35 protein-coding genes are annotated in these 50,493 nt (G+C 59.2%); 19 read left to right on the top strand and 16 right to left on the bottom strand.

Going from position 1 to position 50,493, the window contains the following annotated elements; translation table 11 throughout:
• Window positions 1–267 precede the first annotated feature (267 nt).
• From CKW18_RS23200 to CKW18_RS23160, 9 genes are all read left to right on the top strand, one after another.
• Entirely contained in the window at window positions 268–1,869 is a 1,602-nt protein-coding gene (locus tag CKW18_RS23200; protein ID WP_095190932.1) for an ABC transporter substrate-binding protein, read from the top strand.
• A 259-nt stretch (window positions 1,870–2,128) separates the two neighbouring features.
• Entirely contained in the window at window positions 2,129–3,754 is a 1,626-nt protein-coding gene (locus tag CKW18_RS23195; protein ID WP_095190931.1) for an ABC transporter substrate-binding protein, read from the top strand.
• Window positions 3,755–4,057: 303 nt separating this feature from the next.
• Complete coding sequence (locus CKW18_RS23190) at window positions 4,058–5,656, top strand: ABC transporter substrate-binding protein (RefSeq protein ID WP_095190930.1); 1,599 nt, start codon at window positions 4,058–4,060, stop codon at window positions 5,654–5,656.
• 176 nt (window positions 5,657–5,832) lie between these two features.
• Window positions 5,833–7,269 (top strand): OprD family porin, encoded by a 1,437-nt coding sequence (locus tag CKW18_RS23185; RefSeq protein ID WP_095190929.1) that lies wholly within the window; start codon window positions 5,833–5,835, stop codon window positions 7,267–7,269.
• A gap of 78 nt (window positions 7,270–7,347) precedes the next feature.
• Window positions 7,348–8,943, top strand: coding sequence for an ABC transporter substrate-binding protein (locus tag CKW18_RS23180; protein ID WP_095190928.1), 1,596 nt, complete (start codon window positions 7,348–7,350; stop codon window positions 8,941–8,943).
• Window positions 8,944–9,016: 73 nt separating this feature from the next.
• On the top strand, window positions 9,017–10,027 hold the full coding sequence (locus tag CKW18_RS23175; RefSeq protein ID WP_008085273.1) for an ABC transporter permease subunit: 1,011 nt from the start codon (window positions 9,017–9,019) through the stop codon (window positions 10,025–10,027).
• Window positions 10,028–10,037: 10 nt separating this feature from the next.
• Entirely contained in the window at window positions 10,038–10,949 is a 912-nt protein-coding gene (locus CKW18_RS23170; RefSeq protein WP_095190927.1) for an ABC transporter permease subunit, read from the top strand.
• Between the two features lie 10 nt (window positions 10,950–10,959).
• Window positions 10,960–11,928, top strand: a complete 969-nt coding sequence (locus CKW18_RS23165) for an ABC transporter ATP-binding protein (RefSeq protein ID WP_095190926.1) — start codon at window positions 10,960–10,962, stop codon at window positions 11,926–11,928.
• On the top strand, window positions 11,928–12,908 hold the full coding sequence (locus CKW18_RS23160; RefSeq protein ID WP_095190925.1) for a peptide ABC transporter ATP-binding protein: 981 nt from the start codon (window positions 11,928–11,930) through the stop codon (window positions 12,906–12,908). Before CKW18_RS23165 ends, CKW18_RS23160 begins: the two co-directional genes overlap by 1 nt.
• 209 nt (window positions 12,909–13,117) lie before the next feature.
• Here CKW18_RS23160 and CKW18_RS23155 read toward each other — a convergent pair whose 3' ends face one another.
• The 3 genes from CKW18_RS23155 to CKW18_RS23145 all read right to left on the bottom strand — a co-directional run bounded on the left by CKW18_RS23155 (window position 13,118) and on the right by CKW18_RS23145 (window position 17,181).
• Entirely contained in the window at window positions 13,118–13,381 is a 264-nt protein-coding gene (locus CKW18_RS23155; RefSeq protein ID WP_095190924.1) for a hypothetical protein, read from the bottom strand.
• Window positions 13,382–13,560: 179 nt separating this feature from the next.
• Window positions 13,561–14,751, bottom strand: coding sequence for an MFS transporter (locus CKW18_RS23150; RefSeq protein ID WP_095190923.1), 1,191 nt, complete (start codon window positions 14,749–14,751; stop codon window positions 13,561–13,563).
• 846 nt (window positions 14,752–15,597) lie between these two features.
• A complete protein-coding gene (locus CKW18_RS23145) occupies window positions 15,598–17,181 on the bottom strand; it encodes a peptide chain release factor 3 (protein WP_095190922.1) in 1,584 nt (527 codons plus the stop codon).
• Window positions 17,182–17,539: 358 nt separating this feature from the next.
• Here CKW18_RS23145 and CKW18_RS23140 point away from each other — a divergent pair, with 358 nt between their 5' ends.
• The 5 genes from CKW18_RS23140 to CKW18_RS23120 all read left to right on the top strand — a co-directional run bounded on the left by CKW18_RS23140 (window position 17,540) and on the right by CKW18_RS23120 (window position 22,762).
• Complete coding sequence (locus CKW18_RS23140) at window positions 17,540–18,229, top strand: ABC transporter permease (RefSeq protein WP_169432591.1); 690 nt, start codon at window positions 17,540–17,542, stop codon at window positions 18,227–18,229.
• 21 nt (window positions 18,230–18,250) lie between these two features.
• Window positions 18,251–19,144 carry a glycine betaine ABC transporter substrate-binding protein gene (locus tag CKW18_RS23135; RefSeq protein WP_095190920.1) on the top strand — a complete coding sequence of 298 codons (894 nt, stop codon included), beginning with the start codon at window positions 18,251–18,253 and terminating at the stop codon, window positions 19,142–19,144.
• Window positions 19,145–19,156: 12 nt separating this feature from the next.
• The gene (locus CKW18_RS23130) at window positions 19,157–19,810 is read left to right on the top strand and encodes an ABC transporter permease (RefSeq protein ID WP_095190919.1); all 654 of its coding nucleotides are present in this window, start codon (window positions 19,157–19,159) and stop codon (window positions 19,808–19,810) included.
• A complete protein-coding gene (locus CKW18_RS23125) occupies window positions 19,807–20,964 on the top strand; it encodes a betaine/proline/choline family ABC transporter ATP-binding protein (RefSeq protein WP_064585939.1) in 1,158 nt (385 codons plus the stop codon). The genes CKW18_RS23130 and CKW18_RS23125 overlap by 4 nt, the downstream gene beginning before the upstream one ends.
• Window positions 20,965–21,598: 634 nt before the next feature.
• Window positions 21,599–22,762, top strand: coding sequence for a type III PLP-dependent enzyme (locus CKW18_RS23120; protein ID WP_016986476.1), 1,164 nt, complete (start codon window positions 21,599–21,601; stop codon window positions 22,760–22,762).
• 39 nt (window positions 22,763–22,801) lie between these two features.
• Here the strand turns inward: CKW18_RS23120 and CKW18_RS23115 are convergent, their stop codons facing one another.
• From CKW18_RS23115 to CKW18_RS23100, 4 genes are all read right to left on the bottom strand, one after another.
• A complete protein-coding gene (locus tag CKW18_RS23115) occupies window positions 22,802–23,680 on the bottom strand; it encodes a hypothetical protein (protein WP_095190918.1) in 879 nt (292 codons plus the stop codon).
• A gap of 45 nt (window positions 23,681–23,725) precedes the next feature.
• Entirely contained in the window at window positions 23,726–25,942 is a 2,217-nt protein-coding gene (locus CKW18_RS23110; protein WP_095190917.1) for an alpha-xenorhabdolysin family binary toxin subunit A, read from the bottom strand.
• Window positions 25,943–26,173: 231 nt separating this feature from the next.
• Window positions 26,174–26,929, bottom strand: a complete 756-nt coding sequence (locus CKW18_RS23105; protein WP_095190916.1) for a tetratricopeptide repeat protein — start codon at window positions 26,927–26,929, stop codon at window positions 26,174–26,176.
• Window positions 26,926–27,606 carry a Fe2+-dependent dioxygenase gene (locus tag CKW18_RS23100; protein ID WP_095190915.1) on the bottom strand — a complete coding sequence of 227 codons (681 nt, stop codon included), beginning with the start codon at window positions 27,604–27,606 and terminating at the stop codon, window positions 26,926–26,928. The genes CKW18_RS23105 and CKW18_RS23100 overlap by 4 nt, the downstream gene beginning before the upstream one ends.
• 207 nt (window positions 27,607–27,813) lie before the next feature.
• Between CKW18_RS23100 and CKW18_RS23095 the strand changes: the two genes are divergently transcribed.
• Together CKW18_RS23095 and CKW18_RS23090 are read left to right on the top strand one after the other, a co-directional pair.
• Window positions 27,814–30,129, top strand: coding sequence for a TonB-dependent siderophore receptor (locus tag CKW18_RS23095; RefSeq protein ID WP_095190914.1), 2,316 nt, complete (start codon window positions 27,814–27,816; stop codon window positions 30,127–30,129).
• A gap of 234 nt (window positions 30,130–30,363) precedes the next feature.
• Window positions 30,364–32,892 (top strand): sulfite reductase flavoprotein subunit alpha, encoded by a 2,529-nt coding sequence (locus tag CKW18_RS23090; protein ID WP_095190934.1) that lies wholly within the window; start codon window positions 30,364–30,366, stop codon window positions 32,890–32,892.
• Between the two features lie 120 nt (window positions 32,893–33,012).
• On the opposite strand, the gene CKW18_RS23085 is transcribed toward CKW18_RS23090, so the two are convergent.
• From CKW18_RS23085 to ptsP, 4 genes are all read right to left on the bottom strand, one after another.
• Window positions 33,013–34,554 carry an alkaline phosphatase gene (locus CKW18_RS23085; RefSeq protein ID WP_095190913.1) on the bottom strand — a complete coding sequence of 514 codons (1,542 nt, stop codon included), beginning with the start codon at window positions 34,552–34,554 and terminating at the stop codon, window positions 33,013–33,015.
• Between the two features lie 168 nt (window positions 34,555–34,722).
• Entirely contained in the window at window positions 34,723–36,456 is a 1,734-nt protein-coding gene (locus CKW18_RS23080; RefSeq protein WP_095190912.1) for a PTS fructose-like transporter subunit IIB, read from the bottom strand.
• A gap of 11 nt (window positions 36,457–36,467) precedes the next feature.
• Window positions 36,468–37,409 carry a 1-phosphofructokinase gene (gene pfkB / locus CKW18_RS23075; protein ID WP_095190911.1) on the bottom strand — a complete coding sequence of 314 codons (942 nt, stop codon included), beginning with the start codon at window positions 37,407–37,409 and terminating at the stop codon, window positions 36,468–36,470.
• Entirely contained in the window at window positions 37,409–40,270 is a 2,862-nt protein-coding gene (ptsP, locus tag CKW18_RS23070) for a phosphoenolpyruvate--protein phosphotransferase (RefSeq protein ID WP_095190910.1), read from the bottom strand. Before ptsP ends, pfkB begins: the two co-directional genes overlap by 1 nt.
• A gap of 305 nt (window positions 40,271–40,575) precedes the next feature.
• On the opposite strand from ptsP, the gene cra reads away from it, so the two are divergent.
• A complete protein-coding gene (gene cra / locus CKW18_RS23065; RefSeq protein WP_095190909.1) occupies window positions 40,576–41,571 on the top strand; it encodes a catabolite repressor/activator in 996 nt (331 codons plus the stop codon).
• A gap of 3 nt (window positions 41,572–41,574) precedes the next feature.
• Window positions 41,575–42,351 (top strand): TatD family hydrolase, encoded by a 777-nt coding sequence (locus CKW18_RS23060; RefSeq protein ID WP_095190908.1) that lies wholly within the window; start codon window positions 41,575–41,577, stop codon window positions 42,349–42,351.
• A 113-nt stretch (window positions 42,352–42,464) separates the two neighbouring features.
• Here the strand turns inward: CKW18_RS23060 and CKW18_RS31560 are convergent, their stop codons facing one another.
• The 4 genes from CKW18_RS31560 to CKW18_RS23040 form a co-directional block, all read right to left on the bottom strand.
• Complete coding sequence (locus CKW18_RS31560) at window positions 42,465–43,169, bottom strand: methyl-accepting chemotaxis protein (protein ID WP_371857645.1); 705 nt, start codon at window positions 43,167–43,169, stop codon at window positions 42,465–42,467.
• A 1,546-nt stretch (window positions 43,170–44,715) separates the two neighbouring features.
• Entirely contained in the window at window positions 44,716–45,555 is an 840-nt protein-coding gene (gene ampE, locus CKW18_RS23050; RefSeq protein ID WP_095190906.1) for a regulatory signaling modulator protein AmpE, read from the bottom strand.
• Window positions 45,552–46,112 (bottom strand): 1,6-anhydro-N-acetylmuramyl-L-alanine amidase AmpD, encoded by a 561-nt coding sequence (ampD, locus tag CKW18_RS23045; protein ID WP_095190905.1) that lies wholly within the window; start codon window positions 46,110–46,112, stop codon window positions 45,552–45,554. Before ampD ends, ampE begins: the two co-directional genes overlap by 4 nt.
• A 64-nt stretch (window positions 46,113–46,176) precedes the next feature.
• Entirely contained in the window at window positions 46,177–48,360 is a 2,184-nt protein-coding gene (locus CKW18_RS23040; RefSeq protein WP_095190904.1) for a DUF1631 domain-containing protein, read from the bottom strand.
• 375 nt (window positions 48,361–48,735) lie between these two features.
• Between CKW18_RS23040 and nadC the strand changes: the two genes are divergently transcribed.
• The gene (gene nadC / locus CKW18_RS23035) at window positions 48,736–49,584 is read left to right on the top strand and encodes a carboxylating nicotinate-nucleotide diphosphorylase (RefSeq protein ID WP_095190903.1); all 849 of its coding nucleotides are present in this window, start codon (window positions 48,736–48,738) and stop codon (window positions 49,582–49,584) included.
• A 51-nt stretch (window positions 49,585–49,635) separates the two neighbouring features.
• Here the strand turns inward: nadC and CKW18_RS23030 are convergent, their stop codons facing one another.
• Complete coding sequence (locus tag CKW18_RS23030; protein WP_095190902.1) at window positions 49,636–49,935, bottom strand: DUF6388 family protein; 300 nt, start codon at window positions 49,933–49,935, stop codon at window positions 49,636–49,638.
• Window positions 49,936–50,493: the final 558 nt, after the last annotated feature.

Raw genomic sequence — 50,493 nt, 5'->3', positions numbered from 1 at the left:
TGGAAAAACGCTATGAATCAGTTTGCGATTTTGTACGGAGATCGATTCATCAGGTCAAACTGGTGAAATGAAGGCCTGCCTAACGGCAGGCCATTACCAGCCCGCACACAAAAAATCTGACACTCTCCCGCAGCAACGGATATGTACCCAACAAAAGCCGCCACATATACCGAGATAGAAACGTCCCCAAGAAAAACGATATTTCCGAAACCCCACAATTCCCCGCTAATCTCAACCCAAAACCACCTCCATACCCCCGGGGACTCCATGCCAAGATCCACCCTCAAACCGCTCTTGATCTCCCTGGCCCTGGCCACAACCACCCCGATAGCAAACGCAGCCACAACCCTGGTCTACTGCTCCGAAGCCAGCCCCGCAGGCTTCAACCCCAGCCAATACACCAGCGGCACCGACTTCGACGCCTCCGCCGAAACCGTCTTCAACCGCCTCACCCAATTCCAGCGCGGCGGCACCGACATCGAACCCGGCCTGGCAACCAAATGGGACGTCTCCAGCGACGGACGCCAATACACCTTCCACCTGCGCCAAGGCGTGAAATTCCACACCACGCAATACTTCACCCCAACCCGCGACTTCAACGCCGACGACGTGCTCTTCACCTTCCAGCGCCTGCTCGACCCGGAGAACGCCTTCCGTAAGGCCTACCCCGCCGAGTCCCCGTACTTCACCGACATGGGCCTGAACACCACGATCAAATCGGTCGAAAAACTCGACGAGCAAACCGTGCGCTTCAACCTCAACAACGTCGACGCCGCCTTCGTGCAAAACCTCGCCATGAGCTTCGCCTCCGTGCAGTCGGCCGAATACGCCGCGCAACTGTTGAAGGAAGGCAAAGCCGCCGACCTCAACCAGAAACCGATCGGCACCGGCCCGTTCGTGTTCAAGCGCTATCAAAAGGATTCACAAATCCGCTACGCCGCCAACAAGGCCTACTGGAAACCCGAAGATGTAAAAATCGACAACCTGATCTTCTCGATCACCCCGGACGCCGCCGTACGCCTGCAAAAACTCAAGACCGGCGAATGCCAGGTCAGCGGTTACCCGCGCCCGGCCGACATCGAAGTCATGGAAAAAGACCCGAACCTGCGCGTGCTCAAGCAGGCCGGTTTCAACCTCGGTTTCCTCGCGTACAACACCACCCATCCGCCGTTGGATCAACTCAAGGTGCGCCAGGCCCTGGACATGGCCATCGACAAACCGGCGATCATCAAAGCCGTTTATCAAAGCGCCGGCCAGTTGGCCCAGAACGCCTTGCCACCCGCGCAATGGTCATTCGACCCGAACATAAAAGACGCGCCGCATGACCCGGTAAAAGCCAGGGCGCTACTGAAAGAAGCAGGGGTTGCACCGGGTACAACCATCAACCTCTGGGCAATGACCGTGCAGCGCGCCTCGAACCCGAATGCGCGAATGTCGGCGCAGATGATTCAGCAGGATTGGGACAAGATCGGCATCAAGGCCAACATCGTCAGCTATGAGTGGGGCGAATACATCAAACGCGCCAAAAATGGCGAACATGACGCGATGATTTATGGCTGGACCGGTGACAACGGCGACCCGGACAACTGGCTTGGCGTGCTGTACAGCTGCGCAGCAGTCAAGGGCAGCAACTACGCCAAATGGTGCGATCCGGCCTACGACAGACTGGTGCAACAGGCCAAGGTGTCAACCGACAAGACGCAGCGGGTAAAACTGTATCAACAGGCGCAACTGATCCTTAAACAGCAGGTGCCGATCACGCCGATTGCCAACTCCACGGTGTTTCAGCCACTGCGTAAAGAGGTCACGGACTTCCGTATCAGCCCCTTCGGTCTAACCCCGTTCTATGGCGTGGGTATAAATAAGTAACACCAAGCCCCAAGGCGGCGCGCACAACGTGACCGATGCACCGTTTTGGGGCTTCATTTGCACCGTAAAAACCACCCGCAAACGGTCAAATGCGTCAGAAGTTATACAGATGCGACATTAAGGTACGTTCGTGCCACCGTTTGAGGCCGCCGACCGCTCTGGATCTTGCATTGGGTATGGCGCCTGCATAAGTATCCGCAGGCACGACTCACGAGGTCGTACCTCAAATCAAAAAATGACAACAAATCATGAGGCCAACATGCTTAAACACGCGGTCATTCCGTTTTTAGTCGGCGCAGGCTTGTTAGCCTCCGCACCTTTCGCATCCGCTGCGACTAACCTGGTGTTTTGCTCCGAAGGGAGCCCGGCCGGTTTTGATCCGGGCCAGTACACCACCGGAACCGACTTCGACGCCTCAGCCGAAACCATGTTCAACCGTCTGACCCAGTTTGAGCGCGGCGGCACCGCCGTGATTCCTGGTCTTGCTACCAAGTGGGACATTTCCGAAGATGGCCTGACGTACACCTTCCACCTGCGCGAAGGCGTCAAGTTCCACACCACCCCGTATTTCAAGCCGACTCGTGAGTTCAACGCCGACGACGTGCTGTTCACCTTTAATCGCATGATTAACAAGGATGACCCGTTCCGTAAGGCGTACCCGACCGAATTCCCGTACTTCACCGACATGGGGATGGATACCAACATCACCAAGATCGATAAAGTCGACGACCACACCGTCAAGTTCACTCTCAAAGAAGTGGATGCAGCGTTCATCCAGAACATGGCCATGAGCTTCGCGTCGGTGCAGTCCGCCGAATACGCAGCGCAACTGTTGAAAGAAGGCAAGCCTGCCGACATCAACCAGAAACCGGTCGGCACTGGTCCGTTCGTGTTCAAGAGCTACCAGAAAGACTCCAACATCCGCTTCACCGGGAACAAAGAGTACTGGAAGCCTGATGACGTGAAGATCGACAACCTGATCTTCGCCATCACCACCGACCCGTCGGTACGTATTCAGAAGCTGAAAAAGAACGAGTGCCAGGTCACCCTGTTCCCACGTCCGGCCGACCTGAAAGCGCTCAAAGAAGACAAATCGCTGAAGATGCCTGACCAGGCTGGTTTCAACCTGGGTTACATCGCCTACAACGTGATGGACAAGGTCAAGGGCAGCGACGAGAAAAACCCTCTGGCTGACCTGCGCGTTCGTCAGGCCTTGGACATGGCCGTCAACAAGCCGCAGATCATCGACTCGGTTTACCAGGGCGCGGGCCAACTGGCCGTCAACGCCATGCCGCCGACCCAGTGGTCTTACGACACCACCATCAAGGACGCCAAGTACGATCCTGAGAAAGCCAAGCAGCTGCTCAAGGAAGCCGGCGTCAAGGAAGGCACCGAGATCGTTCTGTGGGCGATGCCGGTACAGCGTCCGTACAACCCGAACGCCAAACTGATGGCTGAAATGCTCCAGTCCGACTGGGCCAAGATCGGCTTGAAAGTGAAGATCACCAGCTATGAATGGGGCGAGTACATCAAGCGCTCCAAAGGTGGCGAGAACCAGGCCATGATCATTGGCTGGAGCGGTGACAATGGTGATCCGGACAACTGGCTGAACGTGTTGTTTGGTTGCGACTCGCTCAGCGGCAACAACTTCTCCAAGTGGTGCGACAAGAAGTTCGACGGCCTCGTCAAAGAAGCCAAGCGCACCACCGACCAGGGCAAGCGCACCGAACTGTACAAACAGGCGCAACACGTCCTCAAAGATGCAGTCCCTATGACACCTATCGCTCACTCGACGGTGTATCAACCCATGCGCGCCAACGTGCAGGACTTCAAGATCAGCCCATTCGGCTTGAACTCCTTCTACGGCGTCAGCGTCAGCAAATAAAAAACCACAGCGGCGACGTTTTCAGCGTCGCCGCTGTTTTTTCTGCCGACTAGCTAGGAATTTGCCTACATCCGTTTCCGTCACGCTTTACCAGCGTGATACAGGACGTGTTGCCTTTTCCTACGAGTCTTTAGGACTCAGCGCATTTACTGCCAGACCCACGGCCCCTACCGTCGGGTTCTGACCAGTGACTGTGCGGGCTATCGGTTTTGCTGTGCGTACTGGTTTGAGCTCGATGCAGCCTCAACGTCCCTGGACGGGATCGCGGCGCATCGAAACAACACTACAAAAAGAGGGAGCGTCATGCGCCATACCTTGGTTTTTTCCGCATTGCTGGGCGCCGGCCTGTTGGCCGCCACGTCCGCCAGCCACGCCGCCAGCAACAGTCTGGTGTTCTGCTCCGAGGGCAGCCCGGCAGGTTTTGATACTGCGCAATACACGACGGCCACCGATAACGACGCCGCCGAGCCGCTTTACAACCGTCTGGTCGAATTCGAAAAAGGCGCGACCAATGTCGTACCTGGTCTGGCGACCAAGTGGGATATTTCCGAGGATGGTCTCAAGTACACCTTTCACCTGCGTGAAGGTGTGAAATTTCATATAACGCCGTACTTCAAGCCAACCCGCGATTTCAACGCCGACGACGTGCTGTTTACGTTTAATCGCATGCTTGATGCACAGCAGCCGTTCCGTAAGGCTTATCCGACCGAATTCCCCTATTTCAACGGGATGAGCCTGAACAAGAACATCGCCAAGGTCGAAAAGACCGGGCCGCTGACCGTGGAGTTCACGCTCAACAGCGTCGACGCTGCGTTCATCCAGAACATCGCCATGAGCTTCGCCGCCATCCTGTCCGCCGAATATGCCGACAAACTGCTGGCCGAAGGCAAACCGAGCGACATCAACCAAAAGCCGATCGGTACCGGGCCGTTCGTGTTCAAGAGCTATCAGAAAGACTCGAACATCCGTTACACCGGTAACCCGCACTACTGGGATCCGAGCCGGGTCAAGCTGAAGAACCTGATCTTCGCGATCAACACCGACGCCTCGGTGCGCGTGCAAAAACTCAAGGCCGGCGAATGCCAGATCACCCTGCATCCGCGCCCTGCCGATGTTGAAGCACTGAAGACCGATCCCAAGCTGCAACTGATCTCCAAACCGGGCTTCAACCTCGGTTACATCGCTTACAACGTCCGCCACAAACCGTTCGACCAGCTCGAAGTGCGTCAGGCGCTGGACATGGCGGTGAATAAACAAGGGATTCTCAACGCTGTTTATCAAGGCGCCGGCCAACTGGCCGTCAACGCCATGCCGCCGACCCAGTGGTCCTACGACGACAGCATCAAAGACGCCGCCTACAACCCGGAAAAAGCCAAAGAGCTGCTCAAGGCTGCCGGCGTGAAAGAAGGCACCGAGATCACCCTGTGGGCGATGCCGGTGCAGCGTCCGTACAACCCGAACGCCAAACTGATGGCCGAGATGCTCCAGGCTGACTGGGCGAAAATCGGTCTGAAAGTAAAAATCGTCAGCTACGAATGGGGCGAGTACATCAAGCGCACCAAGAACGGCGAGCATGACATCAGCCTGATCGGCTGGACCGGTGACAACGGTGATCCGGACAACTGGCTGGGCACGCTGTACAGCTGCGACGCCATTGGCGGCAACAACTATTCCATGTGGTGCGATCCGGCTTACGACAAGCTGATCAAAGAAGCCAAAGTCGTCACCGACCGCGATCAGCGCACCACGCTCTACAAACAGGCCCAGCAGTTGCTTAAACAGCAAGTGCCGATCACGCCTGTCGCCCACTCGACGGTCAACCAGCCGTTAAGCACCCGGGTTGAAGGGTTCAAGGTGAGCCCCTTCGGCCGCAACGTGTTCTCGGGTGTCAGTATCGATTAACCCAACCGATTAGCCGCAACGCTGAGGGGGACCGTCTATCCCCCTCACGCAAGCGCTTTGCCTAAATTCGCCAATCCGGCTTTTGGCAAACGTTTGCGATGTGTGAATAAGTTCTAAACCAATAACCGGCCAACCCAAAAAAGCCGGCATAAAAAGAAAGTAAAGGAGCTTCACCCATGAAACTGAGCAGCACCGCGATACTGGCCCTGGCCATCAGCAGCATCACCGCCACGGCTTATGCGGAAACCCAAAGCCAGGCGTTCACTCCGGTGACCGTCAACACCAAGAGCGCCCAGGCTGAAGCGACCGGCTTCGTCGAAGGACAGTCAATCACCGGTACGACCCGTAACTGGTACGCTAACGAACAACTGAAACGCGACGGTAAATTCGCCTATAAAAAGAATGGTTCGCTGGCCGAAACCGACCGCCGGATCAACTGGGTTCAGGGCACCATCGTCAAGTACAACTCTGGCTTCACCGAGGGCACCGTCGGTATCAGCACCGAAGTGGCAGCGTACAACGCTGTAGCGCTGGAGCGTGACCGCAAAAATCTGGCATCGGGCAATGGTGGCGCACCAAAGACCGGCGACGGCTCCGGTAACAACCGTACCCTGACTCACAAGAACAACGGTGAGGCCGTCGATCAGTGGAGCAAAGTGGGCCTGGCCAACATTAAGGCGCGCGTTTCCAACACCACGCTGACCGCCGGACGCATGGGTTTCAGCAGCCCGCAAGTCGACGTGATAGGCAACCGTGCGCTGCCTTCGAGCTTCGAAGGTGTTGCCCTGCACAGTGAAGAACTGAACAACCTGTCCTTCGACCTGGCCACGTTCGATCGCGTATCGCCGCGTTCTGAACAAAGCCTGCAAAAATTCCGCGCGGAATACGCCAACGGCCGTGTTGAATCCGACAAGGTCAACACCGCCGGTATCAGCTACCAGCCACTGGCCAGCCTGAAAACCAGCCTGTGGGGCACTCAGGTTGAAGACCTGTGGAACCAGTACTACTTCGGCGCCACTCATGAGCTGGGTGACAGCAATGTCCTCGCCCTGACCACCGGCCTGAACTACTACAAAACCGTCGACGAAGGCAAAAAGCTGCTGGGCGACATCGACAACGACACCTACTCACTGTCGTTCGGCCTGACCCACCAGGCGCACAACCTGACGTTCTCGTACCAGCAAGTGAACGGTAACGAGTACTTCGACTACCTGCACGAAACCAACGGCATCTACCTGGCCAACTCCCTGCTGTCGGACTTCAACGGCCCGAACGAGAAGTCCTTCCAGGTTTCCTACGCCATCAACATGGCCGAATACGGTGTGCCAGGCCTGAAGTTCAACATCTATCAGGCTCGCGGCTGGGGTATCGACGGTACTCATTACGACGGCAATAAAGGCGTGGCCAAAAAAGGCTACGACGGCATCCAGGAACAGGATGGCGAGCACCACTATGAATACGGCATCGGTGCGACCTATGCAGTACAGAGCGGTCCGCTGAAAGCCACCACCATTCGCGGCACTTACACCGCGCACCGTGCGAGCGAGTTCCAGTCCGACGGCAGCATCAACGAGTTCCGTCTGGTAACCACCATTCCATTCAACATCCTGTAAAAAACGCCAACCGACGGCTGACTCATGATGAGTCGGCCGTTCGGTTTTTTGTCTTCAACCGATTGCAGAGGGTGATCGATGAAAATGCTTCCCCTACGTGCGGCCGTCGCTGCCGCGTTGTTGAGCGCCGCCATCGGCGTCTCGGCCAAACCCTTGGTGGTCTGCACCGAAGCCAGTCCGGAAGGCTTCGACATGGTCCAGTACACAACTGCAGTCACTGCCGATGCGGTGGCCGAAACCATCTTCAATCGACTGGTGGACTTCAAGCCAGGCACCACCGAAGTGGTACCGGCGCTGGCCGACTCCTGGGAAATCAGCGATGACGGTCTGACGTACACGTTCCACCTGCGCAAAGGCGTCAAGTTTCACACCACCGAATACTTCAAGCCGACCCGCGACATGAATGCCGACGACGTGCTCTGGAGCTTCCAGCGTCAGCTGGACCCGAATCACCCGTGGCACAAACTGTCGAGCGTGGGCTTCCCGTACTTTGAAAGCATGGGCTTCAAGGAACTGCTGAAAAACGTCGAAAAAGTCGACGACTACACGGTCAAGTTCACCCTGACCCGCCGCGAAGCGCCGTTCCTCGCCGACGTGGCCATGCCGTTCACGGCGATCTACTCCGCCGAATACGCCGATCAGTTGCTCAAGGCCAACAAGACTGGCGACCTGAACAACAAGCCAGTCGGCACCGGCCCGTTCATCTTCCAGCGCTACGCCAAGGACGCCCAGGTGCGCTTCAAGGCCAACCCGGACTATTTCCGTGGCAAGCCACCGGCCGACGCGTTGATTCTGGCAATCGCCACCGACAACAACGTGCGCCTGCAAAAGCTCAAGGCCAACGAGTGCCAGATCGCGCTGTATCCGAAACCGGATGACATCCCGAGCATCAAGAAAGACAGCAACCTGAAAGTCGAAGAACTGGACGCGATGACCGTGTCCTATATCGCCATGAACACTCAGCACAAGTACATGAGCGACGTGCGCGTGCGCAAAGCGATCGACATCGCTTTCGACAAGGAAGCCTACGTCAACGCGCTGTTCGGCAAAGGCAACGCTTCGGTCGCGGTCAACCCGTACCCGCCGACCCTGCTGGGTTACAACCACGACCTGAAGAACCCGCCACGTGACCTCGACGCCGCCCGCAAGCTGCTCAAGGAAGCCGGGGTTCCGGAAGGCACCGTGTTTACCCTGTTTACCCGTAACGGCGGCGGCCCGACCAACCCCAACCCGATGCTCGGCGCACAGATGATGCAGGCTGACCTGGCGAAAGTCGGGATCAAGATCGACATCCGCGTGATGGAATGGGGCGAGATGCTCAAGCGCGCCAAGGCCGGCGAGCACGACATGGTGTCGGCCGGATGGGCGGGCGACAACGGCGACCCGGATAACTTCCTGACGCCTATGCTCAGTTGCGAAGCCGCCAAGAACGGCGAAAACTACGCGCGCTGGTGCAACGAGAAATTCCAGGCACTGCTCGACGAAGCACGGGCTAAAGTAGATCCGGCCGAACGCGCGAAACTCTACGAGCAGGCTCAGGTCCTGTTTAATCAGGATCAACCGTGGATCAGCATGGCCCACACCCGCATGTTTACCGCAATGCGTAACAACGTAGAGGGCTACCACATCAGCCCTCTGACAACTAATAACTTCGCCACTACCCAGGTGAAGTAGATAAGAAACTCCCGGTGCCCCTGAACCCAGGGACACCGGGCACGCCTAACCGGCTGATGAGGTACCACACAAGATGTTTAGTTTTATTGCCCGCCGACTGGGGTTGTTGATCCCCACGTTTTTCGGCATCACCCTGCTGACTTTCGCGTTGATTCGCATGATCCCTGGCGACCCCGTGGAAGTGATGATGGGCGAACGTCGGGTCGACCCCGAAATGCACGCTCAGGCAATGGAACGCCTTGGTCTGAACAAACCGCTGTATGCCCAGTATCTGGACTACATCGGCAAACTGGCCCACGGCGATCTCGGCGAATCCCTGCGTACCCGTGAGAGCGTCTGGACCGAGTTCACCTCCCTCTTCCCGGCGACCCTGGAACTGTCCATGGCCGCCCTGCTGTTCGCCGGCATTCTGGGCCTTCTGGCCGGGGTGATCGCGGCACTCAAACGAGGATCGCTGTTCGACCACGGGGTGATGGGCATCTCCCTGGCGGGGTATTCGATGCCGATCTTCTGGTGGGGCCTGATCCTGATCATGTTCTTCTCGGTGAGCCTCGGCTGGACGCCGGTGTCCGGGCGGATCGACCTGCTGTACGACATCGAGCCGCGCACCGGTTTCATGCTGATCGACACGCTGCTGGCCGATGACGTCGGCGCCTTCTTCGACGCCCTGCATCACCTGATTCTGCCGGCCATCGTGCTCGGTACCATTCCGCTGGCGGTGATCGCGCGGATGACCCGTTCGTCGATGCTCGAAGTGCTGCGCGAAGACTACATCCGCACCGCCAAGGCCAAAGGCCTGTCGCCGTCGCGCGTGGTGTTCGTCCACGGTCTGCGTAACGCACTGATTCCGGTACTCACCGTGGTCGGCCTGCAAGTCGGCACGCTGCTGGCCGGTGCCGTTCTGACCGAAACCATTTTCTCCTGGCCCGGCATCGGTAAATGGCTGATCGAAGCCATCGGCGCCCGGGACTACCCGGTTGTGCAAAACGGCATCCTGTTAATCGCCTGCCTGGTGATTCTGGTCAACTTCGTAGTGGACATCCTCTACGGCTTTGCCAACCCACGCATCCGTCATCAGCGCTGAGATCATGACCATGACCACTCCAACTCCAGCGGTAGCAGTCGATCAAAGCCTGCTGTATCCGTCCCCGTACAAAGAATTCTGGCAAGCCTTCTCCAAGAACAAAGGTGCCGTTGCCGGCCTGCTGTTCATGTTGCTGGTGATTTTCTGCGCGCTGTTCGCCCCTTGGGTCGCGCCGCACAATCCGAGCGAGCAATACCGTGACTTCCTGCTGACGCCACCGGCGTGGCTGGAAGGCGGGCAGATGCAATTTTTGCTCGGCACCGATGAACTGGGTCGCGACTTGCTGTCACGTCTGATTCAGGGTTCGCGGCTGTCGCTGCTGATCGGCTTGTCGTCGGTGGTGATGTCGCTGATTCCGGGGATCCTGCTCGGTCTGTTCGCCGGTTTCTTCCCGAAAATGCTTGGCCCGACCATCATGCGTCTGATGGACATCATGCTGGCCCTGCCGTCCTTGCTGCTGGCTGTGGCGATTGTCGCCATCCTCGGCCCTGGCCTGATCAACACCGTGATTGCGATTGCTGTGGTGTCGCTGCCGTCCTACGTGCGTCTGACCCGTGCCGCCGTCATGGGCGAACTGAACCGCGACTACGTGACCGCCGCGCGTCTGGCCGGTGCCGGTCTGCCACGCCTGATGTTCATCACCGTGCTGCCGAATTGCATGGCACCGCTGATCGTTCAGGCCACCCTGAGTTTCTCTTCGGCGATTCTCGATGCTGCCGCCCTGGGCTTCCTCGGCCTTGGCGTGCAACCGCCAACCCCTGAGTGGGGCACCATGCTGGCCTCGGCCCGCGACTACATCGAACGCGCCTGGTGGGTGGTGAGCCTGCCTGGTCTGACCATTTTGCTCAGCGTGCTGGCAATCAACCTGATGGGCGACGGTCTGCGCGATGCGCTCGACCCGAAACTCAAGAACGCCGCCTGAGGAGATTCCCATGTCACTGCTAGAAATCAAGAATCTCAACGTGCGCTTCGGCGACAAGACTGCTACGCCCGTTGTCGATGGCCTCGACCTGAAAGTCGACAAAGGCGAAGTACTGGCGATCGTTGGCGAGTCGGGTTCGGGTAAATCCGTGACCATGATGGCGCTGATGGGGCTGATCGAGCATCCCGGCATCGTCACCGCCGACTCGCTCAGCTTTGACGGCAAAGACATGCTCAAACTGAGCAATCGTCAGCGTCGGCAAATCGTCGGCAAAGACCTGTCGATGGTGTTCCAGGACCCGATGACCGCGCTCAACCCGAGCTACACCGTCGGTTTCCAGATCGAAGAAGTGCTGCGCCTGCACCTGAAAATGTCTGGCAAGCAAGCGCGCAAACGCGCCATCGAACTGCTGGAAAAAGTCGAAATCCCGGGCGCCGCCAGCCGTATGGACGCCTACCCGCATCAACTGTCCGGCGGTATGAGCCAGCGTGTTGCGATCGCCATGGCGATTGCCGGCGAGCCGAAACTGCTGATTGCCGATGAGCCGACCACGGCACTCGACGTAACCATTCAGGCACAGATCATGGATCTGCTGCTGGCGTTGCAGAAAGAACAGAACATGGGCCTGGTGCTGATCACCCACGACCTCGCGGTCGTGGCCGAAACCGCCCAGCGCGTGTGCGTGATGTACGCCGGTCAAGCCGTTGAAGTCGGTCAGGTGCCACAACTGTTCGATATCCCGGCGCACCCGTACAGCGAAGCGCTGCTCAAGGCGATTCCGGAACACAGCCAGGGCGCCGAGCGTCTGGCGACGCTGCCGGGCATCGTCCCGGGCCGTTACGACCGCCCGCAGGGTTGCCTGCTGTCGCCGCGCTGCCCGTACGTGCAAGACAGCTGCCGCACCCAACGTCCGACCCTTGATCCGAAAAGCCACAGCCTCGCCCGCTGCTTCTACCCGCTGAACCAGGAGGTGGCGTAATGGCCGTCGTACTTACCGCCCGCGACCTGACCCGTCACTACGAAGTCTCCCGTGGCCTGTTCAAGGGCCACGCGACCGTGCGCGCCCTCAACGGCGTGTCGTTCGAACTGGAAGCCGGCAAGACCCTCGCGGTGGTCGGCGAGTCGGGCTGCGGCAAGTCCACCCTCGCCCGCGCCCTGACCCTGATTGAAGAGCCGTCATCCGGTTCCTTGAAAATCGCCGGCCAGGAAGTGGCCGGCGCCGACAAGGCCCAGCGCAAGCAATTGCGCAAAGACGTGCAGATGGTGTTCCAGAGCCCTTACGCCTCGTTGAACCCACGGCAGAAAATCGGTGATCAACTCGGTGAGCCGCTGCTGATCAACACCAACCTTTCCGCCGCCGAGCGCCGCGAAAAAGTCCAGGCGATGATGAAACAGGTCGGCTTGCGTCCCGAGCACTACCAGCGTTATCCGCACATGTTCTCCGGTGGTCAGCGCCAGCGTATTGCGCTGGCTCGGGCGATGATGCTGCAACCGAAAGTGCTGGTGGCGGACGAACCGACTTCGGCGCTGGACGTGTCGATTCAGGCGCAGGTGCTGAACCTGTTCATGGATCTGCAGCAGGAGTTCAACACGGCCTACGTGTTCATCTCGCACAACCTGGCGGTGGTGCAACACGTGGCCGATGACGTGATGGTGATGTACCTCGGTCGCCCGGTGGAAATGGGCCCGAAAGACGCCATCTACGAGCGTCCTCTGCACCCGTACACCCAGGCGTTGCTGTCGGCGACCCCGACCATTCACCCGGACCCGAACAAGCCGAAGATCAAAATCGTCGGCGAACTGCCCAACCCGCTGAACCCGCCGCCTGGCTGCGCATTCCACAAACGCTGCCCGTATGCCACCGAGCGTTGCAGCACGGAAGAGCCGGCCCTGCGCCATCTCGACAATCGGCAGGTGGCCTGCCACTACGCGGAGCAGTTTCTCGACGGCGCGGCGTAAGCAAATCCGCAAGCTGATGTAAGAAATGTGCGAGGGGGCTTACTCTCGAATGCGGTGGGCCAGTCCATGTATAAGTCGACTGATACATCGCATTCGGGAGCAAGCCCCCTCCCACAAGGGAATTGAGCTGAATCCAAAGAGTTAATCCAACCCCTTCCATTCCGATTGCGCATCAGTCGGGGCGCAAGGGGTTTTCTTTTGCCGGCGATTTACGTCTGGCTGTCGCCTTCATCGTCCGGATCATCAGTGTCCGGCTCATCGGTGGTCGAGTCATCATCATCGGCACTGCCGCCCTGCCCCTGATCGCCAGCCTCGGAGCTGGACTTGGCGAGCATCAATGCGCTATGCCCGACCTTCCCGTTGAACGCCTGGGACTCATGATCCTCGCACTCGGCCCAGGCCGTCGCAGTACCGAGGGACAGCATCACCATCACTTTCAACAGCAGCAAAACGCGTAGCAACCTGTTTTTCATGATCGATTCCATCCTGTGCAGGTGAAACAAGGCCGATCCGGCGCTGAATGAAATCTAGTTCCGATCAGCCGGGTTCACCAGATAGGACGCTAATGAGCGTGCAGAAATGCCGTTGCCTGACAGAATGGTTTCGAATAACAGGCATAACCGGATCAGCTAAGCGAAACGCCGTTGCTCGCCTACTTACCGGGGCGCGTGGCCATATAGATCAGTGGAGTGGCTGTCAGCGCCAGAAACGCACTCATCAGCCACACACTGTGCCCGCCGACCTGGCCATACAACTGACCGCTCAGCACCGGCGACAACAGCGCGCTCGCGCTCCAGCTCATGAAGAACAGACCAAAGTATTGCCCGCTTTTCCCACCCTGCGCATGCTGCATGACCCGCACATTCAGCGGCGGCATGAACAGCGCCTCGCCCAACGTCCAGATCACTGTCGAAAGACACACGTAAAACAAGCCACTGCCCAGCGGCAACATGCCGAGGCCGCAAGCCAGCAATACGCTGCCAGCCACCAATTGCGTACGCGCGCTCCAGCGCTCGCCCCAATGGGCCAGCGGAATCTGCAACATCACCACCAGCAAGGCATTGATCCCGAACTGCCAGCCGATGGCCTCGGTACTCAGGCGATAGTAATCACGCAGGTAGTTGCCCAGCGTGCTGTAGACCGTGTCGAAGGCAATGCCGAGCACCACCGTTGCCGCCAGCAACCAGAGGAAGGGTTTGTCGCGATACGGCAAGCCTGAACCGGCATCGGCTTCAGGTGTCTCGACGGCGATCAGCACCGGTCGACGCCAGGTTGTGCGGACAAACCACAGCAAGGCCAGCAGCGTCAGCGCCGCACTGGCAAAGAACACCCAGCGAAAATCCACCTGCGCCAGCACCCCGCCGGCAATGCCGGCGGCAGCCATCCCGAGGTTTCGCGCAACCCGGCTCAAGGCCTGCGCGCGGGCACGTTGCGCAACCTCGCAATACTCCATGATCAAGCGCTGATGCAGAGTCCTGATCGCCCCATCGAGAATACCGCTCAAAACCAGCAATGCCGCGAGCCACGGCACCTCAGTGACAACCCCCAATGACAACAGGGTCCACGCCGAGAGGAAAAACAGAATCGCCGTGAGCCGCGCCGTGGGAAACCGGTCGCTGAGCAAGCCGCCGACCATCGAACCGATCAGCAGCCCCGCACCGTAACCGGACAGCAACCAGCCGACGGCTTCAATCGCCAGCCCCAGCTCTTGCCGCAAGTACAACGCCATGAACAACTTGACCATGCTGCTCAAGCGATTGATGAACAGCAACGCCGCAAGCACCCAGGCCATCACGCCAAAATAGCCGTCCAGCCGCAGCAGGTGAGTCAGCCGACTCGTCATTCCATTGACCTCTTGAAGCCGCCTAAGTGAACCGGAACAGTAACGGTCAACACGCCAGTTGTCGCGCCTCTGAACGCCTGAAACCACAAAATCGGAACCCCCCTACAACCCCAGCAGGAGCTGCCGAAGGCTGAGCTGGATCGAGTGCATTCATTCAGAAAATTAACGGCTGACAGGCCGCCATCGCTGGCAAGCCAGACTCCCACAGGGATTGCATGCAACCTGTAAGAAATGGATCGGCTGACAGACCGCCTTCGCGAGCAGGCTCGCTCCTACAATTGGATCGTATGCAACCTGTAAGAAATGGGTCGGCTGACAGGCCGCCTTCGCTGGCAAGCCAGACTCCCACACGGATTGCATGCAACCTGTAAGAAATGGATCGGCTGACAGACCGCCTTCGCGAGCAGGCTCGCTCCCACAAAAAAGCAAAAGCAGAACGCGCATCGCCTCTGCTTCTCACCACTCAACAGGATGAGCGTTAGCTCGGCTGCAGCTTTTGATCTTGATCCACGGGCGACGTCGGAAGGCTGAGTGAAGGGCTTGATCCGGGCGTGGGAGCGCAGCGACCGTTTGGCGCAGCCAAACACAGCGAGAGGAGGTGCAGCGAAGCAAACAGGAGACGCTGCGCCCGGATCGATCCCGCAGCGAAGGAACCCGAGCCTGCGAGGGCCGAACGCAGGAGCAAGCCTTTTCGGTTACCTTTTCGGCGTTTGGAAAAGGTGACTCGCCGTAAGGGCGAAACCGCCAGCCGCAACCCCCGCAGAAACGGATATACACACAAAACCAAACAAACAAAAAACCCCCAAGGCTTACACCTCAGGGGCTTTGGACAAAACAGCTCAGCGCTTAGTGATGCTCACGCGTCGCCCGGAATTTCACATCCGGCCAACGCTCTTCCATCAACGCCAGGTTAACCCGCGTCGGCGCAAGATAAGTCAGGTGACCACCGCCATCGACTGCCAAGTTTTCCACAGCCTTGTTGGAGAATTCCTCAAGCTTCTTCTTGTCGCTGCATTCGATCCAGCGCGCGGAGTACACGGTGATCGGCTCATACGAGCACTCAACCTTGTATTCCTCCTTCAAACGGCTGGCGACCACATCGAACTGCAGCACACCGACGGCGCCCAGAATGATGTCGTTGCTGCGCTCCGGGAAGAACACCTGGGTCGCACCCTCTTCAGCCAACTGCTGCAGGCCCTGACGCAGTTGCTTGGATTTCAGCGGATCACGCAGGCGTACGCGACGGAACAGTTCCGGGGCGAAGTGCGGGATACCGGTGAAACCGAGGACTTCGCCTTCGGTAAAGGTGTCACCGATCTGGATGGTGCCGTGGTTGTGCAGACCGATAATGTCGCCGGCATACGCCTCTTCCAGTTGCTCACGCTCGGAAGAGAAGAACGTCAGGGCGTCGCCGATGCGCACGTCCTTGCCGGTACGCACGTGGCGCATCTTCATGCCTTTCTCGTACTTGCCCGAGCAGATACGCATGAAGGCGATGCGGTCGCGGTGTTTCGGGTCCATGTTCGCCTGGATCTTGAAGATGAAGCCCGAGAACTTCTCTTCGACCGGCTCAACGGTACGCTCGTTGGCAACACGGGCCAGCGGACGTGGCGCCCAATCAACGACGGCGTCCAATACGTGGTCAACACCGAAGTTGCCCAAAGCAGTACCGAAGAACACCGGGGTCAGTTGACCGTCGAGGAATTCCTGCTGGTTGAACTCGTGGCAGGCACCCTGCACCAGTTCCAACTGCTCGATGAAGCGCTCGTACTCGTCGCCCAGATGCGCGCGCGCTTCGTCGGAGTCGAGCTTCTCGATGATCTTGGTTTCGGTGCGTTCGTGACCGTGACCGGCGGTGTAGACAATGATGTAGTCGTCGGCCAGGTGATACACGCCTTTGAAGTCGCGGTAGCAACCGATCGGCCAGGTGATCGGCGCCGCCTTGATCTTCAGAACGGCTTCGATCTCGTCGAGCAGTTCGATCGGGTCGCGGATGTCTCGGTCGAGTTTGTTGATGAAGCTGACGATCGGCGTGTCACGCAGACGGCAGACGTCCATCAGCGCAATCGTACGTGGCTCGACACCTTTACCGCCGTCGAGGACCATCAATGCCGAGTCCACCGCCGTCAGGGTGCGGTAGGTATCTTCGGAGAAGTCTTCGTGGCCCGGGGTGTCGAGCAGGTTGACCATGTGGTCGCGATACGGGAACTGCATGACCGACGTGGTAATGGAAATACCCCGCTGTTTCTCCATCTCCATCCAGTCGGATGTCGCATGGCGGTCGGATTTACGGGATTTCACCGTACCGGCCACCGCAATCGCCTTGCCCATCAACAGGAGCTTTTCGGTGATCGTGGTTTTACCGGCATCGGGGTGGGAAATAATGGCGAAAGTGCGGCGTTTCGCGACTTCGGCGGCCTGGTTGGTCATGGGAAATCGCCTGGCGGTGATTCAAAAAAGGGCCGCGATTATAGCCCAAGTCAGTGCAATAACCGAACCGTTGAGCACATTAAGGGTGGCCAAATGCTGCCTCAGATGGGAACCTTTTAAAGCACGGAGACGTCCATCCCCTGTTACGACATTTCGTCAGGGGCTGAAAAATCAGCAAGTTAGCCTGACGAGGCTGCGCTCATGGCTCGCTTTCAGACCGCTTTTTGCCGGTGCTGAGGGAGCTGCTTCTCGCGAACGTTTATTTCCCGGCAGCCAGGCATGGCATGCCACTCGGGACGGCGTTCGCCGACTATAAAAAAGGAGTCCGCCTGTGGCTATCCGCTATGGCAAAGGGCTGATGGGAGGTGCGGTGGTCATCGCGCTCCTGGCCCTGCTGGTCCACTGGATCGGCATCAACACGATCGAACACTACCGCGACGATTTGTTGTTTTACCTGCAAGCTCATCTGATTCTCGTCCTCGCTTCAATGCTGGCCGCCCTTGTCGTGGGCATCCCCGCCGGTATCTTTCTCAGTCGCCCGACCATGGTCGGCCGCGCTGAACGCTTCATGCAGATCTTCAATATCGGCAACACCGTGCCACCGCTGGCTGTACTGGCGATTGCCCTGGGGATTCTGGGCATCGGCAGTGGTCCGGCGATCTTCGCTTTGTTCCTCGCTTCCCTGTTGCCCATCGTGCGCAACACCTACGAAGGCCTGAAAAACGTTCAGGGTTCGCTTAAAGAAGCCGCCGTCGGCATCGGCATGACGCCGCGCCAAGTGCTGTGGCAAGTCGAATTGCCCAACGCGGTGCCGATCATCGTCGGTGGCGTACGTGTCGCGCTGGCAATCAACGTCGGTACCGCGCCGCTGGCCTTCCTGATCGGCGCCAACAGCCTTGGCAGCCTGATCTTCCCTGGCATCGCCCTGAACAATCAGCCGCAACTGCTGCTCGGCGCCGCATGCACCGCGCTGCTGGCCTTGCTGCTCGATGGCGTCGTCACCCTCGCCAGCCGCCTCTGGCTGGAACGTGGTTTGCGCCCGTCTTAAGGCTTTTGCGAAGGAATGAATATGAAACGATTTAGCTTGATCTTAGGCTGCGCCCTGCTGTTCGCAGGATTGGCGCAAGCCGCAGAAAAACCGGTTATCCGCATCGGCGCCCGGGTGTTCACCGAGCAAACCCTGCTCGCAGAAATCACCTCGCAATACTTGCGCAGCAAAGGCTACGACGCGCAGGTGACCGGTGGTCTGGGCAGCAACCTGGCCCGCAGCGCCCACGAAAGCGGGCAACTGGACATGCTCTGGGAATACACCGGCGTCTCCTTGGTGGCTTACAACCATGTCACCGAAAAACTCGACAGCGCCCAGTCCTACGCCCGGGTCAAAGAACTCGACGCGAAGAAAGGCCTGGTGTGGCTCACGCCATCGAAATTCAGCAACACCTACGCCCTCGCGCTGCCGAAAAAAGTCGCCGAGGAGTACCCGCAGATCAACAACATCAGCCAGTTGAACGAAGTGCTGCGCGCCGAAGCCAAGACCAATCACCTGGTGGCGCTGGACACCGAGTTTGCCAACCGCTCCGACGGCCTGATCGGCATGGTCGATCTCTACGACATGAACCTGACCCGCAAGAACATCCGCCAGATGGACGCGGGCCTGGTTTACACCGCGTTGCGCAACGGCCAGGTGTTTGCCGGTCTGGTCTACACCACCGACGGTCGTCTCAACGCCTTCGGCCTGAAACTGCTGGAAGACGACAAGCATTACTTCCCCGACTACACCGCAGCTCCCGTGGTGCGTCAGGCCTACCTCGATGCCCACCCGCAACTCGCCGAGCAGCTCAAGCCGCTGGCCGAACTGTTCGATGACGAAACCATGCGCCAGCTCAACGCGCGGGTCGACGTCGATCACGAAAGCCCTTCGAAAGTGGCCGCCGATTTCCTGCGCCAGCACCCACTTAACTAAGGAGGAAAAGTCATGGAATTTCTGAACGCCTTTTCCCACCTCGACTGGCAGCAGGTGATGCACCTGACCTGGCAGCACATCACCCTCGTCGGCATCGCCGTGACCCTGGCGATTGTCGTTGGCGTGCCATTGGGCATTCTGATGACGCGATTTCCGACTCTCGCCGGTCCATTGCAAGCCAGCGCCACGGTGCTGCTGACCGTGCCGTCGATTGCCCTGTTTGGCTTGCTGTTGCCGTTCTACTCCAAGTTCGGTCAGGGCCTCGGCCCGATGCCGGCGATCACCGCTGTGTTTCTGTATTCACTGCTGCCGATCATGCGCAACACTTACTTGGCCCTGACCGGCGTAGAGCAGGGCATCCGTGAAGCCGCGCGCGGTATCGGCATGACCTTCGGCCAGCGCCTGCGCATGGTCGAGTTGCCGATCGCCGTGCCGGTGATCCTCGCCGGTGTGCGTACCGCCGTGGTGATGAACATCGGTGTGATGACCATCGCCGCGACCATCGGCGCCGGCGGCCTCGGTGTGTTGATCCTCGCCTCCATCAGCCGCAGTGACATGTCGATGCTCATCGTCGGCGCGCTGCTGGTCAGTCTTCTGGCGATCTTCGCCGACCTCTTCCTGCAGTGGCTGCAACGTTCGCTGACTCCAAAAGGACTCCTCAAATGATCGAACTTCAAAACCTCAGCAAGACCTTCCAAAGCAACGGCAAAGATGTCAAAGCCGTGGACTCGGTGAGCCTGACCGTCAATGAAGGCGAAATCTGTGTGTTCCTCGGGCCATCGGGTTGCGGTAAAAGCACCACGCTGAAAATGATCAACCGCCTGATCAAACCGACCTCGGGCAAGATCCTGATCAACGGCGAAGACACCACCGACCTCGACGAAGTAACCCTGCGTCGCAACATCGGCTATGTGATCCAGCAGATCGGTCTGTTCCCGAACATGACCATCGAAGAGAACATCGTCGTCGTGCCGAAACTGCTCGGTTGGGACAAACAGAAATGCCACGACCGCGCCCGCGAACTGATGAGCATGATCAAGCTTGAGCCCAAGCAGTATCTGCATCGTTATCCGCGTGAATTGTCCGGCGGCCAGCAACAGCGCATCGGCGTGATCCGCGCGCTGGCGGCCGACGCGCCGCTGTTGTTGATGGACGAACCGTTCGGCGCGGTCGACCCGATCAACCGCGAGATGATCCAGAACGAGTTCTTCGAGATGCAGCGCGCGCTGAACAAGACCGTGATCATGGTCAGCCACGACATCGACGAAGCGATCAAGCTCGGCGACAAGATCGCGATCTTCCGCGCCGGCAAGCTGCTGCAGATCGACCACCCGGACACCCTGCTCGCGCACCCGGCGGATGACTTCGTGAGCAACTTCGTCGGTCAGGACAGCACGCTCAAACGCTTGCTGTTGGTCAAGGCTGAAGACGCGGCGGACAACGCGCCGTCGGTGAGCCCGGAAACCCCGGTGGCCGATGCGCTGGAATTGATGGACGAGCATGACCGTCGTTATGTCGTGGTTACCTGTGCCGAGAACAAGGCGCTGGGTTACGTGCGCCGTCGCGATCTGCACCGCCAGACCGGCACCTGCGCGCAGTACCTTCGCGAGTTCAACGCGACGGCGGCGTACGACGAGCATCTGCGCATCCTGCTATCGCGCATGTACGAGTTCAACCGCTCGTGGTTGCCGGTGATGGATGCCGAGCGGGTGTTCCTCGGTGAGGTGACGCAGGAGTCGATTGCGGCTTATCTGAGCTCGGGGCGTTCGCGGGGCATGAAGACCAGCATCGTCTCGCCGGCTGAAGCGGTAGTCGCGTAAAACACGAAACCTGTGGGAGCGAGCCTGCTCGCGAAAGCGCAATATCAGTCAACGATGATGTTGGCTGGGAAAATGCCTTCGCGAGCAGGCTCGCTCCCACAGGGTCTGCGTGATTTTTTCCTCATTCGTCAGCTGGAAAAGAATCTCAACACACGCCAATCGGAGAACACACCGGCAAACGCTTCTGAGACAACCAAAACCCCCTCCACACCCTCCTCTCGCCGCCAACGTCGCCGATATTGCCGCCATCACACTTACCCACGACTTAGCGCATAAAAGCGTCGAACGTGCAGGTATGTTTAACACTTGAAAATCCCCCGGGAACATCTGCCCGTCATCTCGGTCGGCTACAAAGAGTGATATCGGTTACGCACGTCAGAAGCGTGCAAAAACGCGACATTTTTAGTTGATCTCACGCCCCTCACGCCCTAAAGTTCGCGCCGAACGTCCATGCTGGAAACGATCCATCCGGCTCAAGTACTGACGACGAGACAGCAAGGCCAAGGGTAAAACCACCCGTGGCCTTTTTGCTTTCGGCGACATGCCTTGGGAAGTAGGCGAACCAAAGTGGGGATACGGAGGGCGTTCATTTGCACCCATTGATTTTTCGAGTTTGCCCATAGGAGCTCCCAGTATGTCGATCCAGGTCGAAGACTATTTCGCGCGCGCCACTTTTGACAAAATGAAGGCGTTCGCCGACAAGCAAGAAACCCCGTTCGTGGTGATCGACACCGCGATGATCAGCCAGGCCTACGATGACCTGCGCGCCGGTTTCGAATTCGCCAAGGTCTACTACGCGGTCAAGGCCAACCCGGCCGTCGAGATCATCGACCTGCTCAAAGAGAAAGGTTCGAGCTTCGACATCGCCTCGATCTATGAGCTGGACAAAGTGATGGATCGCGGCGTCAGCGCCGACCGTATCAGCTACGGCAACACCATCAAGAAATCCAAGGACATCCGCTATTTCTATGAGAAGGGCGTGCGTCTGTTCTCCACCGACTCCGAAGCCGACCTGCGCAACATCGCCAAGGCTGCACCGGGCTCGAAAGTGTATGTGCGCATCCTCACCGAAGGCTCGACCACGGCCGACTGGCCACTGTCGCGCAAATTCGGCTGCCAGACCGACATGGCCATGGACCTGCTGATCCTAGCTCGCGACCTCGGCCTGGTGCCTTACGGCATCTCCTTCCACGTCGGTTCGCAACAGCGCGACATCAGCGTTTGGGATGCGGCGATTGCCAAGGTCAAAGTGATCTTCGAGCGCCTGAAAGAAGAAGACGGCATTCACCTGAAGCTGATCAACATGGGCGGCGGCTTCCCGGCCAACTACATCACCCGCACCAACAGCCTGGAAACCTACGCCGAAGAAATCATTCGCTTCCTGAAAGAAGACTTCGGTGATGACCTGCCGGAAATTATTCTGGAGCCGGGCCGTTCGCTGATCGCCAACGCCGGCATCCTGGTCAGCGAAGTGGTATTGGTTGCACGTAAATCGCGCACCGCCGTCGAGCGTTGGGTATATACCGATGTGGGCAAGTTCTCCGGCCTGATCGAAACCATGGACGAGGCGATCAAGTTCCCGATCTGGACCGAGAAGAAAGGCGAGATGGAAGAAGTGGTCATCGCCGGCCCGACTTGCGACAGCGCCGACATCATGTACGAGAACTACAAGTACGGTCTGCCGCTGAACCTGGCGATCGGTGATCGTCTGTACTGGTTGTCGACCGGTGCGTACACCACCAGTTACAGCGCGGTGGAGTTCAATGGCTTTCCGCCGCTGAAGTCGTTTTACGTGTAACGACCGCTGGAAATGAAAAGGCCCATCTATGGGCCTTTTTTATTTGCGCAACCATGTCTCAAAGTGGCTGACCATCGCCATGAACTCGTCAGCGCCCTCTTTCGCAGCAGTCAGTTGGAAATTCAGCTCTCCGAGTTTCGACACACGCTCTGCTCGTAACAACTCATCGATGGCAGCGTCTATGCGCAATGCTGCTTCCTCGAGAAATACGCTGGCTTGCGAGCTCACGGAGGCTATTTCGTTAAACAACTCGGCAACACCGCTCTTGTATTCTGCGGCCCGCACGGCAGGATCTGCTGAAGTGTAGGCAACGTCCCAAACCGGCGTACTAAAAGCTTCGCGAAATAGCGCCTGGACAACTGTCGGCTGGGTATGACACTGGCAGGCGCGATGATCCATTGCCCTGAAAAACACCGATTTAAGCCCGAACGCCTCGTCATGCACCTCGGCGATGGTGTACTTCAGTTGCCGTATCTCTGCGCTAAGTTCATAAAATCGAAGCGTCAATTCGTGAATCAGCTGTGGCAAATTCGTTGGGGGAAACAACTTCCAGGTCGGCGACCGCGACAAACTGTACAACTTGAAATCCACCTGACTGATGGGCTCACTTCTTGAGGTACGACTGGTTATTTCCCGGGTTTCGCGGGTAAACGTCGTGAGATCCTCAATGTAACGGCTGCACAGTCGCCGGGCTTCCTCGGTTCGCCCCCAGAAATTCAGTAGATAGCGCTCATTGAATGGGGCATTGTTCAGGCGCGAATCAGCGGCCAATGCCGCCGGTCTGTGACCACGGGATACCTGGAGCGCAAGTAAACCGGCAATACGGGTAAAGGTGGGTTCAAGCGTACCGAGGAACGCGGTGTAGCGATCCATCACGCGCCGTTGCGCGGCGGAGAATTCATAGGCAAGTATATTCATGAATTTTCAGGAGGCGATGGGCGCGTAGCCCACCGCCCCGACGCCTCACTGTTGAATAGTTTTCAGATACTTGACGACGTCGGCAATTCGTACAATCGCGGCTGCCGCTCGCTCTTCGACCGGTTGCGACTTGTCCTGCCTGAAATGCGGGCAGAACGATTCAACCCCGGCAACCAGATTGGAAAACTCATTCACATAGTTCCAGCGGCCGTCGTTCAGTTGGTCGAGAACGTTGACCAGTTGAATCTTCCCCTCCGTCTGGGCGATGTCGTTTGCGTATTTTTTTACCTGTGCTCGCAAATCACCCGCTTTATCCTTGAGCCTGTTGTAGCCCGCCAACATGTTCATGAAAGAAATCGACTCGCCAATACCGGTGACGATTTTTTTCAGGGTGTCGATGGCCAACAGAGCAACTGCGACCTGCGGCGGCGCCATCCCCAGAGCTTTCAGACTGTCGAGGGATAATTGCGCTTCCTCGCCGATCTTTTCTACGCCGGCCTTGGCGATCAAGTCGATGCCTTCGGCCACCGACTTTATCTCCGCTTCCAACGCGGTCAATTTTTCTTCAATTTTGATTTGCAGCGAATACGTAAGGTCTCGATCCTGTTGCAGTGCCGCAATCCATTCCTGCGAAGCGGCCCGGTCATAAGCGGTGCTCAAGCCATTGCGGGTAATCTTCAGATCTTCCGAACGTTCGGCGATTTTTTTGAAGATATTCTTCAGTTCGATCTCCATATCCTCCCGAACTTCGTCCGCATCTTCTGGATAAGCCAGTTCAGCTTGATACGCCTTCATCCGGGCCTGCGCACGTTCCAGATAGATGACATCGTTCTGCGATTGGTTACGCACATCAAACGTTGTTTTTTGGATAGCAACAGCTAGTTCTTTCATGGTGCGGACAGTGCCCGGCAGATAATTGAACTGCTCAAACAGCATTTGCGCGGTGGTATTGCTTTCCTGGACTGCAATCGCATGGTTACGCAAGGCAGTCATATTGACATCGGGATAAATGGAACTGTTATAGGCCGATAGCATGACTGTCTTGCTCCTGAACACCGCAAAGTTATTTCCATACTCTTTATCAGCTGCTGCGAACACACCCAGCAATTGATCCGAACTCGATTTAATTTGCTCCCATGGATCAATGATGGCGAGAATCTGGTTTTTGAACCGTCTCAACGATGTTGCTTCTTGCAGCAAATCAACTTCTTTGATAGAGGCGCCGACATAAGTACTGAGTGCATTCCATACCAACATCAGGTTTTGGGTGGCCACTTCAGCTTCGATCGTTACATAGCTGAGGTTCTGTAAGTCATCGCGCACTTTGTTCAACGAACTCAGGGTCTGGTTCTTGCTGGCCATCGTCTGGTTGGCCGCCCGCTGCGCCTCTTTAAGCCTGTTTCGTTCCTTGCGGATTTTTTCTGCTTTCACGCCCTGGTAGATACCAAGAATCAACCCACCGATGTTTAAGGTCGCTGCGGACTTGATCGCTTCCTGAACCAGTTGGTCGTACTGCTTATTGAGGTCATCGATCTCCTTCGAACGCTGGTCGATCTCGCCCTGCAGATCCTGAATGTCCGCCTGGTAGGTATTCCTCGAGACGAACTCCAGACGCAGCTTGATCTCCGGCAGGATTTTCTCGCGCATATCAATGCCAAAGCTGTCCAGCTCCGCCCGGACCCGTTCGGCTTTCTGATGGCACTGCCGGACTTTGCCGAGCATGTCGCCAAGGTACGCCTTGATCTCCGGAACATCGCCGGCCGGCAACGCGAGATCGGGAAGGTTCGGAATCTGGCGCTTGAGTTCCAGGTACTGTTCCGGCGTATCGATATCGTGTTCTTCCAGGTACCTCGAGGCTTTCAGGTCTTCATAGATCTCGACGATGCCTTTACCCGTGCGGATGATGCTACCTGCGAAAATCTTCAGGTCGGTTCCCGTGAGCATGATTTGCTCGCGCAACGGCGACCAGCGTTTGGCGTGGTCGTACGTCATGCCGAAGGTACGCAGGAAGTCCGCGGGCTTCAGGCCTACGCCACCAGCATCACCGGCGCCGTAGTTCAAATACTCGATAATGTCCTGCAACCTGACAGGCAGTGAAAGCCCAAGAACTTCATACTTTCTTAGACTGATAATCTGCTCTTTGGTTAATTGCAGACCGGTATCGCGATTGTATTCATCAGCTTCGCCAATTGAGGCATCGACAAATAGTTTAGGCGCCTTGATCGCCGCTTCTAAAACCTTGTCATCCATCCTGATTTCCATAAAGACTCCTTGTCTTTTAGAGCGTTATTTCATTGAGTTTTAGCGAGGCCAGTTGATTTCAGAAACCACTTTGTTTTTAGCCATCACCGCACAGACACTAGAGCAACCTGATAACAACCAGCAAGTTCAAAACCATGAGAAATCAAGACAAAAAAAGAACACACGCATGCACTTTGAATACAACACTCAACATAAATCAAATAAAAAGTCAGTTAATAAACTTACTTACCCTTACGCGCCAGTCAACTCATCCAGACGAATTCGGTAAGCTTGCGAAAGTGCGCGAATCTGTGAATGTTGCGCGTTCAGCAATGACTCACTGGCGACCCGCAAAAAGTTCACATTCCCCCCGTCCAGCGCCTTGCGCAGCCAGCCGAGTGCTTCTTCTACTCGCCCCTCATCCGCCAATATCGCCGCATAACTGAACTGCCCGCGAAAGTCGCCGCCCTCGGCCGAACGTCGATACCACTCGCGAGCCGCCGTTGTATCGACCGCGCAGACCTGCCCTTCTTCCAGATAACGCCCGAGCAGATTCATCGATTTCGCATGCCCGACTTCGGCGGCGCGTTGATACAACGCCAGTGCGTGTGGATGATCGACCATCACACCGCGCCCGGTCGCCAGCAGATTGGCCAGGTTGTACATCGCCCAGTCCAGCCCTGCCTCGGCGGCCATTCGATAATGTTGCGCCGCAACCCCGGCATCAGCGACACAACCCCAGCCGTGCTCGTGACAACGCCCGAGCATATTGCGCGCCATCAGATGACCTCGCCCCGCAGCGATGCCGAACCAGCGCAACGCCAGCGCCTGATCCTGCGCAATGCCCCGGCCATCGAGCAGGATCTGCCCGAGCAACGCCTGCGCTTCTAGCTCACCCTCGCCCGCCGCCAGCAAAATCGCCTGCGCGGCGCGGGCCGGGCTTTGTTCGAGCATCGCCGCCAGCCCGGCGGCGTCCAGGACTTCCTCGCGACGCAGTTGGAAACTCATACCTCGACCCAGCGGCGCAGCAGGTTGTGATACGTGCCGGTGAGGCGGATCAGCGACGGGTGATCCGGCATGTCCTGCGTGAGCTGCTGGATCGCCCCGTCCATCTCGAACAGCAAGGCACGCTGACTGTCTTCGCGCACCAGACTTTGCGTCCAGAAAAACGACGCATAACGTGCGCCGCGCGTGACCGCGTTGACCTTGTGCAGGCTGGTGCCGGGGTACAGCACCATGTCGCCGGCGGGCAGTTTCACTTGTTGGGTGCCGAAGGTGTCCTGGATCTCCAGTTCGCCGCCGTCGTAATCCGCAGGCTCGCTGAAGAACAACGTAGCCGACAAGTCGGTACGCACTCGTTCGATGCTGCCCTTGGGTTGGCGTACGGCGTTATCGATGTGGAAATCAAAACTGCCGCCCGCTGTGTAGCAGTTCACCAAAGGCGGGAATACTTTGTGTGGCAGTGCGGCAGACATGAACAGCGGATTTTTCCACAACCGTTCGAGCATCGCTGCGCCGATTTCCTTGGCCAGCGGATGACCTTCGGGCAGTTGCAGATTGTGTTTGGCCTTGGCCGATTGATAGCCGGCGGTGATCTTGCCATCGGCCCAATCGGCCTGTTCAAGCGCCTCGCGGATGCGCTGCACTTCGTCTTTTTCGAACAGACCGGGGATGTGCAGCAGCATGGCAATGTCACCTGATGGCAAAGAGGCGGCAATGGTATTGATTCTTATTGACCGTGTAAAACGCCCGCGACGAATGAATCAGTAAAAACCGTAAGGGCAAATTGTAAAGAATGTAAATTCAGTGCGAATAACAATGTTTCGCAATTGATACGAATACCTGTTTACCCTATATTCCGCGACCTCAAATCCTTGGGGAGGGGAATAAAAATGGCACGTCAACACACACAAGTACCGGTCAGTTCACCACGTCTGCTCGCCTCTGCAATCGGTGTGGCTATCACCGCCGGCTCCGCTGGCCACATGGTGTTCGCCGCTGAAAAGACTGACAGCAAAGCTGCCGGCAATGCCATTGCCCTGGACGCCACGTCGATCACTGGCGAAGCCCAGGACGCGACCTCCTATCAGGTCGAAAAAGCCTCCTCGCCCAAGTACACCGCGCCGCTGGTCGACACGCCGCGCTCGGTCACCGTTATTCCGCAACAAGTCCTCAAGGACACCGGCGCCCTGAACATGCAGGACGCGCTGCGCACCGTGCCGGGCATCACTTTCGGTGCCGGTGAAGGCGGCAACCCGCAGGGCGACCGTCCGTTCATCCGTGGTTTCGACGCCCAAGGCGACACCTACCTCGACGGCGTGCGCGATACCGGCTCGCAGAGCCGCGAAATCTTCGCCGTCGAAAACATCGAAGTCAGCAAGGGCCCGAACTCCGCTATCGGTGGTCGCGGCGCGGCGGGCGGCAGCATCAACCTGGTGAGCAAGAAAGCGCATCTGGGTAACTCGTTCGATGGCGGCTTCACCTGGGGCTCCGACCAGACCCAGCGCTACACCCTCGACGGCAACTACCAGTTCAGCGACACCGCCGCCGGCCGTCTGAACCTGATGAGTCACGAGAGCAACGTCGCCGGTCGTGACAAAGTCGATTACGACCGCTGGGGCATCGCGCCGTCGCTGGCGTTCGGCCTGGGCACCGACACCCGCGTGAACCTCGATTACTACCACCTCGAAAGCAATGACACCCCGGATGCGGGCATCCCGTACACCATCCCGACCGGTGGCTCGGCAGCACGCACCAAGTCCAACCCGGACAAGCCGTACGCCGGCGGTGATCACAGCAATTTCTACGGTCTGGATCGCGACTTCCGCAAGGGCCGCACCGACACCGCCACCTTCGCCATCGAGCATGATCTGAGCGACTCGCTGACGATCAAGAACACCCTGCGTCACGGCACCAGCATGCAGGATTACATCCTGACCCAGCCGGACGACAGCAAAGGCAACGTCAACAACGGCAGCGTCTGGCGTCGTGCCAATACTCGCGTGAGCAACACCGAGACCACCACCAACCAGACCGACCTGTTCGGCAATTTCTACGTCGCCGGCTTCAAGAACAGCTTCTCCACGGGCGTCGAATACACCCGCGAGCAAAGCCAGAAGTCTTCGTATAACGTCAACACCGACACCACGCCGCGCACCAGCGCCGCGACCACCAACTGCACACCGTCGATGATCGGCGCGTCGAGCGGCTACAACTGCACCTCGCTGTCGAACCCGAACCCGAACGATCCGTGGAACGGCGCGATCTCGCGCAACTACGCCGGCACCGACACCGAGGCCAACACTTACGCGCTGTACGTGTTCGACACCCTGGAATTGTCCGAGCAGTGGCTGGTGAACATGGGCCTGCGTTACGACCACTTCGACACCGAGTACAAGACCTACACCGCTGCCGGCGCCACCACGTCCAAGGGCGATGACACCAGCGAGTTCGTCACCGGCCAGTTCGGCGTGGTCTACAAACCGGCAGAAAACGGCAGCATCTACGCCTCTTACGCAACCTCCGCTACCCCGCCGGGCAACACCCTCGGTGAAGGTCAGGAAGGCAACCCGCTGGGCGGCACTCCGGATCGCAGCGGCAACTTGCTGAGCAGCGACATGGAGCCGGAAACCACCAAGAACTACGAGATCGGCACCAAGTGGGATCTGCTCAACGACCGCCTGTCGCTGACCGCTGACATCTTCCGCACCGAGAAAGAAAACGCCCGTGTGCAAGTCGACACCACTTCGTACGAGAACGCCGGCAAGACCCGCGTGCAAGGTATCGAACTGTCGGCCAGCGGCAAGATCACCGACAAATGGCAAGTGTTCGCCGGCTACGCCTACATGGACAGCGAACAGGTCGATGGCGGTCCACTGGGTCGCGCCAACGATGGCAACGAACTGCCGAACACACCGAAAAACAGCGCCAGCCTGTGGACCACTTATCAGGTCACGCCGAAGCTGACCCTCGGTGGCGGTGCGTTCTACGTCGACGACGTGTTCGGCAACGTGGCCAACACCACCATGGTCGATTCGTACGTACGTTACGACGCGATGGCGGCTTACAAGCTGAGCAAAAACGTCGACCTGCAACTCAACGTGCAAAACCTGACTAACGAAACCTATTACGACAAAGCCTTCTCGACCCACTTCGCCAACCAGGCGGCGGGCCGTACGGCGCTGTTGAGCACCAATTTCCACTTCTGACCGATGCGGAAACCTGTGGGAGCGAGCCTGCTCGCGAAAGCGGTGGGTCAGTCAAGTAGAGGCTGACTGACACGACGCCTTCGCGAGCAGGCTCGCTCCCACAAGGTATGCGCCGCAAGGCTTGGCCCCGTTCATTCAATTGAACGGGGCTTTTGTGCGTAATCAAAGAAGCTCTCGATAACCCACGGCATAATGCGCGCCGTGATGACAATTTCCGAACGGACGGCGAGTGACGTGTTGAAGAAAACCCTGTTCCAGTTGCACTGGTTTTTTGGCATCACTGCCGGCCTGGTGCTGGCCTTGATGGGCATCACCGGCGCGGCCTATTCGTTCCAGGACGAGATCCTGCGGGCGCTGAATCCCTCGGTGTTGCAGGTGGAGAAACAAGTCGCCGGCGTCCTGCCTCCGGTCGAACTGGTGGAGCACATCGAAGCCACCTCGGGCAAGAAAGTCTCGATGCTCTGGGTCGAGACCGACAGCGGCCACGCGGCGAAAGTGTTCTTCACCCCGCCCAAAGGCGAGCGCCGTGGCGAGATGCGCTACTTCGATCCGTATACCGGCGAGTTCATGGGCAACGCCGTCGGCCAGGATTTCTTTGGGCTGATGTTGCAACTGCACCGCTTCCTCGCCATGGGCGACACCGGGCGCAACATCACCGGCGCCTGCACGCTGATCCTGGTGTTTTTCTGCCTCTCCGGGCTGTACCTGCGCTGGCCGCGCCATTGGAACAGCTGGCGCGTGTGGCTGACCCTCGACTGGAAGAAAAAGGGCCGCGCCTTCAATTGGGACCTGCACTCTGTGGCCGGCACCTGGTGCCTGTTGGTGTATCTGCTACTGGCGTTGACCGGGTTGTCGTGGTCGTACGAGTGGTACAACAAGGGCCTGACCAAACTACTTTCCGACGCCCCGCAAAACGAACGCGTACGCGGTGGTCGCGGACCTGCGCCGCAAGGTCCGGCGCCGACCGCCGACTATGCCGCGATGTGGAGCAGCATCTACAGCGCCGCCGGCCCAGGCCTGTCCGCTTACAACATCCGCATGCCGGCCGTGGCCGGTCAACCGGCGACGGTGTTCTACCTGCTCGACAGCTCTCCGCATGATCGCGCGTTGAACCAGATCACCCTCGACCCGGCCACCGGCATCGTCAAACGCGTCGACCGCTACGCCGATAAAAGCTTCAAGGCACAACTGCTGACCAGCATTTATGCGTTGCACGTCGGCAGCTATTTCGGTCTGGTCGGACGGATCATCATCACCCTCGCGGCGGTGTGCATGCCGCTGTTCTTCATCACCGGATGGCTGCTGTACCTCGACCGTCGCCGCAAGAAAAAGCAGATCAAGGACGCACGCAAAGGTCTCGAACAACCGGCCGGCGATGCTCCGGCGTGGCTGATCGGCTTCGCCAGCCAGAGTGGATTCGCCGAACAACTGGCCTGGCAGACTGCCGGCCAGTTGCAGGCCGCCGGGTTGCCGGTGAAGGTGCAGCCGCTGGCCAGTGTCAGCGAGCAGGATCTGCGTGACTCAACCAATGCGCTGTTCGTGGTCAGCACCTTCGGCGACGGCGAAGCACCGGACAGTGCCCGAGGTTTCGAGCGCAAAGTGCTGGGCAAAGCCTCGACGTTCGACAATTTGAACTACGCAGTACTTGGACTCGGTGACCGTCAGTATCAACACTTCTGCGGCTTCGCCAAACGCCTGCATCAGTGGCTGGGCGAACACGGCGGCAAAACCCTGTTTGCCCCGGTGGAAGTCGACAGCGGCGATCCGTACGCGCTGAGCCATTGGCAAACCCAACTGGGCCTGCTCACCGGGCAAGCACCGGTCGACACCTGGCAGGCGCCGAGCTACGACAACTGGACGCTGGTGCGCCGTGAACTGATGAACCCGGACAGCAGCGGTGCGCCGGTTTATCTGCTGGGCCTCAGCGCACCCAATACCAGCAGTTGGCTGGCGGGTGATCTGGTGGAAGTGCTGCCACGTAATTGCCCGTGGGTCATCGAGCATTTCCTCGACGGTCTCGGCATTCGTGGCGAGACCCCGGTGAAAATCAACGGCCTCGACGAGCCGCTTGAAGTGGCACTGGCCTCGCGCCAACTGCCCGAACATCGTGCGCATCTGGTGGGCCTGCACGCGCAGGCACTGGTCGATGCCATGGTGCCACTGGCCATGCGCGAATACTCGATCGCCTCGATAGCCGCCGACGGCTTGCTGGAGTTGATCGTGCGCCAGGAGCAGCACAGCGACGGCAGCCTCGGAATTGGCTCCGGCTGGTTGACCGAACATGCGCCGGTGGGTGGCAGCATCAGTTTGCGCGTGCGCCGAAACAGCGGTTTCCACCTGCCGAACGAGCCGGTGCCGATGATTCTGCTGGGCAACGGCACCGGGCTGGCCGGGTTACGCAGCTTGCTCAAGGCGCGGATTGCCGACGGTCAGCAACGCCAGTGGTTGCTGTTTGGCGAACGCAATCGAGAACACGATTACTTGTGCCGAGCGGAGCTGGAAGAGTGGTTGATCAACGGCGATCTGGAGCGGCTGGATCTGGCGTTTTCGCGGGATCAAGCCGAGAAGATTTATGTGCAGGATCGGTTGCATGAGTCGGCTGACGAGTTGAAGAAATGGCTGGCAGACGGTGCTGTCATCTATATCTGCGGCAGTTTGCAGGGGATGGCATCAGGCGTGGATCAGGTGCTCAACGACATCCTCGGCGCCGCCGAAGTTGAACGTCTGATCGAACAGGGCCGATACCGCAGGGACGTTTACTGACCCCACACATTCCCCACTGTGGGAGCGAGCCTGCTCGCGAAGGCGATTTAACACTCAACATTGATGTTGGCTGTAACTCCGCTTTCGCGAGCAGGCTCGCTCCCACAGGGGATACGCTGATCAAACGGGCTGCAACTTCCGCTCAAACACCGCCACCCCATTCAAATCCCGCAACACCACACTCATCTCCCCACTCTGCCCTTCAATATTGACCTCGCCAAAAAACTGAAACCCGGCAAACGGTGAAGTGTTCTGTGCCGGCGGCGCCTTCTCGAATACCACCTCAGGCCCAAACGTCTTATCCAGCGGATTAGGCCCAAAACTCCCGGCATTCAACGGCCCCGCGACGAACTCCCAGAACGGTTCAAAATCCTGAAACGCCGCACGGTCGGGGTGGTAGTGATGCGCCGCGCAGTAATGCACATCTGCCGTCAGAAAGACAAAATTGCGCACCTGTTGCGCCCGCAGATAACCCAGCAATTCAGCGATTTCCAGCTCGCGGCCCTGCGCCGGTCCCGGATCACCGTTGGCCACTGCTTCCCATCGCGCCACGCCCGGACTCACCTCGCCATCAGGCACACCAAGGCCAATCGGCATGTCGGCGGCGATCACCTTCCACTGGGCTTTCGATTTCTTCAAGCCACGCTTGAGCCAGTCCAGTTGCTCGCGCCCCAAAAATGGTTTAGCCGCCCCGAGATTGTCATCGTTGGCCCCGCGATAACTGCGCATGTCGAGCACAAACACATCGAGCATCGGCCCATAACTGATCTTGCGATAGATCCGCCCGCCACCGTCGGCAGCCTGCAGACGCATCGGCGAATATTCCAGCCAGGCCTTGCGCGCACGCCCGACGAGGGTGTGGATATCTTTCTCCTGATAACGCTCGTCGAGTTGCTTGCCGGGCGACCAGTTGTTGACCACTTCATGGTCGTCCCACTGCCAGATCTGCGGCACTTCGGCGTTGAAGCGGCGGATGTTTTCGTCCATCAGGTTGTAGCGGTAGTTGCCGCGATAGTCGTCGAGGGTCTGGGCGACTTTGCTCTTGGCTTCGGTGGTGATGTTGCGCCATATCCGACCGTTTTCGGTGGTCAGCTGAGCCGGCACAGGACCGTCGGCGTAGATGGTGTCGCCGCTGTGGATAAAGAAGTCCGGCAGGCGCAGGCGCATGGCTTCGTAGATGCGCATGCCGCCGATGTCCGGGTTGATGCCGAAGCCCTGGCCGACGGTGTCGCCACTCCAGACGAAGCGAATATTGCGCCGCGCTGTCGGCGCACTGCGCAAGTGGCCAAGCCACGGTTCGCTGGCGACGCCAGTGCGGGCGTCCTTGAAGTACACGCGATAGAAAATCGCCTGATCGGCGGGCAGCCCGCTGAGTTCAACGCGGGCGGTGAAATCGCTGTGGGCATCGGCCAGCGCCGAGACAACCCGGCGTGGATTGCGAAACTGGCTGCGGGTGTCCCACTCGACCACCATCCGCGCCGGACGATCGCTGCGGCTCCAGATCATCGCGCGGTCGCCTTGCAGGTCGCCGGACTGCACGCCATCGGTGAGTTGCGGACGATCCTTGACCGACGCAATCACCGCTGGCGCCAGGCTCGGCATCAACAGACCGGCGCCGACCACTTGCATGACACGCCGGCGACCCACATTGAAATCGCTCATGCTGTTCTCCCTGAAAAAAGGAAAACTAAAGCACGCCTATATGAACTCGCCATGACACCACTAACCATTGTGGGAGCGAGCCTGCTCGCGAAAGCGGTGTGCCAGTCAACATACATGTCGCTGGCAGATTGCATTCGCGAGCAGGCTCGCTCCCACAGGGGATTGGTGTCAGGCCTTGGCGGGTTCCATTGCCAGCTCGACGGTTTCAGGCCGTTTGACTGTCGCGTACACCACCGCCGTCAGCAGACTCCCCGCCACAATCGCCAGCAGATACAGCAGCGCATGATTGATCGCATTCGGGATCGCCAGTACAAACAAGCCACCGTGCGGCGCCATCAGTTTGCAGCCGAAGTACATCGACAGCGCACCGGTCAACGCACCGCCAGCGATACTCGCCGGAATCACTCGCAACGGGTCTTTCGCGGCAAACGGAATCGCCCCCTCGGAGATAAAGCACAGCCCCAGCACGAAGGCAGCCTTGCCGGCCTCGCGCTCAGTTTGGGCAAACTTGCGCCGGGCGATGAACGTGGCGATGCCCAGACCAATCGGGGGCACCATCCCCGCCGCCATGGTCGCGGCCATCGGCGCGTAACTCTGCGAGGCCAGTAGCCCCACCGAGAACGCATACGCGGCTTTGTTGATCGGCCCGCCGAGGTCGACGCACATCATGCCGCCGAGCACGATCCCCAGCAGGATCGCGTTGGTGGTGCCCATGCTGTCGAGAAACTGCGTGAGCGCGGCGAGCATGCCCGCCACCGGTTTGCCGACCACGTAAATCATCACCAGACCGGTGAACAGGCTGGCGAACAACGGGATGATCAGAATCGGTTTCAGCGCTTCAAGACTTTGCGGCAACGCAACATATCGACTGATGGCCTTGGCCGCATAACCGGCGATAAAACCGGCAACAATCCCGCCGATAAACCCGGCGCCCAAGGTACTCGCCAGCAAACCGCCGATCATCCCCGGCGCCAGGCCCGGACGGTCGGCAATCGAATAGGCGATGTACCCGGCCAGCAGCGGCACCATCAACTTGAACGCGGTTTCGCCGCCGATCTGCATCAGCGCTGCCGCCAGCGTGCCTTCCTCTTTGAACGCGGTGATGCCGAAGACGAACGACAACGCGATCATCAGACCACCCGCCACCACCATCGGCAACATGTACGAAACGCCGGTCAGCAGGTGTTTGTAGACCCCGGTTTTCTCCGATTTGGCCGGTGCCTTGCCGTCGCTGGCAGCGCTTTCCTGCTGACCTTCGGCGAGGGCTTTTTTCAGCGTGGCTTCGGATTGCTTCAATGCAATGCCAGTGCCGCAGCGGTAGATTTTCTTGCCGGCGAATCGCTCGGTAGCGACGTCGATATCCGCCGCCAGCAGCACCACGTCAGCCTCGGCAATCGCGGTCGCGCTCAGCGGAGTTTTCGCGCCGACCGAGCCTTGCGTTTCGACCTGCAATTCATAGCCCAGACGCTTGGCCGTTTGCTGCAAAGCCTCCGCCGCCATGAAGGTGTGAGCAACACCGGTCGGGCAGGCGGTGATGGCGACGATGCGCGGCGCACGCTGCTCAACGGCAGCCGGGGCGGCTGCGCTGGCGACATAAACTTCGGCTTCTTCAGCACCACGGCGCAACACCGCTTCGACATCTTGCAGGGCCTGCGCCGGGGCAATCTGGAAGAGCCGTTTGCCGACGAAACGCGTCATGTCGACGTTACCGGTGGCGACCAGCAACACCCACTCCGCCGCTTCGATGGTCGCTGCCGACAATTCACGTTCCGGATGCGCCGCATCGACCACTTCGACGCTGGTGCTCCAACCCTGACGCTGGGCCGCCGCATCGAGCAAGCGGGCGCACAGCACACTGGTGACCATGCCGTTCGGGCAAGCCGTAACAATGGCTAACTTCATGACAAACCCTCTTATTGTTCTGTCAGGGGGCGCACGCGCACACCCTGTTCGAGCTGCGCCAGTTGCGCGGCGTCGTTGATGCCAAAACCGATCTGGGTCACCGCCATCGCGGCAATCGCCGTGGCAGTGCGCAAAGTTTGCTCAGGCGTATCGGCACTGAGCAACCCATGAAGCATGCCGGCCAATAGCGAGTCACCGGCACCGACGGTACTGGCGACGCTGACCTTCGGCGGTGAAGCATGCAGCGCCGAGCCGACGCTGAACCAGTTCACGCCGTCAGCGCCGTGGGAGATCACCACGTGCTCGATGCCTTGAGCGTGCAACTGCGCCGCTGCCTGCGCCTCGGCGGCGTGGGAGACCACCTCGCAACCGAGCGCATCAGCCAGTTCTTCAGTGTTCGGTTTGATCAGCCACGGGCCAGCCTTCAGCGCTTGGCGCAACGCTTCACCGCTGGAGTCGAGGGCGACTTTCAGGCCGAGGGAGTTGAGCCGTTCGATCAGCTCACGCAACCACTGTGCAGTCACGCCGCGCGGCAGACTGCCGGCGACCACCACCGCGTCGTGCCCCGGCGCGATCTGCACCAGACGATCGAGCAAAGCCTGCTGCGCCGCAGCATCGACCACCGGCCCCGGGCCGTTGATGTCAGTGATACGGCCATCGCGCTCGGCGACTTTGATATTGCTGCGCGTCTCGCCCGGCACACGGACAAACGCATCGACAAAACCGCGCTTGGCGAACAGGGTCTCGAACGCTTGCAGATTGTCTTCGCCGAGAAAGCCGCTGACCGTCAGTTGGTGGCCAAGGTCGGCCAGCACCTGCGCGACGTTCACGCCTTTGCCGGCGGCGTGGGTGTGCATCTCGTCGCTGCGGTTGACCTGACCGGCAGCCAACACTGGCAGCTCGACCGTGAGGTCCAGCGCCGGGTTGAGGGTCAGGGTGAGAATCTTGGCCATTACAGGGCCTCCACTAATGCACGCACTTCGTTGGCGCTGCCCACGGTGAGGGCTTGTTGAGCAAGGGTTTGCGCCTGGGTCAGGCTGAGTTCGCGGATGCGCGCCTTGACCTCGGCAATGCTGCGACCGGACACGCTCAGCTCATCGACGCCGAGGCCAACCAGCACCGGCACCGCCAACGGATCGGCCGCCAGTTCGCCGCACACGCCGACCCATTTGCCATGGGCATGGGCCGCACGCACGGTGATGTCGATCAGTTGCAGCACCGCCGGGTGCAAGCCGTCAGCCTGGGCCGACAGCGTCGGGTGACCACGGTCGATGGCCAGGGTGTATTGGGTCAGGTCGTTGGTGCCGACGCTGAAGAAGTCGACTTCCTTGGCCAAGACCGGCGCGAGCAACGCGGCGGACGGCACTTCGATCATGATCCCCAGTTGCAGATCGGCGACCGGGATTTCCAGGCGCAAGCGCTCGGTCATGTCGCGAGCCTGACGCCACTCTTCAACGCTGCCGACCATCGGGAACATGATCCGCAGCGGACGGTTGTCCGCCGAACGCAGCAAGGCGCGCAATTGCGCTTCCATGATCTGCGGACGCTGCAAGGTCAGGCGAATGCCGCGCACGCCGAGGAACGGGTTTTCTTCCTTGGCGATCGGCCAATACGGCAGCGGCTTGTCGCCGCCGACATCCAGCGTACGCACCACCAGCGGTCGACCGGCGAGGCCGTCGAGAACGCGGCGGTATTCGGCTTCCTGAGTGGCTTCATCCGGCGCTTGCGGGTGGGCCATGAAAATCAGTTCGGTGCGCAACAGACCGATGCCTTCGGCGCCCTGCTCTACCGCGCTGATGACGCCAGCGCTTTCGCCAATGTTGGCGAACACTTCCACGGCGTGGCCGTCGGTGGTGTGCGCCGGTTGATGGCGTTGTTCGGCAGCAGCCTTGAGGCGTTGTTCGCGGGTGTCGCGTTCTTCGCTGGCGCGTTGCAGGGTCGCAGCATCGGCGTCGACATGCAGACGACCGCGTTGACCGTCGAGCAGCAACGGCGTGCCTGGTTTGAGCAGCAACACCGCCGCACCTGCACCGACCAGCGCGGGAATACCGAGGGCACGGGCGACGATGGCGCTGTGCGCGGTGGCGCCGCCGCGTGCGGTGAGAATCCCCGCTACTCGCGCCGGATCGAGCCGCGCCACGTCGGACGGGCCGACTTCGTCCATCACCAGAATGTACGGTTGCTCAGGCTCGTTCGGCGTCTGCACGCCGCACAATTGCGCCAAGACACGGCGACCAATGTCGCGCAGATCCGCCGCCCGTTCGGCGAGCAACGCGTCCTGCAGCGATTCCTGTTGCTTGGCCGCAGCTTCGAGCACTGCCATCCACGCCGCTTCAGCGCTTTCGCCTTGCTTGAGGCGCGTGTCGACTTCGTCGGTCAGTTCCGGGTCGTCGAGCATCTCCTGATGGGTGATGAAAATCTCGCGGATGGCTTTGGCTTTGCTGCGTTCGATCAAGCCTTGAATGTCGCTGCGCACATCGCTCAGCGCTTGCTTGAGACGCTCGCGTTCGATCGCGGCGGACTCACCACGCAGCGGGTATTCGATGGTTTGCTGCACTTGAATGTGCGCCGGGCCGATGGCGATGCCCGGTGCCGCGGGAATCGCTTGCAACTGAGTGCCGGACGTCGGGGCGATGACGACTTCGGCGATATCGGCGATGACTTCGCGTTGCTGACTCACGGCGGGCAGCGGCTCGACCTCTTCACCGAGGCCTTCTTCGATGGCGGCGAGCAAAGCCGGCAATGCGTCGGCAGCAATGCTCGGTTCGGCGATCAACTCCAGCACCTGACCACGACGAGCGCCGAGGCTGAGCAGTTTGCTCAAGCTCTTCACCGATACGGCGCTGTCCTGACCGTCGACGATGCGCACACGGATTTCGCCATCAAAACTCTTCGCCAGTTGCGCCAGGATCTTCGCCGGGCGTGCGTGCAGACCGTGGGCGTTGGCCAAGGCGATGCGTGCGCTCGGCCAGTCGGCAGGCAACTCGCCCCCCAGCACTTCAAGGACTTTACGGCTGCTGGTGGCGCGGCCCAGTTCATGGCCGCGACCTTCGATCAACAACGCGCACAGCCGCTCAAGCAAGGCCTGATGCGCTTCGCCGAGGCTGGCCAGGCAGAACAGACCGCTCAGCGGTTGACCGAGATAGCGTATTGGTTTGTCCGGGGTGACGAAGGCCAGCCCCGGACGCTTCACGGTTTGCTCGCTGTGTAGCCACCACAGACCATCGCCCAACGGCAGCGCTTCGACTTGCTGCAACACGCCAGCAAAACCGTTGCTCACGCAATCGGCCTGACGCAGCAGACGCGCCCCCCGCCAAACCAACTCTTCGAAATCGTCGGCAGCAACACCGAGGCCGATCATCTGTGCGTCCAGCGCCAGTTCCTGCGGCGCGCCTTGCAGCAACTTCAACAGTGCTTCGGGCGAACTGGCGCGACGCAGGGCCTGGCCCAGATCGGTCTCGCCGAGGGCCCGGGTCAGCAGTTGCAACAGGCGCAGGTGTTCGTCGGATTTGGCCGCAATGCCGATAGCCAGATAAACGATCTGGCCATCGCCCCAATCGACACCCTCGGGAAACTGCATCAGGCGCACGCCAGTTGCGAACACCTGATCGCGGGTTTCGGGGGTACCGTGGGGGATGGCAATACCTTGACCAAGAAAGGTCGAGCCCTGGGCTTCCCGGGCCTGCAGTCCGGCCAGGTATCCGTCGGCGACCAATCCATCGGCGACCAGATGATTGGCGAGTAATTGCAGGGCAGCGGGTTTATCCACAGCCGATTGGCCCATGGATATCTGCTCTATAGTGAGCTCGAGCATGCGATCTCCTTTTTGGCACATGAAGGTGCCAGGTATTGTTTTGGATGGTTGCAGCTTAGGCGCTTGTCAGCTTCCTTTTCAGGGGCAGTTTTGGCGGTTTCACGGCAGAACCGGCCAAAAGCGCCTAAAACGTAGAAAATACGCTTGCTGAAACGTTTAATCTAGATTGATCGGCACGTTACTCGATAATGTCTCATCCTTGAAGTCCAACTTGTCGGATGCGTTGCGACAATGGTCGTCTGCCCGAATCGGGTAGGATTGGCGAAAATCTCGCCGTACGCTCGAAAAAACAAGGAAATACCGGGTTGAAACTCAGTGATATCGCGCGTTTGGCCGGCGTGTCCGTGACCACCGCCAGCTACGTCATCAATGGCAAAGCCGCACAGCAACGCATCAGCACCGCCACCGTCGAGCGGGTGCGTGCGGTGGTCGAGCAGCACGGCTTCACGCCCAATCCACAAGCGGCCGGGTTGCGCAGTCGGCATACCCGCACGCTGGGCTTTATCCTACCGGATCTGGAAAACCCCAGTTACGCGCGGATCGCCAAACTGCTGGAACAAGGTGCGCGGGCACGCGGCTATCAGTTACTGATCGCCAGCTCCGACGATGCACCGGACAGCGAGCGCCAGTTGCTGCAACTGTTCAAGGCGCGCCGTTGCGATGCGCTGATCGTCGCCAGTTGCCTGCCGGCCGGGGATGACAGCTACCGCCAGTTGCAGGCCAAGGGTCTGCCGATCATTGCCATCGACCGGGTCATGGAACCCGAGCATTTCTGCTCGGTGATCAGCGACGACCGCGAGGCCAGTCTGCACCTGACCCAGAGCCTGCTCGAACCGCAGCTCAAACAGATCGTCCTGCTTGGTGCCCGCCCGGAACTGAGCATCAGCCAGGAACGTGCCGCTGGTTTCACCCAGGCCCTGGTCGATTTCAAAGGCGAAGTGCTGGTCGAACACGCCGAATCCTTCAGCCGCGAATGCGGCAAGCAATTGATGGAAGAACTCCTGCAACGCCTCGGCCATTTGCCGGATGCGCTGGTAACAACTTCCTACGTGCTGCTGCAGGGCGTGTTCGACGCCCTGCATGACTTCCCGCTCAAATCCCGCCCGTTGCGCCTCGGCACATTCGGCGACACGCAATTGCTCGACTTCCTACCATTGCCGGTCAACGCCATGGCCCAGCAGCACCAGTTGATCGCCGACAAGGCGCTGGAACTGGCACTGGCCGCCGTCGAGCAATCGGAATACAAGCCCGGCGTGCAAGCGATTGCCCGTACCTTCAAGCAGCGTATTCACCGGGACTGAACCGTGGAGCTGATCGACAGCCACACCCACCTCGACTTCCCCGACTTCGACGCCGACCGCTCGGCGTTGTTGGCCGAAAGCCGCGCCCTCGGAGTGCGGCGGATGGTGGTACTGGGAGTCTATGAGGGTAATTGGCAGCGGGTATGGGATCTGGTGCAAAGCGATGCTGACTTGTACGCAGCGTTCGGTTTGCATCCGGTGTATCTCGATCAGCATCGCCCCGAAGATGTGCTGGCGCTCGGTGACTGGCTGACGCGATTGCGCGGTCATCGGCAGTTGTGCGCGGTGGGTGAGATTGGTCTGGACTACTTCATCGAAACCCTCGACCGCGCGCGCCAACAGGCGCTGTTCGACGCACAACTGCAGCTGGCGGCGGACTTTGAATTACCGGCGCTGATTCATGTGCGCCGCAGTCACGCGGCGGTCATTGCCACGCTCAAGCGTTTTCGTCTGAAGCGAGCCGGGATCATCCATGCCTTTGCCGGTAGCCGTGAAGAAGCGCGCGAGTACATCAAGCTGGGTTTCAAACTCGGTCTGGGTGGCGCGCCGACCTGGCCGCAGGCGTTGCGCATGCATCGGGTGCTGGCGGATTTGCCACTGGATTCGATTGTGCTGGAAACCGATTCCCCGGACATGGCGCCCGCGATGTTTCCCGGTCAGCGCAACAGCCCGGCGCACTTGCCGGCGATCTGCGAGGCGCTGGCCGAATTAATGAAGATCAGCCCTGAACAACTGGCTACCGCCAGCACTGCCAACAGCTGTGAAGTGTTTGGCTGGTAAAAAAACCTTGTGGGAGCGAGCCTGCTCGCGAAAGCGGTGTGTCAGGTGACGAAGATGTCACTGGCAGATTGCATTCGCGAGCAGGCTCGCTCCCACAGTTTTTCGCCCGTGCCTCAGACGCGAAACGCGCTGATCAATTGTTTGAGTTCCACCACCTGCGCAGACAGCGCCCGGCTGGCATCTTCAGTCTGATGCGCACCTTGCGCCGTGCGCTCACCGGCGCGGTTGATCTCGACGATATTCTGATCGATGTCATGGGCCACCGCGGTTTGCTGCTCCACCGCAGCGGCAATCTGCTGGTTCTGATCAACGATCATGCCTACAGCGCCGAGGATGTTTTCCAACGCTTGCTGAACCTTCTCCGACTGGCCGACCGTGCCGTTGGCCATCTGATGGCTGACGCCCATGGCCTTCACCGCCGCGCCGACGCCGCCGTGCAGCTTGGCGATCATCTGCTCTATCTCTTCGGTCGATTGCTGCGTGCGTTTGGCCAGGGTGCGTACTTCGTCCGCCACCACCGCAAAACCGCGCCCCTGCTCGCCAGCTCGGGCGGCTTCTATCGCGGCGTTGAGCGCCAGCAGGTTGGTCTGTTCGGCGATGCTCTTGATCACTTCCAGCACGCGGCTGATCGACTGGCTGTCACTGGCCAGTTGATTGATCACCAGCACCGACTGATCGATCTCGCTGGCCAGGGCGGCAATACTGCCTTGCTGCGATTCCACCAGGCCACGACCATTGATGGTCTCGTCGTTCACGCTGTGCGCGCTGCTCACCGCCGCCGCTGCACTGCGCGCTACCTCCAGTGAAGTCGCCGACATCTGATTCATCGCCGTCGCCACCTGCTCGATCTGCGTGCGCTGTCCGGCGACCGCCTGATTGCTTTGCGCAGAAACGTTTTCAACTTGCCCGGCCTGACGCTCGACCTCGCCGACGGTGTGCCCTACCCGCTCGATCAAGTCGTGAATCTTGCGCACCGTGCCGTTGAACACTTCGCCCAATTCGCCCAGTTCATCGCGGCTGTTCGCTTTGAAGGTAACGGTCATGTCACCGGCCGCGACCTTGTCCATCATCGCGCCCAGGCGTTTGAGTGTGGTGCGGGTCGACGCATAGAAGCCGCCGTAGAGATAGAAAATCAGCACAAACACCACCGACAACGCCACAGCCTGCAAGACCATGTGCGTGCGGTTCTGCGCCAGACGCTGCTGCAATTGGGTGTCGAGGAATTTCAGGGTGGCTTCGTTGAGCTGCCAGGTTTTGTCGATAAGTCCGGTCACCTGGTCGTAAAACGCCTGCCACGGTGCATCAAGGGTATCGGCCATCACCACTTGTTCTTCGAATAATTCACTGGCCTGTTTCAGCGAGGCCTTGCTGGCCTCGGCCGGAGCGCTGAGGGTTTCACGCGCGGCCGTGCTGGAGCCCAGCGCGTCCTGCAGCTTCAAGCCGTACTCGGCCTGGAGCTTTTCGATCTGCACCAGCAACTCATCAAAACGGGTGCTCGACGAACTGTTGAGAAAGCCCTGACCCAACGAATACGAGCCCATGGCCCGGCCTTCGCCAAGGGTTTGCGTGACGGTCGGCGTAATCAGCGTGACCAGTTCGCTGAGTTGGCGGATATCGCTCTGGTTGTCGCGGCTCAGCCCCGCCTGACTGGTGATGATCTGGCTGAATATCTGCGCACTGGCCAGCAATTTGCCGATCAAGGCACTTTTGCTTTGCAGGGAGTTTTCCGCTTGCTGGGCTTTGAATGCGGCAATCATTTCATCGCGTTTGCCGTCAAACACCTTGATCTGCTCGGGATCATCGGTCATTGCCGTGAGCCCTTGCAGGCGCGCCAAAACGGCTTGTTCAAGGGTGGTGATCTGCGCTTCGACGTTACCGGCCTTGCCGGACTGGCCGAGGGTGACGTCGATCTGCACCAGATTGTTCAGGGTCTCCAGATCCCGGCGCAGGCTCAGGCTACTGCCCAGCAGATCGAGGCTTTGCAGTTCGATCCGGGTGCCCTGGAATTCGCGATAAGAGTCGCGCACCAGATAGAAATTGGTCACCAGCATCGGCACCAGAAACAGCACGCTGATCAGGCTGAACTTCATGCCGAAGCTCAGACGGTTCATCAGCGAGACGGCGGGATAGAGCAAGCTCTTCACTGGAAGTCTCCCTTGGTTTTTCTTGTTTTTATTGGCAGGCGCGCAGAGACAGCAGATAGCCACTATCGGGCGCCATCTCTGTATAGCGCAAATCGGAGGGAGGCTTTGTAACTTAAGGTTAACGGCAAAAAAGATCGCAGCCTGCGGCGGCGCCTACAGGAAAAACTCGATCCCAGTGTAGGTGCTGCCGCAGGCTGCGATCTTTTGATCTTGCTTTACATCAGTGAATCAATACGGTCCACAAGGCAAACCCGGCATACCACAGCACCGCTGCGCGCAGCAGCAGTTCCCACAGGCAATCGAGGGTGTTGATGCCTTCCGGGCCAACCGCAGGAGGCGGGATCTCCCCTGCGGCCAATCCAACCTTGTTGATCAATTGCGCGGCGCTGATGTTCCAGTTCAGCAACTCATGCAACATCACCCGGCTGACCGCCACAAAATTGCCGACCAACGCGAAACTTGCCGCCAACAGACGCACCGGCACCCAGTCGAAGGCATGGCGCAACTGCGCGGCACGCTCGACCAGCGCCGGGTTGTGCCCATGCTCTTCGGCCAGCGCCAGCAAGCGATAAGCCAACGCCGCCACCGGACCGAGCAGGAAATACCAGAAGATCACCGCGAAGAAACTCTGATAGGCCTGCCACAACAGATGCCCCTGTACCCGGTCGAGCAATTGCTCGCCGCTGTCGGCACAGATATCCAGATCACGCTTGGCCACGTGGGCCGCCGCTTGCAGATCCTCACGCCGCCAGGCATCACGGAACGGCCCGAGACCGCCGAGCAAATCACCGCGCCCCAGGCTGTAAATCACCACCAGCAGATGCAATGGCAGCGCGAGCAAGCCGTACGCCACCGGCTCCAGCACCACCAGCAACAGCGCGAGCAGCGCCACCGGAAACAGCACCAGAATCGTCAGCACCAGCCATGGCTGTTTGGCCAGACGCTCGCTGCTTTCGAGTTTGTTCAGTTCGCGGATCCATCCGCCATCGCGTTGAACCCGGTGACGCAGGGCCGAGAACTTCTCGATCCACAGCGCCAGCAGTAACACCAGAAAACTCATTGTCCTTCCTCTTGTGCCAGGGCTGCGCGGTAACGCGCCCAGTCGAATGCCGGGCCAGGATCGGTCTTGCGCCCGGGTGCAATGTCGCTGTGTCCGCAAATACGTGCGCCGGTGATGGCCGGAAATGCGCTTTGCAACTGGCGGGTCAGCACGGTCAGCGCCTGATACTGCGCGTCGGTGAACGGCAGATCATCGGTGCCTTCAAGCTCGATGCCCACGGAAAAATCGTTACAGGTTTCGCGCCCTTCGAAAATAGACACACCCGCATGCCACGCCCGCTCAAGACAGGAGACAAACTGGGTGACCTTGCCGTCACGTTCGATCAGAAAATGCGCCGAGACCCGTAGGTCGGCAATCCCTGCAAAGTAGGGATGTTCGGTGACATCCAGGCGATTCTGGAAAAATTCCTGCACCTTGCCGGTGGCGAACTGCGCCGGTGGCAGGCTGATGTTGTGGATCACCAACAGGGAAATTTCGCCCGCAGGGCGTTCATTGAAGTTGGGCGATGGGCAGACCTGCACCCCGTGACACCACCCGCTAGCGGGATCCAGCTGCATAACGATTCCTTCAACGCCGACTGTGTTGGCGCCCAGTATGCCGTGATCGGCCCCCGGCGCGCGATCACTTGGCGCGATTGAGTCGCCGCAGATTGCCCAGCACCGACTCCAGAGCCCGGTCGAACAGCAAGGTGTCGTCAAGCGCGCGCACCGCACCACGCTGGAATTCGAGCGCCAGTTCGATGCGGCTGCGTTCCAGCACCTTCATCCCGGTGCGGTCGACAAACACGTACTTGCCGGTGGCTTCGATGATCGCTGCGAGCTTGCAGCGCAGGGTGTTGTCCTCGTCTTCCTGAAACGCCACCCAACCGCCCACGCGCAATTGATCAACCTGTTGCAGACCGGCGGCGCCCTGAGACAGGCGCCCCGAGGTCAGCGCCATCGTGGCCTCGTCAGCGGTTTGCAAAAGGATCTGCCGCGAGACCTCGATCAGTGCCGGCGCCGCTTGATCAGCCGCCGTGCGCGGTTCAAGCACACGCACATGCAGCGCTTCCAGCTCGCTGAAAAATTCGCTGGTGGCAAACGGATCGAATGCCGAACGGCTCAATCCGTCACGCAACGACTTCAGCAACCCCGGCACCAGTGCCAGCAGACGCATGTCAGCGTCAGCATCATCATGGCGCTGCACACTCCAGATCAGTTGCTCCAGGGTTTGCACATCGGCCTGCCACTCAGCGGACTTATCGCCATGCTTGAGGCAGGTCAGCAGCAGCACCTTGCTCCAGGCGTCCTGCACAAACGCTACCACCGACGGCGGCAGGACTTTGCCCAGCAGGACTTGATTCAACGCCAACTCGACTCGCCGACGAGCCAACTCGGTTTTCGCCCGCCCTTCTTCGGCATCGCGCAGACGCTGCTCGAGCAATTCACTGCGCCGACGCTCATCACTGGTGAAGGCAAGAAAGTCTGCGAGCAATTCGGAAAAAATCGCCGGATCATCGTCAAAATCGGTGAGCAGGCGCTGCACCACCTGCTCGATGCGCAGATACAGGCTGTCGCGCGCCTCGCCATCACAATCGCCCCAACCCATCGCCGCTTCGGCAATTTCGTTGAGCAGCCGCCGCGCCGGATGACTGCTGCGACTGAAGAAGCTTTTGTCGAGCACCGCCACTTTGAGCATCGGGATCTGCAAGCGGGCGATCAGCGCCTTGAGCGAGTCCGGCACATTGCGGTCTTCAAGGATGCAGTCGAAGACCATGGCGATCAGGTTGATCACGTCTTCGTCAGCCCCACCAACGATCCGCGATTTGCCACTTTTGACGCTGACCCGCGTCAGCAGTTGCTCAAGCTGATTGCGCAGATCGAAGTCGTCATGCGACGCCAGCGCCGGCACATATTGTTGCAAGTGCGAGAGCAGGCGCAGCAGGTCGCGGGTGGTGATCGGCTGTGTAGCGGCGCTCGGTTCCAGAGTCGGCGCGACGCTGCCGCGCACGTGCAACAGCAACTCCTGCAACGCGGCGAAGACTTCCTGCACGCCTTCGTCTGCTGGCGGCGGATCGTCGCTTTCCTCGCTATTTACGTTGGCCACCGCGCGATCGATCGCGCGGCGTGCAGGAGCCGGTTTCAGTTCAGGTAGCACGCCGGTGGCACTGAGCAACTGATTGGCTTCGGCATACAACTGTTCGGTGTCGGCCAGCACATAGCGCTCGAACAGTTTGAGCAGGATCAACTTGACCCTGATCTCTACACCGAGGTTGCGACCGGCCTGCAAGAAGAACTCACAGAGCAGCGCCGGGCCGAGCGGATTGCATTGATCGTCCAGGGTATTGCCAAGCAATGCGTTGAGGCGCGCGGTCAGTTGATCGAGGGCAAAGCCGTCACGTTTGAGTACGCGGCCGACCATGGTCTCCACCGCGACATTACGCTCCATGTCATCCGTGCGCGGTGCCGAGTCTTCGTGCATCAACGGAAGTGGCAGCGTGTTGTGCACGGGATCGTATTGGGTGAGGCCGACAAAGGCATCGAAGAACAGTTCGAGAAAGCCCCGTTCGATGTTTTTGCGCTTGAGGCGCAAGTCGCGCATGGCTTCGAAAAAGATGTTCTGTTCGACGTCGTTGCGCGCCCGGTCGGCCATTTCAAACAGGGTGTCATCGGCGTTATCGAACAGCTCCTGCAAACCGTGACGCAGTTGCTGGGCAGCCTTGTCGCGAACCTGAAGCAGAATCACAGGCAGGCGGGCGAGCGGCGAGTGATTCGCCTGATCGGTAGCGGCCTTGTGCAAAGGCACTACTTTCCCGTCGTTGTGCATCCAAGCCTCCTGAAGCGGTGATTCGTTCGGTCAAGCCAACCCGGATCCCTGTGGGAGCGAGCCTGCTCGCGATAGCGGTGTGTCAGCCGCAGCAATGTCACTGAAAGAATGTATTCGCGAGCAGGCTCGCTCCCACAAGTTCAATCAGGACGTCAAAGCTATGACGTCAAATGCAAGGCGAATTATCTTTCATAACTTGTACCCGGCGCCATAGTCGTCAGGGTTTCCCCTATGCCTGTCCCCTCTCAGTGACCACGTCTGTACGGGGTTTGCTCAAAGAAAATCGACCAGATGCAGTCAAGCACGCGTGTTCTCACCTTGGGTTGGCTCGCGCCATGCCCCTATAATCGAATCACTTTGTTTGTGGAGCCCGTTATGCCGAATCTACGTCTCGCCGATTTGACCGCCGAAATCGAAGCCAACGTGCGCCGTGCGTTGCTCGAAGACATCGGCAGCGGCGACATCACCGCGCAACTGATCCCGGCCGAACGTCTGGCCAAAGCCACTATCATTACCCGCGACGACGCCATCATCTGCGGCACTGCGTGGGTCGATGCGGTGTTTCGTCAGCTCGATCCGCGGGTCGCGGTGCATTGGCAGGTGATCGATGGCGAGCGGGTCAAACCCAATCAACCGCTGTTTCATCTGGAAGGCCCGGCCCGCTCGTTGCTGACCGGTGAACGTAGCGCGCTGAACTTCCTGCAATTGCTTTCGGGCGTGGCGACCCGCGCGCAGTACCTGGCGGATTTCGTCGGCGAAACGCAGGTCAAGCTGTTGGATACGCGCAAGACCCTGCCGGGCCTGCGTCTGGCGCAGAAATACGCGGTGACTTGCGGCGGCTGCCACAACCATCGCATCGGCCTGTACGACGCCTTCCTGATCAAGGAAAACCACATCGCGGCCAGTGGTGGCATTGCACAAGCCATCGCCGCCGCCCACAAGATCGCCCCGGGCAAGCCGGTGGAAATCGAAGTGGAAAGCCTGGATGAGTTGAAAGAAGCGTTGGCGGCCAGCGCCGACATCATCATGCTCGACGAACTGAGCCTGGACGACATGCGCGAAGCCGTACGCCTCAACGGCGGCAAGGCGAAACTGGAGGCAAGCGGCGGCATCAACGAAAGCACACTGCTGCCAATCGCCGAGACGGGTGTGGATTACATCTCGATTGGTGCGATGACCAAGGATGTGAAGGCGGTGGATCTGTCGATGCGCCTCAGTCTCTGAAGACTGCACGCAATAAAAAACGCCAGCCTGGTTGAGGCTGGCGTTTTTGTTTCAGACCACCAGATTGTTCATCTCGCAGTACTCGTCCCACTCGACGCCCAGTACTTCGGCGGCCTCTTTATGCAATACGAGACGCTGCGCCTCGAATTCTTCAGGAGTGCTCGTGTACTTGAGCGTCAGCTCCCACGGCTGCAAGCCCTGGGCCTCGGCTTCATCTTCGAACGCCCACTGGATCTGGTCTTTCTGATCATCGGGACTCAGGTCCTTGATCTCTTCTTTCAGATCCGGTACGTCCAGGATGTATTTCTTAAGCGCTTCTTCGTGGCGTTGCTCTTGAGTTAATTCGGTCATGGCGTTCTCGCTGATCGTAAGAATGGAAGATGGATCTGGATCATCAAGGATCTCTCTGACGCGGTTAGCCCGGCCTTCGGAACCATTCGGGATCATCTGAAAACTGCTAAGCGATGCTCATGCAGGCACCGAATATAGGACGTTTGCATGACGAATTACACGGGTCTTTACATCTCTCCCACAAAAAGCTGACCTGCGGAACATAAATCCGCATGGCAATGAGCGGGAGTGAGGAAAACGGTGGTGCCCGAGACAGGAATCGAACCTGCGACCTTCGCGTTACGAATGTATTTTTTATTCATTGAGTACGGGGCAGGCCCAGCATATTTTGCAATCAAGTCAGGTTGAGTCCGCCAAAACAGAACCGTATAGTCGTTTTTGCTGCCACCTGTCACGGACGTTCCGGTATGACAACCAGGATCCCCAGCTAGGGATGGTCTGAAGTAGTCACGCTTTTCTGGCTGACTTCAGCCTCCGCTGATTTTGAAAACGGCGAATCGACCAAAACGATCAGATCATCCGCGTATTTCTGCGTTTTTAGCCGCCGCGAGCACCTCG

It is taken from the genome of Pseudomonas sp. Irchel 3E19 (assembly GCF_900187585.1).
Taxonomy (GTDB): domain Bacteria; phylum Pseudomonadota; class Gammaproteobacteria; order Pseudomonadales; family Pseudomonadaceae; genus Aquipseudomonas; species Aquipseudomonas baetica.
The sequence above is the reverse complement of the archived record's forward strand: the minus strand, read 5'-3'. Positions and strand labels throughout refer to the sequence as shown.

Coding starts and splice junctions, on each gene's coding strand:
- CKW18_RS23200 (WP_095190932.1), top strand. CDS start 268: ATGCCAAGATCCACCCTCAAACCGCTCTTGATCTCCCTGGCCCTGGCC.
- CKW18_RS23195 (WP_095190931.1), top strand. CDS start 2,129: ATGCTTAAACACGCGGTCATTCCGTTTTTAGTCGGCGCAGGCTTGTTA.
- CKW18_RS23190 (WP_095190930.1), top strand. CDS start 4,058: ATGCGCCATACCTTGGTTTTTTCCGCATTGCTGGGCGCCGGCCTGTTG.
- CKW18_RS23185 (WP_095190929.1), top strand. CDS start 5,833: ATGAAACTGAGCAGCACCGCGATACTGGCCCTGGCCATCAGCAGCATC.
- CKW18_RS23180 (WP_095190928.1), top strand. CDS start 7,348: ATGAAAATGCTTCCCCTACGTGCGGCCGTCGCTGCCGCGTTGTTGAGC.
- CKW18_RS23175 (WP_008085273.1), top strand. CDS start 9,017: ATGTTTAGTTTTATTGCCCGCCGACTGGGGTTGTTGATCCCCACGTTT.
- CKW18_RS23170 (WP_095190927.1), top strand. CDS start 10,038: ATGACCACTCCAACTCCAGCGGTAGCAGTCGATCAAAGCCTGCTGTAT.
- CKW18_RS23165 (WP_095190926.1), top strand. CDS start 10,960: ATGTCACTGCTAGAAATCAAGAATCTCAACGTGCGCTTCGGCGACAAG.
- CKW18_RS23160 (WP_095190925.1), top strand. CDS start 11,928: ATGGCCGTCGTACTTACCGCCCGCGACCTGACCCGTCACTACGAAGTC.
- CKW18_RS23155 (WP_095190924.1), bottom strand. CDS start 13,381: ATGAAAAACAGGTTGCTACGCGTTTTGCTGCTGTTGAAAGTGATGGTG.
- CKW18_RS23150 (WP_095190923.1), bottom strand. CDS start 14,751: ATGACGAGTCGGCTGACTCACCTGCTGCGGCTGGACGGCTATTTTGGC.
- CKW18_RS23145 (WP_095190922.1), bottom strand. CDS start 17,181: ATGACCAACCAGGCCGCCGAAGTCGCGAAACGCCGCACTTTCGCCATT.
- CKW18_RS23140 (WP_169432591.1), top strand. CDS start 17,540: ATGGGAGGTGCGGTGGTCATCGCGCTCCTGGCCCTGCTGGTCCACTGG.
- CKW18_RS23135 (WP_095190920.1), top strand. CDS start 18,251: ATGAAACGATTTAGCTTGATCTTAGGCTGCGCCCTGCTGTTCGCAGGA.
- CKW18_RS23130 (WP_095190919.1), top strand. CDS start 19,157: ATGGAATTTCTGAACGCCTTTTCCCACCTCGACTGGCAGCAGGTGATG.
- CKW18_RS23125 (WP_064585939.1), top strand. CDS start 19,807: ATGATCGAACTTCAAAACCTCAGCAAGACCTTCCAAAGCAACGGCAAA.
- CKW18_RS23120 (WP_016986476.1), top strand. CDS start 21,599: ATGTCGATCCAGGTCGAAGACTATTTCGCGCGCGCCACTTTTGACAAA.
- CKW18_RS23115 (WP_095190918.1), bottom strand. CDS start 23,680: ATGAATATACTTGCCTATGAATTCTCCGCCGCGCAACGGCGCGTGATG.
- CKW18_RS23110 (WP_095190917.1), bottom strand. CDS start 25,942: ATGGAAATCAGGATGGATGACAAGGTTTTAGAAGCGGCGATCAAGGCG.
- CKW18_RS23105 (WP_095190916.1), bottom strand. CDS start 26,929: ATGAGTTTCCAACTGCGTCGCGAGGAAGTCCTGGACGCCGCCGGGCTG.
- CKW18_RS23100 (WP_095190915.1), bottom strand. CDS start 27,606: ATGCTGCTGCACATCCCCGGTCTGTTCGAAAAAGACGAAGTGCAGCGC.
- CKW18_RS23095 (WP_095190914.1), top strand. CDS start 27,814: ATGGCACGTCAACACACACAAGTACCGGTCAGTTCACCACGTCTGCTC.
- CKW18_RS23085 (WP_095190913.1), bottom strand. CDS start 34,554: ATGAGCGATTTCAATGTGGGTCGCCGGCGTGTCATGCAAGTGGTCGGC.
- CKW18_RS23080 (WP_095190912.1), bottom strand. CDS start 36,456: ATGAAGTTAGCCATTGTTACGGCTTGCCCGAACGGCATGGTCACCAGT.
- pfkB (WP_095190911.1), bottom strand. CDS start 37,409: ATGGCCAAGATTCTCACCCTGACCCTCAACCCGGCGCTGGACCTCACG.
- ptsP (WP_095190910.1), bottom strand. CDS start 40,270: ATGCTCGAGCTCACTATAGAGCAGATATCCATGGGCCAATCGGCTGTG.
- CKW18_RS31560 (WP_371857645.1), bottom strand. CDS start 43,169: ATGTCGGCGACTTCACTGGAGGTAGCGCGCAGTGCAGCGGCGGCGGTG.
- ampE (WP_095190906.1), bottom strand. CDS start 45,555: ATGAGTTTTCTGGTGTTACTGCTGGCGCTGTGGATCGAGAAGTTCTCG.
- ampD (WP_095190905.1), bottom strand. CDS start 46,112: ATGCAGCTGGATCCCGCTAGCGGGTGGTGTCACGGGGTGCAGGTCTGC.
- CKW18_RS23040 (WP_095190904.1), bottom strand. CDS start 48,360: ATGCACAACGACGGGAAAGTAGTGCCTTTGCACAAGGCCGCTACCGAT.
- nadC (WP_095190903.1), top strand. CDS start 48,736: ATGCCGAATCTACGTCTCGCCGATTTGACCGCCGAAATCGAAGCCAAC.
- CKW18_RS23030 (WP_095190902.1), bottom strand. CDS start 49,935: ATGACCGAATTAACTCAAGAGCAACGCCACGAAGAAGCGCTTAAGAAA.